This window comes from Mesorhizobium sp. IMUNJ 23033, assembly GCF_044778005.1.
In the GTDB taxonomy this organism is placed as follows: domain Bacteria; phylum Pseudomonadota; class Alphaproteobacteria; order Rhizobiales; family Rhizobiaceae; genus Mesorhizobium; species Mesorhizobium amorphae_A.
Genome location: NZ_JBJACT010000013.1, coordinates 1 through 56903, shown reverse-complemented (window position 1 = coordinate 56903; position 56903 = coordinate 1). Strand labels below are relative to the sequence as shown.

The following is a 56903-nucleotide window of genomic DNA, read 5'->3' as shown; positions in this document are numbered from 1 at the left end:
CGCGCTCGCGAAACGACAGTTCCAGGCAGATCTCGTTGTCGGTGCCGCCACCGCGCCGCACGGTCTCCAGGAATTTCTCCGGCGTGATGCGGCCGTCCTTGTTGTAGGCGGCGGTGAACGGCCAGTGGCCGCCCTTGTTCATCGACGACTGCTTGATGTGGATGATCGGCGATTGCAGTGGAAAGGCCTCGGCCCAGGCATAGGGGTCGATGTCGGCCGGATTGCTCGAGGTCACGTCGCCATGGTCGATGTCGACCATCATCTTGAGCGGAATGGCCATGCCGGCCCCCTCGATCTCCTGGTGCAGCGCCCGGCAGCTCTCGATCGTGTGGCCGAATTCGCGGCCAACCGACATCGGCTCCCAGAACAAATAGGTCAGCCCGGCTGCCTTGGCATGCTCGGCGACCTCGCGCCAGCATTCGAGCGCGATGTCGAGAAGCTTCGCGCGGCGCTCGGGATCGTCATAATCCTGGTGGGTGAAGATAGCGAACTGCGTGCCGATGCCGCTGGCACCGAGCTCCGCTGAGATGTCGGCGAAGGTCTTGAACCAGTCGACATAGTAGCGGCGCACATCGGCGTCGGGATGACCGAAATGATTAAGCCGGCCATAGGGGCCGGTCATGCCCGATGTGATGCGCACGCCGGTCCGGTCCAGCGCCGAACGGAACAGGCGCACGAACTTGGCGATCGTCGCCGGCGGCCAGCCCGGATTGACGAACTCATGCGTCAGCTGCACGTCCCTGATGCCGATGCCATAGGCGATCGCGTCGATCAGATCGTCTGGGTCGGCAAAGCGGTTGACCAGCGGATTGGTGTTGAGGGACAGCGTAAAGGCCAAATTCGAAACTCCTGTTCAGGCCTGCCGGGTATCGCGCTTGACGGCACGATCATCCAGACCGCCACCATCGAGGCCGAGCGCCGTCATTGCAGCGTGGTGGCGTTGCGCCGGTTGAGCTCCTGGCGGTATTTCTCGGCGTCCCAGTTCAGCAGCTCGGCATTCTGCTCGAGGCTCAGATAGTTGACGCGCGCCGCAGGATCGATGCGCGCCGCGACATCGGCGAGGCAGCGCGCCATCGCCTCGGCGCCGGCATTGGCGTCCCGGCGCATCAGGATGCCCTTGCCGGGAAAGAGGATGGACGCCGGCGCCGGCTGCCCGGCGGCCGTTGTCCTGGCCACCACGGCGGCTGCGTTCTCGTTCGGACCGGCGATCACCGATCCGGCGCCGAGGAAGATGACATGGTCCGGATAGAGGCTGCCGGATGCGGCGATGCGGCAACTGGCGAGATCGGTGGCGGCGGCATGCGCCTCGACCGCGACGGGAAGCCGGTAGCCGCTGCCCATGGCGAGCCTGATCAGCGCGTCGACATCGGGCGGTGGTGCCGCGCGCGTCGGGCGGGCGAGCAGGCCGGTGACGCGCCGCAGCAACAGATTTGCCTCGGCAACCGTGTCGGCGGCAACGACCAGCCCGTGATTGCCAAGCACCAGCACGTTGGTGCGAGGCTGCAGCCGCTCGGCGATCCCTTGCGCCAGCGGCAGCCCCGGCCGGCGATAGGGCACGAACGCCCAGTCGAGCCCGCGCAGGCGTTCCTCCAACAGGGCCTCGGCATTGGCCTGCACGGCGATCGCGATCGTCTCGACGCAATGGACATGGACGACGATCTTCTGCGGCAGCAAGGCATGCACCGTCGTTTCGATCGAAGGCCGCAGCCGGTGCGGGTTGAGATCCGCCGGTGTGAATTGATCGGCCTTCTCGGCTGCCGGGCTCTTGCGCGCCACCGCGTCGAGCAAGGGAGCCAGTTCCACCGGTACCATGATGTCGGTGGTGGCCGCGTTCATCAGCCAGGTGCCGGATGCCTTGATCCACAGCAGGCCGGCCTCTTTGAGCGAGGTGTTGCCGCCGGCACCCTGGACCAGCAGCGGGTCGGCGCCGACGTTGGCCGACAGCGCGCGCAGCGCCTCCAACTCGGCGGCATCGTGATCAATGTGAGAAGCCATCAGCCGACCTTCGCCAATCGGTTTTCGCACCAGTCCTCGAAGGAGGCTCTCTCAGCGGCGCTGAGATGCAGGCCGTGCTTGGTGCGCCGGTCAAGAATGTCGGCTGCCGTCAGCGCCCATTCGTGCGCGAAGAGGTAGCTCGCCTCGCGCTCGAAGAAATCCTTGCCGAAAGATCGGCCCATATCGGCGAGCGAGCCGGCGGCGCCGACCAGCGCGCGGGTGCGCGTGCCGTAGAGCCGGCCATAGTGCTTGACGAGCGAGGCCGGCATCCACGGATAGTCGCGAGCGAGGTCGCCGAGGAACTGCTCGAAGTCGGCATTGGCGATGTCGCCGCCCGGCAGATGCGCCTTCGACGTCCACGCCTTGCCCATCTTCGGGAAGAAAGGCTGGATCCGGTCCAACGCGTGCTCGGCCAGTTTGCGGAAGGTGGTGATCTTGCCGCCGAAGACGGAAAGCAGCGGCGCCTGCCCGTCCGACGCGTCGAGCTCGAAGATGTAATCGCGGGTCACTGCGCTCGGATTGTCGGCGTTGTCGTCGTAGAGCGGCCTGACGCCGGAGAACGAATAGACGACATCGCTGCGCGCAAGGCCGCGCTTGAAGTAGCGGTTGACGACTTTGATCAGGTAGTCGATCTCGCTCGCCTCCGCCGTAACGTCCTCGGGCCGCCCGTCATAGGGAATGTCGGTGGTGCCGATCAGCGCCAGATCGTTCTGGTAGGGGTTGATGAAGATGACGCGCTTGTCGTTGTTCTGGACGAGATAGGCCTGCCGCCCCTCCCAGAATTTCGGCACGACGATGTGACTGCCCTTGACCAGGCGCACATTGCGCTTGGAGTTCTGCCCGGCGACGCGGTTGACGATGTCGTTGACCCAGGGGCCGGCGGCGTTGATCAGCGCCCTCGCCCGGACTGTGGTCTTCACGCCGGTCCTGCCATCGCGCATTTCAACCGACCACAGCCCGTTCTCGCGGCGGGCAGCGGTGCAGGCGGTGCGGGTGAAAACCTTCGCGCCCCGCTCGGCGGCGTCGAGCGCGTTGATGACGACGAGGCGGGCATCGTCGACCCAGCAGTCGGAATATTCGAAGCCGCGCTTGAAGGCATCCTTGATCGGCGCGCCTTCGGGCGCGGTGCGCAGGTTGAGCGTGCGGGTGGCGGGCAGCCGCTTGCGGCCGCCAAGATGGTCGTAGAGGAACAGGCCGAGCCGCACCAGCCAGGCCGGCCTGTCGTCGGGGCTGTGCGGCAACACGAAGCGCATCGGCCAGATGATGTGCGGCGCTGATTCCAGCAGCACCTCGCGCTCGATCAGCGCCTCGCGCACCAGGCGGAACTCGTAATATTCGAGATAGCGCAAGCCGCCATGGACGAGCTTGCCCGAACGCGAGCTGGTGCCTTCGGCCAGATCGTCCTTCTCGCACAGGATGACGGACAGGCCGCGGCCGGCGGCGTCGCGCGCGATGCCGGCGCCGTTGACGCCGCCGCCGATGACGAAGAGGTCGACGATTTCGCTCTCGCCGCTCATCGCGCCAGACCTTCGCTGCAGACTGTCCGTTTCATGGCGGCGGCCTTAGCACGGATTGACCGGCGGCAGACCGGCGATGAAGCGACGCACCTCCTCGGCCGCCTGCTCGGCGGCGTAGGTGACGGTGCGCACGGAGGCGCCGGCGATATGCGGCGTCAGCGTCACGTTGGGCAATTGCAGCAGCGGCCAGTCGGCAGGCACCGGCTCGACCGCGAAGGTCTCCAGCATGGCGCTGGCGATGTGGCCGGACACCAGCGCATCGTAGAGCGCGTCATAGTCGACCAGCGGGCCGCGTGCGGTGTTGATGAAGATCACGCCGGGCTTCATCCTGGCGATGGTGTCCTTGTTGATCAGCCCACGTGTTTCCGCCGTCACCCGCGAATGCAGGGTGACCACATCGGAACGGGCGAGAAGATCGTCCAGCGCGACCAGCTCGACGCCGGCATTGCGGTCGTCCGCGCTCAGCTGCACATAGGGATCGGAAACCAGGATGCGGCAGCCAAAGGCGCGCAGCAGGCGCACTACCTTCGTGCCGATATTGCCGTAGCCGATGACGCCGACGGTCATTTCGCTGAGCTCGCGGCCGGTGCGGTCGGCGCGGTAGAGATCGCCGCGCCATTCGCCCTTGCGGAGCGCCTCGTGGCCGACGCGGATCAGCCTTGTCTCGGCAAGGATGGCGCCGATGGTGAATTCGGCCACCGCGCTGGCATTGCGTCCCGGCACGTTGACGACGGTGATGCCATGCGTTTTCGCAGCCGCCATGTCGATGTTGATCGGTCCGCCACGCGACACCGCGACCAGCTTGAGCCCAGGTAAGCGCCGCATCATGGCGTCGGAGAGCGGCGACAGCTGGGTGACGAAGATCTCGGCGTCGCCGATGAAATCGACCACCTCGTCCGGATCGCCGAAATACTCCTTGACCTTGTCGAGGCCGAGCGCCGGATTGCCGAACTCCATCGGCTCGTCGGGCCAGGCCATTTCGAGCGTGCGGATGTCGAGGCTGTTGCCGCAGGCCTTCTCGATCTCCGCCCGGAACACGTCCGGAAGCATGAAACGGTCGCCGATGATCGCTATTTTCTTCTGCATGCTCGACTTCTCAACGTGCTCTCGACGCGGCCATCGACCGCCAGACCGGACGCAGCGCCTCATGCGCCAATGTGTAGGACGGAGCCATCGCCTCGTAGATGGCGGCAAGTTTTTGGTCGCTCGGCTCGGCCGCACCGAGCAAGGGCGTGACCCATTCGGCGATGCAATCGTCCATCGAAGCGTATTGGCCGACGCACACCGCCGCGATCATCGCGGCACCCGCCGCACCCGCTTCTTCGCGCTCGCTGGTGCGGATGCCGGCGCCGACCGTGGCACCCAGGATTTTTCGCAAGGCCGGGCTGCGGGCAGCGCCGCCGGTGAGGCGGATTTCCTTGGGCAGCGGACCCATTGCGGCGTAGCAATCGCGCGCCGCGAAGGCCAGTCCTTCGAAGACGGCGCGCACCATGTCGGCATAACCGTGGCGCGAGGAAATGCCGACGAAGCCGGCCCTGGCATTGGCATCGACGAACGGGCCCCGCTCGCCGGCCTCCGACACATAGGGCTGGTAGATCAGCGACGCCGGCTGCGACGATGCTATCCACTGGTCGACAAGCGCGATCATTTCGCCGTTCGAGCGCGAAATCCCTTGCGAGGCGAGGATGCCGGAAGCAAGGCCGAGCACCCAGTCGATGTTGAGCGTCGCCGCCATGTTCGACTGGAGTTGCGCGAACACGCCAGGCGCCGGCATCGCCATCGTATAGCCGGTGGCAGCGTCGTTCAGCTGAACCTCGTCGGGCGTCTCGGCAAGCCGCATATGCATGCCGGTCGAGCCGATGATGGTGCAGCCCGGTTTGCGCTGCCGGTCGAACAGGCCGGCGCCGAGCGCGGTGCAGACGACGTCGACATAGGCGAGCACGACCGGCGTGCCGGCGAGCAGGCCGGTGACATCGGCGGCCGCCTTGGACAGGGCAGCGCTTTGCCTGGTGCCATCGACGATGTCAGGCAGGAGATGCCGGAGATCGCCGACGCCGAGCACATCGAGCACATCGTCGGAGTAGTCGCGGGTGCGGAAGTCGCCGAAGGTGAAGGTCCCTTCCGACGGATCGGTCGCCCGCTCGCCAGTCAGCCGGAAATAGAGCCAGTCCTTGCAGTGGAACGCCGTCGCGGCGCTCGTGAGCATGCCCGGCATGTTGCGCTTGATGAACGCGAACTGCGATCCCTGCTGGCAGGCGGCAAGACCGCTGCCGGTCTTTTCGAAGCGCAGCCGGTCCTCGGGCCGGGCGCGGATCTCCTCGACCACGGAGGCGGCGCGCGCGTCGAGCCACAGCCAGCCCTTGGCGACCGGCTCGCCGTCGGCATCGATCAGCCAGGTACCGTCGCCCTGCCCGGTCACCGCGATGGCGATGACGCGGCTGGCGAGATCAGGCACTTTGTCGGCAAGCTGGCGCAACGTGGTCGCCGTATCGGCCCAGGTGCGCGCCAGATCCTGCTCGGCGCCGCCGCCGGGCAGTGTCTCGTATTTGTTCGGCAGCGCCGCGGCTGCGATCTGCCGGCCCGCCGTTTCGAAGGCGACGGACTTGATGACAGACGTGCCGGCGTCGATGCCGATCAGCACATCCCGCATCAGGCAAGCTCCATCCCGTGCGAAATAGCATTGCCGCTCGCCTGGTCGAAGACATGCAGGTTCTTCGGGTCGATGCTGACATTGATCGGCGCGCCCAACTCCAGGCGGGTCCGGTCATGCTCGACCAGCACCAACGAGCCGCCGGCGAAATCGGCGGCGATATGCGTCTGGTCGCCGAGCCACTGGTTGGCAGAAACGGTGGCCGGCACACCGTCCTTGGAGCGGCGCACCGCATAGGGCCTGACGCCGATCACCACGCGCTCGCGGTTGAGGAGCTGGTCGCGGACCGGGGCGCTGAAGGCGTCCTTGTCGTAGTCGAGCGAGAGCCCATCGGGCAGCTTGAGACTGATCTTGCCGGCGGCATTGCCGACATAGGCCTCGAAGACGTTCATCGGCGGTTCGCCGACGAAGGTGCCGGTGAACAAATTGGCCGGCCGCCGCTTGATCATGTCGGGCGTATCGAACTGCTGCAGCACGCCGCCCTCCATCACCGCGATGCGGTCGGCCAGCGCATTGGCCTCGGTCTGGTCGTGCGTGACCAGGATCGCGGTCAGGCCGCGTTCCTTGATGAAATGCTTGATGCGGCCGCGCAGAACGGCGCGCAGCTGCGGTTCGAGCTGGCCCATCGGCTCGTCGAGCAGATGCAGGTCGGCATTGCGGATCAGCGCCCGGCCAAGGCTGGCGCGCTGCTGCTGGCCGCCGGAGATGGAGCTCGGATAGCGCTCGAGGATGTCCTCGATCTCGAGCAGCTTGGCGATGCTGGCGACCTTGGCGTCGACCTCGCTCTTCGGCAGCCGGGCCGCCTTCAGGGCGAAAGCCATGTTTTCGCGTACGGTGAGCGGCGGATAAAGCGAGTATCCCTCGAAGGCCATCGCCACATTGCGCTTGACCGGCGCCAGCGTGTGCACCTTGCGGCCGCCGACCGAGATCGCGCCGCGCGAAACCTCCTCGAAGCCGGCGATCATGCGCAGTGTCGAGGTCTTGCCGCAGCCGGACGAGCCGAGCAGCGCCACGATCTCGCCCTTGGCGATCTCCATTGTCAGGTTCTTGACCGCGTGCACGCCACGGTCGATCGGACCGTAGAACTTGTCGACGCCGGAAATGGTGATTGCCCTGGCGCTCATGCCGCTTCTCCGCTGCGCAAATTGACGACCTTGTTCGCGCCGATGCGCTCGCCGCTCGCATGATCGAACAGAAGCGCGCTTTTGCTGTCGACGGCAATGTGGGCCTTGCCTTCGGCCTGGCCCGGGGCTCCGGCCGGGCGCGAGACCAGGATTTCGCGGCCGCGCACGGTGCGCACCAGCGTGACGATCTTTTCGTTGAGCGGCGTCTCGGCCTCCACCGTCACGGGAAAAGCGCCGGGTGTGGCCTCATTGACGAAGCTCAGCGCTTCGGGCCGCAGACCGATGACGCAGTCGCGCCCGACCGCTGCCTCAAAGGCGCCGGCGAGATGGACCTGGACATTCGACAGGCCGACATAGATGCCCTTGGCGTCGCGCGCCGGCTTGACGTCGAGCAGGTTGATGGTCGGGTCGCCGAATAGCCTGGCGATCTCTATATTAGCCGGCTCACGATAGATCTGCTCGGGCGTGCCGAGCTGCCGGATGACGCCTTGCGAAATCACGGCGATGCGATTGCCGAGCGCCATCGCCTCCTTGTAGTCCTGGGTGACGTAGATGACGGTCGCGCCACGATCGTGCAGAAGCCTCGGCAGCTCGAGCCGCATCTCGAAACGCAATTTGGCGTCGACGTTGCGCAAGGGATCGTCAAGCAGCAGCAGCGGCGGCGAGCCGACCAAAGCGCGGGCAAGCGCCGTGCGCTGCTTCTGGCCGTTGGACAGGGCACGCGGCTTGTGGCTCAGCACATGGTCGATCTTGAGCAGCTTTGCGACGCTTTCGACGCCGGCCTTGATCACGCCTTTCGAGGAGTGCCTGGCTTCGAGCGGCGACGCGATGTTGTCGAAGGCGGTCATGTGGGGGAACAGCGCGAAATTCTGGAACGCCATGCCGACGCCGCGGAACTCGGCATCGACGTCCGTCATGTCCTCGCCGCCGATCAGGATCTTACCCTCGTCGGGATCGATGACGCCGGCGACCAGCCGCAGCAGCACCGTCTTGCCGGCGCCGGACGGACCGAACAGGACCAGCGTCTCGCCATCGGCGACGGTCAACGACAGATCGTCCAGCACGGTCTGGCTCTTGTAGCGCTTGACGACATTTTTCAGTTCGAGGCTTGCCATCGGACCTATCCTTTCACGGCGCCGAGCGACAGGCCTTCGACGAGGTAGCGCTGCGCGTAGAGGGCAAGCGCCAGCGTCGGCGTGATCGACAGCACGATCGCGGCCGAGATCTGGCCATACTGGATGCCCGACGAGGTGATGAAGGCCAGCGCGCCGACGGTCACCGGCTGCTTGTCGGCCGAAGCCAGCACCAGGGCGAAGACGAAATTGTTCCAGGCGAAGATGAAGGCGAGCAGGCCGGCGGCCGCGATGCCGGGGCCGGCGAGTGGCAGCGCGATCTTGCGGAAGGTGGCGAACCAGGAATGGCCCCCGATGCGATAGGCGTATTCGATGTCGGCCGGAATGTCCTCGAAATAGCCGCGCACGATCCACAGGATCAGCGGCAGGCAGATCAGCTGGTAGACCCAGATCAGGCCGAAATAGGTGTTGGCCAGCCCGAGCTTCTGGAAATAGAGGGTCAGCGGCAGGAGCACCAGCAGCGCCGGCGCGAAGCGGAAGGACAGCAGCGTGAAGGCGATATCCTCAGAGCCGCGGAACTTGTGGCGGGCAAAGGCGTAGGCGGCGGGAACGCCGAGCAGCAGCGCGACGGCAACCGAGGTGACCGACAGGAACACCGAGTTCCACAGGTTGCGCATGAAGGCGATGTCGAGCGTGCCGGCCGCAGTCATCAGCTTGCCGGTGATCAAAGCGGTGTAGTTGGCCAGCGTCGGCTCGAAGACCAGCTGTGGCGGAATGCGCAGGATGGTCTCGTTGGTCTGGAACGACATCATGAAGATCCAGACGATCGGGAACATGAAGAAGATGACGACCAGCGTCAGCGCTATGCCACGCAGGATGCGTTCGAGAAGCGAGGTGTGTTCCATCCCGGCCTCCTATGCCTGGCCGCGGGCGCGTTCGCGCAGTCGCAGCCAGTTCTTGATGAAGATGTTCGACAGGAAATAGGTGATCGCCCACAGGATGATCATCAGCGCCGCCGAGCGGCCGACGTTGGTCGACTGGAAGAAGTTGAGATAGGCCTCGACCTGGAAGACGGTCAGCGTGTCGCCGGGACCACCCTGGGTCATCGCGTAGATGATGTCGAACTGCTGGATGGAATCGAGCAGTCGGAACAAGGTCGCGGTCAGGATATAGGGCATCAGCATCGGCAGCGTGATGCGGAAGAAGACGAAGCTCCTCGGCACACCGTCAAGGGCGGCCGCCTCGAAGGGCTGCGTCGGCAAGCTGCGCAGGCCGGCAAGCAAAAGGATCATGATGAAGGGTGTGTAGACCCAGATGTCGACAAGGACGACGGTCAAAAGCGCCGTCGACGGCGACGAGGCCCAGCGGAAATCATGCAGGCCGATGAGGCTGGCGAGATAGCTCAGCACGCCGAAGCCCGGATTGGTCATGAGCTTCCACATCAGTGCGGCCAGCGCCGGTGCCGTCATCAGCGGCATCAAAAGCATGATCGAAATGAAATTGTTGAGCGTCGAGCGCTTCTGCAGCAGCATGGCGATGGCGAGGCCGAGGAGCAGTTCGAGCACGACGGTGATGCCGGCATAGAGCAGCGACACCTGCAGCGTGTTCCAGAACTTCGGGTCGGTGAAGAAGGAGATGTAGTTGTCGCCCCAGTTGAACTGCCGTGCCCAGGGCTGGCTCAGGCGGTAGCGCTGGAAGGAATAGACCACAGAGGTCAGGAACGGGATCAGGATGCCGATGCAGACCAGCAGGGCCGGCAGGCTGAGGAGGTAGGGCAGAACCCGCTTGCTGATCCTGAAGCCGGAGGGTCTGGCCCTCTGCACTGTCGCCGCAGTCATCTGCTGCTCCATCATTCCTGTTGCTTCGCCCTGCCGGGCCGCCCAGGGAGCCAGGCGGCCGGTCGGGCGAATTGGCGACGCCACCCGGCGCCGCATCGCGAACATGTAACCGACGGTCGAGGCTGGCCCGCCTCGGGCGGGCCAGCCTTCGTCCGATCCTAGCCGAGACCAGCTTCCTTGAGCTGACCATTGATGCTCTCGGCCAGCTTGTCGAGGCCTTCGTCGATCGGCACTTCCTTGGCCACCATCTTCTGCAGCGTCGCCGCCCATTCGGTGGTGAGGTCGAAGAAGAGCGGCTGCGCCGTGAACTTGATGCTGGCGCCCGGTGCGGAAGCGTCGAACATCTCGACATAGCCAGGATAGCTCTTGTTCAGCTTCTCGCGGAACACATCGTCCTTCCAGACCGACTGGCGGACCGGATTGACGAAGTCCATCTTGGTGGCGCCGAACAGCGCATGCTCGGGTCCGGAGGCCCACTGCATGAAGTACCAGGTGGCATCCTTGTCCTTGGAGAAGTTGGACATCGACAGCGACCAGATCCAGATGTTCGGGGTCGGCGCCTTGGCGGCCGGATTGGCCTTGAAGCCGGCGAAGGCGAGCTTGCCTGCCATCTTGTTGTCGCCGCCATTCATGAAGTAGCCAAGGATATCGGCGTCGAAGATCATCGCCGAGGCGCCGGCGCCGAGATCGGTGCCGACCTGGTACCAGGTGTAGGTCGACCAGTCCTTCGGACCGCTCTCCTGGATCATCTGCACCCACTGCTTGTGGAAGGCCTTGGATTCGGCGGTGTTCATGGCGGCCGACAGCTTGCCGTCGGCCGACACGTTCAGGTCCTTCTGGTCGAAATTGGCGTAGGCCGACAGGAAGCCGGGATGGATCGTCGCCCAGGAGCGCGAGCCGCGCACGCCGATGCCGTAGACGCCGCCACCGACATCCTTGGTGAGCTTGGCCGCCGCGGCCACCAGCTCGTCCATGTTGCCGGGCACCTTGACGCCGGCCTTCTCGAACATGCCATGATTGTAAGTGATGTTGTTCTGCTCGAAGCCCCACGGAATGCACCATTGCTTCGCGTCTTCCGAACCCAGTTCGCCGCCCGGCTTGCCGTTCCAGGCGCAGGAATTCCTGACGCCGGGCAGGAAGTCGTCCCAGGCATAGTTCGGATTGGTCTTGGCCGGATCCTTGATCCATTCGTTGAGGTCGGTGATCCAGCCGGCTGGGCCGTAGGTCCAGGTCATGTAGGCGCCGGTCATGAAGGCATCATATTCCGGCGAACTTGCCGAAAGGGCTGCGGTGACCTTGTCGAAATAGACGTCTTCCGGGAACACGTCATAGACGACGTTCATGCCGGTCAGCTGCTTGAAGTTCTCGAGGTTGGCGATCATCGCATCGGCATAGGGATGCTTGTTGAGCAAGAGCTTGATGGTCTTGCCCTTGTGCGCCTGCCAGTCGAAATCTGCGGCGAGCGCACGGGTCTGTCCGAAGTTGAGCAGCGTGCCGGCCGTTCCGGCGGCAAGGCCAAGTGCTCCGAGGCCCCTGATCAGGCCGCGGCGATCGACTTGTCCGCGCATGAACGCGTCGATCAGGTCGTTCTCTTTCTCGTACATTTTCTCTTCTCCTCCACAGGGTAGTTTCAACCAAAAAGCTTTGCCGGCTACCCGACCGGCGTCTGTTCCACGAGCGATCGCGCCGTCCGCTCGTCGGTTATCAGGCCCCTGAGATAGCGGCCCTCCAGCACTGACTTGATGGCACGAACCTTCACCTTGCCGCCGGCGACGGCGACAATCCTGCGATTGGCGATGTCCTCGCGCGCCAGCGCCAACGCCCGGCTGGACACCGTCGTCGCCACCGGCTTTCCGGCCGCGTCGAAGAAATGGCCGAGCAACTCGCCGACGGCGCCGTTGCCGCGGGTCTCCTCCATCTCGCCCTTCTCGATCATGCCGGTGGCAACCAGCGAAGCCTCGCGCTCGGCGGTACCGATGCCGGCGATCAAAAGGTCGGCCGACCGCGCCAAATCGAAGACCTCGCTGATGCCCTTCTGGCCGAGCAGCACCGTGCGGTCCTCGGCGGTGTTAGCGAACATCGGCACCGGCATGACATAGGCTTCGGCACCGGTGCGTTCAGCCAGCCGATGGATGACGTCATGCGGGTTGGCCGAGAATTTGCGCGTCAGGCCGCCAAGCAGCGAGACGAAGCGGACCCCGTCGGCCGATATGCGCGGCAGGTATTCGACGCAGGCGGCGAGCGTGCGGCCGTGGCCGACGCCGATCAGCGTGCCCTCGCCGCGTTCGATCTCGCGTTTGAGGAACTGCGCGCCGGCAATGCCCAGCGCCTTCAGCGGCAGGTCTTCGGAATCGAAGTTCGGCACCACCTCGCAATAGTGGAGGCCGTAGCGGCCGGAGAGCTGGTCTTCCAACGCGACGCATTCGGAGACTTCGCCGTCGATATAGACTTTGACCAGCCCTTCCTGGTTGGCCTTGGTGATCAGGCGGTGCGCCTTGAGGCTGGTCAGGCCGAGGCGCTTGGCAACCTCGGACTGGGTCAGGCCGCCGGCATAGTGGAGCCAGGCGGCGCGGGTCGCCATGCTGGTCTCATCGTCGCGCAGCAGGCCGTTGCCGAACCCAACCATTTCCACCCTTTGATATTTTTATCAGTTGCTGCAAAATTTTTCACAAGGTTTTGCCGGAGTCAAGCGCCGCCTGTTCAAATCGTGCAACGGAGTGGCGGCGGCGAAGGGGAACCATCACTGCCCCAGCGATGTTGAGGGACGGTGGGGACGCGAATGTATGCGAGGACGCGGCGCGCCCAGGCCGCCAAGGTGGGACGATGTTCGAGCCGTTTTGCTGCGAGATGCCGCTTCATCCGACCTGGCCCGACCTCGCCGCGCGGCTTCTGCTCACGCTGCTGGCAGGCGTCCTCATCGGCTTGAACAGGGAGTCGCGCGGCCGCACCGCCGGGCTTCGAACGACTATCCTGGTTGGCCTTGCGGCTGCCATCGCCATGATCCAGGCCAACATCCTGCTCGACATGGCGGGCAAGGAGCCGGACACTTTCGGCCGCATGGACGTGCTGCGATTTCCGCTCGGCGTGCTGACCGGCGTCGGCTTCATCGGCGGCGGCGCCATCCTTCGGCGCGGCGAGCTCGTGACCGGGGTCACCACCGCCGCCACGATGTGGATCATGACGATGATCGGACTGGCGTTTGGCGGTGGCCAGTTCGGCCTGGCGGGGATTGCGACGCTGCTCACCCTGGTGACGCTCCAGGCCTTGAGATGGGTCGATCTCCGGATCCCGCGCGACCATCATGCGATCCTTTCGGTGTCCTGGGCAAAAGGATTGCCGCCCGACCTTCAGGAGATGGTGCGGCCGCTCGGCTACGCGGCGCGCTTTGTCGGCATGGAGCATGACGCCGGTCGCGACCGCTTCGTGTTTTCCTTCAACCTCGAATGGAAACAGCCCGATGCGATCGAACCTTCGACGGACGTGCTGGCGGTGGTCGGCCAGCACTGCGAGGTCGAGCGCTTTGAACTGGTCGGCGAGAAGACGTCCTGACCGGTGCCGGGACCACCGACGAAGCTCAGTCGCCTGGCTTCGGTGCTTCGGTCTCGGCGCGAACGACCTTGATGTCGGCCCCCGCCGCCCAGGCGCCGATATCCTCCCGCCGCAGGGCCGCCGCCATCATGTCCGGAAACAGGTCCGGCGTGCAGGCAAAAACCGGTATGCCAAGTCCGGCGACCGAACCGGCCATGGCGGGGTCATAGCCGGGCCGGCCCTGATCGGTGAGCGCCAGAAGCACGACAACATTGACGCCGGACCGGACCAGCGCTGCCAGCCCGCGCAACAATTCCTGGCCGTTGCCGCCTTCGTAGAGGTCGGTGATCAGCACGAAATGGGACTTGGTCGGCCGCTCGATGCGCTCGGCGCAATAGGCGACCGCCTGGTTGATGTCGGTACCGCCGCCAAGCTGGACGCCGAACAGCACTTCGACGGGATCGTTGAGGTCCTCGGTGAGATCGACAATCGCGGTGTCGAAGCAGACAAGTTTGGTGCGCACGACCGGCAGCGAGGCCATCACCGCGGCGAAGATCGAAGCGTAGATCACCGAGCTCGCCATCGAACCGGACTGGTCGACACACAGCACGACCTCGTCGAGGTCGACCAGCCGGCGTTGCTTGCGCATGAAGCCAACCAGCTTTTCCGGCACGATGGTCTTGTGCTCATGCTGGTAGTGGCGAAGGTTTGCCGAGATGGTGCGCGGCCAGTCGATATCGCGTTGGCGCGGGCGGTTGGTGCGTCTCGACCGGTCGAGCGCGCCGCGTATCGCTTCAGCGGTTTTCTGTTCGAGCCGCTGCATCAGCTTGGCGACGATGTCGGCGATGATGGTGCGGGCGATGTCCTTGGTCTTGGACGGCATCACCGAGCGAAGCGAAATCAGGTCGGCAACCAGATTGACGTCCGCCTCGATCGCCTTGAGGAATTCCGGCTCCATCAGCATCTGCTTCAGGTTCAGCCGTTCGAACGCGTCCTTCTGGACGATCTGCACGACCTGCGCCGGAAAGAAGGAGCGGATGTCGCCCATCCATTGCGCCACGCGCGGCGCCGACCGGCCGAGACCGCCACGCCGCTTGCGCGGATCGGCGGCAGCATCGCCGGCGCTATCGCCATAGAGGGCGTCGAGCGCGGCCGAAAGCCGCTTGTCGTCTTCGGAAAGCGCTGGCGATGTTTCGTCGGCGGCGCCGATCGCCAGGCGCCAGCGACGCTCCCTCTCGCCGTCCGGCGTGAGTGCACCTGGCTCGTTCATTTCGGCCTCGTCATCCATTGCCACCCCCCATGAGCAATGGTCCGAGCCGTTCCAGATGCCGGCGCCAGGCCTCGCCACCATCCGGCGCCGGCGTCAGGCCAGCCGGCAGGCGCGCGGCGCGGCCGAGAACCGCCTCGATCAGCCGCCGGCGCTCCATGCTGTCCAGATTGGAAAAGACGCGGCGCAGCAATGGCAGATGCGCGACGAAAGCCTCTTCGTCGAGCGATTTCAGCCACGCATCGACCGCGCCGCGCAGACCCTCGTCATAGATCAGCCGTTGACCGGCGGTGCTGAAGAAGCCCTCGAAGAACCCCGCCGCTTCAATGACCGGCGTTCCGGGAGACAGGCGTCGCCCGAGCAATCCGGCGGCGGCTTCGGCGGATAGCTGGCCGGCTTCGTAAAGCAAGTGCGCGGCGCATCCGGCCAGCAGCGCCGTGGATCGCGGCCCATCGAGCACGGCGGCCAGCCCGTCGCGCCATCCGTTCAGCACATCGTCCCCGGGTTCGATCAGCCTGATGGCTTCGTCGGCCTTGCGCAGAGCGCCGACCAGTGAAGCGGCAGCCTGCTGATCGAGATCGCGCACGGCATAGGGCAGCGCGATCGCCGCTTCGACGATCAGCCGCTCCATGAGGCCGGACAGGCGGTGCGTCTCCGTCTTGCGCGCCTCGCCATAGCGGATGATGTCGGCAAGCGGCGGCACCGACGCCAGGATTTCCAGGCATTCGCTGCTGTGCGCCGCGCGTGCCTCCAGCGCAACAAGGCCGGCGCTCGAGGCTTCCGACAGGTCGGCCGTGATCGCGCTCTGGACCAGGGCGGCAAGCGTGTCGAGGGTTGCCGCGGCGCCGATCATCTGGATCAGCCGGCCATTGGCGGCCTTTTCGATGGTCGGGCCGTAGACAAGGTTCTCGACCAGCCGAACGGCATATTCCGGCTCCCAGGCCAGCGTCCAGCGCTCGCGGAAGGTGCCGCGACTGCGCCCGGCGTCGGTCAATCTGCCCCAATGCACACCAAGCACGTTCAGGCGGTGCAGCAATGTCGAACGGAAAAGCCCGCTTTCGCTGCGCAGATCGACCGACAGTTCGCGCTCAAGCGCCTCGGGCTTCAGCCGCGCCGCCTTCTGGTTGCGCTGCAGATCCTCGATCAAGGGCGCCAGCGGCGTGTCGGGTGGAATTTCGCCAACGTCCGCACCCAGGAGCAGCTCAGCCTCGACCAGCGCCCACAGCAGCGCTTCGCCGTTGAACAGGGCGGCGACGGCAGCGTCGCGCAATTCCTCGAAACCGGGTTTCGGCCGCTCGCGAATGGCGGCGAGCGTACGGGCAAGCCGCTCCGCTTCGATCAGAGAAGCGGTCGAGATCAGATGACCCTTCTCGCGCAGCACCGCCGCAATCATCGCCAGCCACAGGGTTGCCCCGTCATGCCGGCCGCGCGTGCGCCAAAGATGCTTGCACCAGCCTGGCGCCACGACGCCCGCGCCATAGCCAAGGCCCGACGCCAGGCGCGGCCCCGTCCACGGCGCCCAGGTCATCGTGCTTTTGCGCCGGGCGATGCCCTTGAGCAGCGCCTGATCGGCTTTCTGGACGTGCGCTGCCTGGAGCGCCGGCACGTGCCATGCGCCGCAGACCACCGCTATCGGTCCCTCGAACTCCTTTCGCGCCGCGGCGATTTCGAGCCGCATATGCGCTTCGCGCCTGGCTTCGAACTTTGCGATCGACCCTTCACCTTCGCGCAGCGTCGCCATGGCGTCCGCGATGGCCGCGAAAATGGGGCCCGGCTCAGGGTTCTGTTCGACGATATCCGACCACCAGCTTTCGCCATCCTCGTAGCCGGCGGCATGCGCCAGAGTGCCGATCGGATCACGGCGATGCGGGTCCTCGTCATCGCCGGCTTCGCTGGCTTCGGCGGCGTCGGTGTTTTCCGCGGCATCGATCGCCTCGGCGGGCGACCGCGCCGACGACGGCAGATCGATGAAGCGCAACGTCGCCTTGTTGCCGACCGCCCAGAGGACCGCCTGATATTCGGGAGAGAACTCGGCAAACGGCCAGAAGCTGGTCGAGGCCGGGTCGTCCTCCGGGTAGCAGAGCAATGCCACCGGCGGCTGCATTTCCGGGCGGGCCAGCAGCGGCAACAACGCCGAAGCGTCACTCGGCCCTTCGATCAGGACGGCGACCGGCCGCAATTCCTGCAGCGCCTGTACCAGGCTGTCGGCGGAGCCGGGCCCGTGATGGCGTATGCCGAAATAGGCGATACCGCTGTGCCGCATCGGTATCAGATCGCCGCGTTCAGCGCCGCATAGTAGCCGGAATAGTCGGGCCGCTTCTTGAGCACCGTTTCCAGATATTCTTCCAGCACCACCTTGTCCTGCACCGGATCCTTGACGATCGCACCGACAAGGCTGGCGGCGAGACCTTCGGCGCCAAGCTTGCCGCCGTCGAACCAGGCCGCCTGACTGAGACCGCCAACCATGGTGGCGATGGCCTCTGCCGTCGATAGCGAGCCCGACGGTGTCTTCAGCGTCACCTTGCCGTCGGCGGTCGAGCCTGAGCGCAATTCGCGGAAGATGGTCAGCACGCGGGCGATCTCTTCGGCGACATTCTTCGGCACCGGCAGGTCGAGGCCGCCAGCCATCTCACCGACGCGCTTGGAGACGATCGAGACCTCTTCCGCCATGTCTTCGGGCAGCGGCAGCACCACGACATTGAAGCGCCGCTTGAGCGCCGAGGACAGCTCGTTGACGCCCTTGTCGCGGTTGTTTGCCGTGGCGATGATGTTGAAGCCGCGCTGGGCGTAGATCGAGGTGTTCAGCTCCGGGATCGGCATCATCTTTTCGGACAGCACGGTGATCAGCGTGTCCTGCACGTCCGAGCCCATGCGCGTCAGCTCTTCAAGCCGGCACAGCTTGCCGTCCTGCATGGCGCGATAGAGCGGCGTCGGCACCAGCGCTTCCTGGCTCGGGCCTTTCGCCAGAAGCTGGGCATAGTTCCAGCCATAGCGGATCTGGTTCTCGTCGGTTCCGGCCGTGCACTGCACGATCAGCGTCGAGTCGCCCATGATTGCCGCGGCGAGATGTTCCGAGACCCAGGATTTGGCGGTGCCCGGAACGCCGAGCAAAAGCAGCGCACGGTCGGTGGCCAAAGTCGCCACCGCGGTTTCCATCAGCCGGCGGCGGCCGACATATTTCGGCGTTATCATGGTGCCGTCGCTGGCCTTGCCGCCCAGCAGATAGGTCAGGACGGCCTTTGGTGAGAGGCTCCAGCCGGCGGGCTTTTGCTTGTCGTCGCCGCGCGCCAGCGCTTGCAATTCGCTGGCATAGGCCTGCTCGACCGGGAGACGGATGGCTGCGTTCATGGGTTCTTCTCCGGATTGATCATGTGTTGGTTCCCGCCAAGGCTGCGTTGAGGCGCAGGAAAGCGAGCGAAGTGGCCGCCGGCGGCATGCCGGCCGCGACGACGTCGCCAATCAGTTTTTCCGCCGTTGCCGCGGTGGCAAGGAAACCTATCGTTTCCAGTACTTGGTCTACACTTCGCTTCACGGGTTCGTTGTTTCCCGCAACCGTGGAACGTAGTGCCGACAGCGTCTTGCCGTTTGTCAGGTCACCCCATTCCAGCCAGCTTGCTTCAATGCCTTCGACCAGGTTGAGCGCATCAAGATTTTGCGCGTCCTTCAGGATTTGCCTGATCAGGCTACGCTTCCTGCTGCTGTCCAAACGCAACATGAGATGGAGGACGAGAAGGGCCGACTTGCCGCCTTCGGCGACAAGTGTATCCGCCAAAAGCGCCACCGCGGCATCGCCGCCGGACACCGCGACCATTCGAACGAGAGAGAGATCAGCATTGTCGTCGACGCCGAATTGCCATGCCCCGATGAAATCGCACTCTGTTTTGCCGAAGCTCGCGGCAAGATCGACCAGGTAGCAGGTTGCAAACAGGTCGACGCGACGACTTTCCTGCGCAGGCGATTTGAGTTTTACCGGTGCGTAAGTGGTTCGGCGGCGTATGAAGCCGGATTTCCCTTCTGCGATGAAGACGGCGAGTTCCGCCGTTCGATCTTCCGGCCCGCTATCGCCTGGCTGGCCTTGCTGCCCTAACCTTGCCAGCAGTCGGCCAGCCATTTCGCGCACCTTGCCGGAGCGATCGGCGGAGAGGCTCTTCAGGAACGGCAAGTCATCGTCGCCCAAGCCGAAGCGCATGAGCTCGATGAGCGCGAGCCTGACCTCCGCCGGCTCACTCGATCCCTTGGTCTCGATGAGCATCCTGGCCGTGGCCGGTTCGATGCGGCGCATGTCGGCCAGCGCGATGCGGCGCGCTGCGGGATAGAAGTCATCCCAGTTTTCCGCCGTCAGTTTCTCGCGCGGGGCATGCGTCTGCCCTTCGACGCCGGCCTGCCAGTCGATCCACGGGGCGTAGACGTCCGGGCTGTTCTGGTCCGACACGGCAGGCATCCAGTCCATTGGATGGAGCACGAAGCCGCGGCTGGCGACCAGCGTCACCACACGCACCTTGCGCCTCGCATCGGCAGCCTGTTTCAGCGCGGCCCTCAACAGCGGCCGCAACCGCTCCGGCAGCATGGGCAAGGCAAGCACAGGCAGCGCCGGACGACGCTTCAGAACCTTCGGCGCCGCAGGCCGCAAGCCGATGTCGAGCGCCTGCGCGGCGATCGCCAGAAGCCGGCGCTCCCGTTCGTCGGGGCCTGCGGTGCCGGCGATCTCCTTCCACGCGGCTGGAGCGAGGTCGAATGTCGGTCCGCCGGTGATCCAGCAGTCGCGCATTGCCGCCAGGCCTGTCTGCTCGAGCTCGTTCACGACAGATCGAGCCTCCCGAACCTGCTCTGCGCCGCCAGAAGGTCAAGCCGGGCGCCGTTCCACAGCGCCGCGGCGGCGCCAAGGTCGATGCCGAGCAAGGTTTGATCGACAGCACCGGCGATCGGCAAGGCGATCCCATGCGGATCATCGGCTGCCTGCCACCAGGCGGTGCCGCGGTCGTCGAGCGAGATCGCGCCGGGAGGCAGGATGAGAGGACTGTCGGTAAGCCATGGCGCGCCATCCTGCTGGGATGCGCGCGCCGCGAGCGGTTCTTTCAACGCGCCGAAATCAGGCCACGCCTCCCCGGAAGAGACGTCACCGATGCGCTCCGCCACCAGCGCGCGCAGTGGTGCGCGCGATGGATAAAACACCAGCCGGGCGTTGAAGCGGTCGCCCGGCGCGAAGGCGTTCGATCTGCGTCCCGCCGATGCGGGAAAATAGTCGAGCAGCAGGGCAAATTGCGGCGCAGCACTCTTCAAATCGAGCAGCCAGGTCGAATGGCTGACGAGACCGTCGCGGCGGGTTTCGATCTTCTCGCCGAGAACTTCCCAGTGGCTTTCCACCTGCCGGGCGTCCGGGTTGGCCAGAATCTGTTCACGGGTTTCGGATGTCGATACGAGCCGCTTCAATTCAGGGTCGTCAGGCTCCGATCGCCAGGCCTTGGCCAGCAGCACCAGCTTGCCGAGCTCGCGGATCGCCGCGTCCGGTCTTTCCTCGCTGCGCAGCGCCATCAGCCGCGACGGTATCTCGTCGATGCGCCCGGCGAGCGCGGTCGCCTTGAGGTCGACGAGCCGCGCGGCAATGCGGCGGCAGCGCTCGCTGCTGGCGTCGACAAATCCGGAAAGGCCAAGCCGCAACTGGTCGGCGATCCATTGGTCGAGTTCATCGAGCGCCGCCGACACCGCGGACCGTGTCTCTTGCGCCCGCTTGCGCTGCGCCGCCTCGCGGCGTTCTACGGCCGCGGCGTCCTCTACGACGGCACCCTCATCCGGTCGTAAAGCGTCGTCGATGCTCTTGGCTGCCGCGCCGGGTACGGGCCCCGTCGCCTGCGGCGTCGTCTTCCGGCGCCGGCCAAGCCAATCATTCACCCATTCCGGCGTCGATTGAGCGGGAGCAAAACTGGCTGGCGCCGTGGCGGCGATCCACATCAAGGCTAGCGTGTGCTTGCAGGGAAACTTTCGCGATGGGCAGGTGCATTTGTAGCCGTGATCGCCTGTATCGACCACGACCCGATAGGGATTGGAGCCGGAGCCCTGGCACTCGCCCCAGATCAGGGCCTGCTGCTCATTCCGTTCAAGGCGCGGCCAGTTCGATCGCTTGGTCAACTTGGAGGCGGCGCTGAGCGACGCCTGGTCGGGAGCCAGCGCCTCTATGGTTTTCAAGTCGAATTCCAAGCCGCCCCCCTCGTGACCTGAACCAAACGTCGTCGCCAGTATAGGTAGCCGTTTGTGAAGAATTGTTGTAGGTCGGACTTGCGGGCCGAGCTGCGTGCTTTGAAGAGCCGACATCGCGCCGTGATCGGCGCATGACATGTCGTTTCCGTCTCCGCCGCGGGCCTGAAAGACCTTGACTTCGCCGGTCAACGGAGATCTGGACCATGCGTCTTTTCGGTCGTTTCGTGCTTGCCGCTTCAGTTGCCTGCTGCCTCGCCTCGGGCGCGGCTTTCGCCCAGGACAAGAAACTCAAGCTCGGCACCGAGGGTGCCTATCCGCCTTTCAACTACGCCAATGCCGATGGCACGCTGGGCGGCTTCGACATCGATCTCGGCAAGGCGCTGTGCGCCGAGATGAAGACCGAATGCGAGTTCGTCGTGCAGGATTTCGACGGCTCCATTCCCGCGCTGCAGGCCGGCAAGTTCGATGCCATCATCAACATAACCATTACGCCCGAGCGGGCCGAAAAGGTCGACTTCACCCACAAATACTACCAGACGCCGCCGGCTATCGCGGTGCCGAAGGAATCGACGATCTCAGGCACCTCGCCGGGCGATCTGAAAGGCAAGGCGTTGGGCGTGCAGAGCGCGACCATCCATCACAACTTCGCCGAGCAGAAATACAGCGGATCGACCATAAAAGCCTATCCGACCGGCGATGATGCCCGCACCGACATGGCCAATGGCCGGCTCGACGCGATGATGGATGGCTCGATCATCCTGACAGAATGGCTGAAGAAGCCCGACGGCGCCTGTTGCAAGCTGCTTGGCACCCTGACGGCCGATCCGGCCATTCACGGGCCCGGCGTCGGCATCGCGCTGCAAAAGGGCAACAAGGAACGGACCGACAAGCTCAACGCCGCCATCGATGCGCTGCGTGCCAATGGAAAATACAAGGAAATCAACGACAAGTATTTTTCGTTCGACGTCTACGGTACCTGACATGACGACAGTCCACTTCGGCAGCGCCGCCGGGCGCTGCCGTTTTTCATGAACGATGGAGACCTTCTTGGCTGAGCGGCGATCCCCCTTCTACGGCAGCATCGTCGGACTGGGTGCGACCATGGGGCGGGTCGGCGGCGATTTCATCTCGGCCAAATATTATTCCGGCATCGCCGACGAGCACCTGAACACCCGCGCCAATGTCGGCGTCCAGGACCTCAGCACCATGGGCAAGATGGACATCAAGGGGCCGGATGCCGAGGCGCTGGTCAACCATGTCATGGTCAACGACGCGTCGGCGATGAAGCCGGGCCAGGTGCGCTACTCCACGGTGTGCCGCGAGGACGGCGGCATCATGGACGACCTCACCGTGTTCCGGCTGGCGCCGGAGCATTTCATGCTGGTGACCGGCTCGGTCAATCGCCTCAAGATGTTGCCCTGGCTGCTGCATCATGCCGAGGGGCGAAACGCCTATGTCACCGATATCACGGCGGCCATCGCCTTCCCGACGATCCAGGGGCCATGCTCACGCCAACTGCTGAAAGTGCTGGTTTCGGACACCGATCTGGATGGGCTGAAACGCTGGTCGTTCACATCAGGGCGCATCGGCGAGACGCGCGTGCTGATCTCGCGCACCGGCGTGACCGGCGAACTCGGCTTCGAGTTGTTCGTGCCGGCCGACGAGGCGGCTGCGGTCTGGGACATGCTGATGCGCAGCGGCCGGGATTTCGGCCTCAAGCCATATGGCGTGCTGGCAATGTTCACGCTGGGGCTGGAGAAGGCCTATCCGGCGCATGGCATCGACATGGACGAAAGCCGCACACCGTTCCATGTCGGCCTCGATCGCTGGATCAGGTTCGACAAGGGCGACTTCGTCGGCCGTGACGCTTTGCTCAAGGTTCGCGAACAAGGCCTCGACGAGCGCTGGACCGGTCTGATCCTCGACGGCGACAGACCGGCCGAGACTAACGCCCGGGTCATGGCCGGCGACAAGGATGCCGGGGTGGTGACCTACAGCGACCATGGCTATTCCCTGGGCAAGGTGCTGGCGACCGCGCATCTCAAATTGCCCTTCACCGCTGTCGGCACCGAGCTCAGCATCGACATTGACGGGACGCCGACACGAGCGACCGTAGCGCCGATGCCGTTCTTCGATCCCGAAGGCCTGCGGCTGAGAGTCTAGAGCGGTTCAGCTTTTGATTGAATCGCCGGCCCGCTCTAAGTATTTGTTTTTACGCATTCCGGACCGCCACGCACTTTTCTTGGAGTTGCTCTGGAGCGTGGCGCCGACCTTCAGCCCAGCGGTGGCGTTGAGAAGCTCATCCTTCCGACTCCGACTGGATCAGGATTTCGAGAAGGTCGAGCAGACACTCCTGCTGTTCGACGCCGTAGCGTTTCTGGATCGCCTCATAGATGGCGGCGCGCTCAGGTGACAGATCCTCGATCACCGCCAGCCCGGCGGAGCTGATGGCCAGCAGCGCCCGACGGCCATCGTCCTTGACCTTATTGCGGGTGATGAACTGCCGCTCCTCCATCGCCTTGATGATGCGGGTCAGGCTCGGCGGCAGGATCGAGGCGCGATTGGCGAGCTCTGTGGCCTCAAGCGGGCCGGCTTCGGCCAACACGAGCAACACGCGCCATTGCTGTTCGGTGATATCGTGCCGGGCGAGCATCGGCCGGAAGCGCGCCGTTATTGCCTCGCGGGCGCGCAGGAGAGCCATCGGCAAGGAGCGGCGAACGCTAGGCGGTAACAAGATCAGATCTCCGAAGGAATACCAATTACGTCCCTGAGCGGACCGCACAAGGCGTGCTCGGTGGACATGCCGCTGTATCAACGATTTTGCCGAGAGCGGCAATGCCGTCCGTCAGAGCGCGTACCAAGAACGCCGGATGAAGAGCAATATTGCACCGCGCCGCCCGATCGAAGATGATCGCAGTGCCATGTGGCCGGCGACCACTCAAAAGAAAAAGGCCGGGCGCGAATGCCCGGCCAAAAATGAAGGTCAAACCTTCAGAGGGGAACACCGTTCGGGGAATGGGAGGAAACCGCCGAACGATAATCCTTATGTGGGCTTGCCCAGGCGCTTTTGCGACGAACAAAATTCCAAAAAACGCGCCGACGGCGAAAAATTCGGCTCCATTGCTGCAGCAACATCAGCCGGCCGCGGTGGCCGTTTCCAGCAGATCGGCATAGTGTCGCTTCGCCACGTCGGGATGCGAGCGCAGGCGGCTTTTCAGCACATTGGTGCCGACATCGCGAAACAGCGGATTGTCGGGATCGCTGGCCGGCCCCCGCGCCTCGGCCGTAAGGTCCTCGGGCAAGGTCAGCAGCGGGATCGTCGCGTCGAGCCGAGCGCTGAAGAAGAAGGGAACGGAAATCCGCTCGACACCGGGCGGCGGTGTGACGACGCGATGGACGGTCGCCCGGAGATAGCCGTTCGACGCCAGTTCGAGCAGCTCACCGATGTTGACCACCAGCGTTCCGGGAAGCGGGTCCACATTCACCCAGCTGCCGTCATACTCGACCTGCAAGCCTTTGTTGTCGTCCTGCAGCAGCAGCGTCAAGAAGCCGCCATCCTTGTGCGCGCCGACGCCCTGGTCGTCGCCGGTCGCGTCACGGCCGGGATAGCGCACGATCTTCATGCGGTGGTTGGGCTCGTCGCGATATATAGGATCGAAAGCCTCCTCGGCCTGGTCGAGCGATTGGGCAAAGGCCTTCAAAAGGCGGATCGCCACCTCGGTCGCCCGCGCCTGCCATGCCAGCAGCGCCGGCTTCAGCTCCGGCAGGGACGCCGGCCATTGGTTCGGCCCTTGCAGCCGCGTCCAGGCAGGAACGCCTAGCCCTTGCGGGATGATCGGGCGCTCGACGCCGATGTCGAGCTGCTCGCGCCAGTCGGCCTTGCCCTTGGTCAGCTCGCCGCCGGCGCGCGTATAGCCGCGGAATTGCGAGGACTTGACCATTTCGATGGCCAGCTTGTCGGCCTCCGGCAAGGCAAAGAAGCGGCGCGAGGCATCGAGCACGTCGGCGATCTCCGCTGCCGATATGCCATGGCCGCTGAGATAGAAGAAGCCGACATCGCGAGCGGCGGTGCGCAGGTCGAACAGAAAGGTCCGGCGCTCCGATGCGCCCTGTTCGAGACGGTCAAGATCGAGCACAGGGACAATTCTGGGCATGCTCAGGCTCCTTACGCGAGACGTTGCGCCTGGCCGCCACGGTGGCACGCTGGCCTTTGCGATCCAAGCAACGGACGATCCAAACTCGACGCCGATGGGAGAACGCCGGCCTGCATTTTGCTACCAGCGGGCAAAGAACGTCCGAACGGATACCCAGCCTGCTTGCGTCCGGCGGTCATGCGCGGTGGTCCAGCCTGGCGACGAGCCGGTCCCCGGCCCACTGGATGCCGCAGACCAGGATGATGAGCACGATGACGACCGCCACCATGACGCTGGTCTCGAAGCGCTGGTAGCCGTAGCGGATGGCAAGGTCGCCCAGCCCTCCGGCGCCGATGGCGCCGGCCATGGCCGAGGCGCCGATCAGCGTCACCAGCGTCACCGTGAAGCCGGCGACGATGCCGGGTAGCGCCTCCGGCACCAGCACCTCGCGGATGATTGTCCAGCGGTTGCCGCCCATGGCGCGCGCCGCCTCGATCAAGCCGTGGTCGACCTCGCGCAGCGACACTTCGGCGATGCGAGCATAGTAGGGCGTGGCGGCGATCGAAAGCGGCACGATCGCCGCCCAGGTGCCGATCGAGGTGCCGACGATCAGCCGCGTCACCGGGATCAGCGCCACCAGAAGGATAATGAAGGGCACCGAGCGGAAGCCGTTGATGATGGCACCGAGCGCGCGATTCACCCACAGGCTTTCGGCGATGCCGCCGCGATCGGTGGCGACCAGTGCAAGACTGAGCGGCAGGCCGAAAACCAGCGAGATGAGGCCGGAGGCCCCGGTCATCAGGACCGTCTCCCAGATCGAACGAATGAGAAGCTCAAACAGAACCGGCGACATGGCCAAGCACCTCCACCCGCGCCTGGCGGGCTTTCAGGAATGCGATCACTTGCGACAGATGATTTTCATCGTTGCCTGCCACCGCCAGGAACAGCGTGCCGACCGGCTGCTGCTGGACATGGTCGATGCCGCCATGGACGAGGCGGAACGGACCCGGCACGGCATCGGCAAGGTCCGATAGCAGCGGGCCGCGCGCGGCCTCGCCGGCGACGTCGATCCTGAGGATCGTTTCCGCGCCGGCTCCCGGCACGAGCCGGCTGGCGATCTCGGCCGGCAGTTGCGGACGGATGCCGCCGAGCAGGCTTTTGGTGATCTCGGAACGCGGGTCGGCAAACACCGACCAGACCGGGCCTTGCTCGACGATCCGCCCGGCGTCGATCACCGCCACGCGGTCGGCGATCGAGCGGATCACCTCCATCTCGTGGGTGATGAGCAGTATGGTCAAGCCAAACTGCCGGTTGATATCTTTCAGCAGAGCCAGGATCGAGCGCGTCGTCTCCGGGTCCAGCGCCGAGGTCGCTTCGTCGGAAAGCAGCAGCGCCGGGCAAGCGGCGAGTGCCCTGGCTATGCCGACACGCTGCTTCTGGCCACCCGACAGCGAGGCCGGATAGGCTTTCGCCTTCTCCGACAGGCCGACGAGGTCAAGCAGTTCTGCCGCGCGTGCCAGGCGCTCGGCTTTGGGGCGGCCCTCGATCTTGAGCGGCAGCGCGACATTGTCCTCGACGGTCTTGGCCGACAGCAGGTTGAAATGCTGGAAGATCATGCCGATGCGGCGCCGCAGCGGCTGCAACTCGCGCTCACCGAGCCGGCTGATCTCGCGGCCTTCGATGAACACCGCGCCGGAATCCGGCCGCTCCAGCCCGTTCAGGCAGCGGATCAGCGTCGACTTGCCGGCGCCGCTGCGGCCGATGATGCCGAGGATCTCGCCCTTGCGCACCGTCAGCGAGACGCCATCGAGCGCCGGCGTTGCGCCGAAGCGCCGCTTCAGGTCGATGAGACGGACGACATCTTCCGAAGCGGGAGGATGGCTGGCCGCCGCCAGATCGGCCGATGCTTTGATATGCTGGTTCATCGAGGTTCCTGTTTCGGCGTTCCGCAAATGCAATGGCGGCCCGCTCCGTGGCGGACCGCCTGTTTCTGCCAGCCACGCGCCGATCAATAGGCGCTGATCCCGGTGCCCTTGTAGACCTTGTCGAACTCGGCCTTGACCGTCTCGTTCTGGTAGGCCGCGACCAGCGTCTTGACCCAGGGCTCGTTCTCATTGCCGGCCTTGACCGCGATGAAGTTGCGGTAGGGATTGTCGGCCACCGGCTCCTGGGCGATGCGGTTGTCAGGGCCGAGGCCGCTCTTCAGCGCCCAGTCGGTGTTGACTACGGCAGCGTCGAGATCTTCCACCGAACGCCCGACAATGCCGGCATCGAGCTCCTTGATGACGACCTTCTTCGGGTTCTCGGCGATGTCGGCGGTGGTCGCCAGGATGCCGGTGCCGTCCTTCAGCTTGAGGACGCCCTCGTTCTGCAGCACGCGCAGCGCCCTGCCTTCATTCGATGGGTCGTTGGGCAAGCCGATGACGGCGCCCTCACGCAGGTCGGCGACCTTGGCGTATTTCTTGGAATAGAGGCCGATCGGCCAGACGCCGGTATAGCCGACCGGGACGATGTGATAGCCTTGCGTCTTGATCTGGTTGTCAAGATAGGGCTTGTGCTGGAAGGCATTGGCGTCGATCTCGCCACGCTCCAGCGCCTCGTTGGGCTGGGTGTAGTCGTTGAAGACGACGGTCTCGATCGTCAGGCCTTTTTCGGCGGCCTGGGCCACGACGACGCGCCAGACATCCTCGTCCTCGCCGCTGATGATGCCGACCTTGATGGCCTTCTTGTCCTCGGCGAAGGACGGTGTCGGCGCGGCCAAGGCAACAATGGCAAGCGCCGAAGCCAGAAGCGCGGCAAGACCTGCGCGCCTGGTGACTGATGTTGAAACGAAAGGCTTAAAAGCGTTTCCTCGTTCGGACATGATGCGTTCCTTGCAATGCTGAAATCATATCGGCCAGGCGGGATGCGAAGCCTTGATGACAGGATCGGCAATGCTGCGCTTCCGATCAAAGAACCGGTTTTCTTCTTCAACGCGAAGCAGGAAATATTCTCTCAAAGATTTTGCGACAGCGAGCACGCCCGCCAGCGTGCGGCACAATGCAGGCGGCGAGCGACAGCCGCTGTGCAGAATCGCCGGCTTTGGATCAAAAGATCAGAACGTCTCGACCCATGGCCTGAGTTCGACCTCAAAACTCCAGGCACTGCGATGCTGGCGGTGGATCGCGAGATAGGCCTCGGCGATCGCGCCCGGCGACAGACGGCGATCCGGCCGGTCCGGCTCCTCGGCCTGCCCGGGCGGCTGGATGGCACCGTCGATGATGAAATGGGCGACATGGATGTTCTTCGGGCTGAGCTCGCGGGCCATGGACTGCGCCAGCCCGCGCAGTCCGAATTTCGGCATGGCAAAGCCTGCCGAACCGGGAAATCCTTTGACGCTGGCGGTGGCGCCGGTGAACAGGATCGAGCCGGAACCGCGCGCCAAAAGCCGCCGCGCCGCCTGCTGGCCGACCAGGAAGCCGCCATAGGCGCCGACCAAAAGGGCCTGCTTGACGGCGTCCGGATCGAGTTCGGCGATCGGACCGCGTGTGCGGCCGCTGGCGTTGAAGACGGCAAGCGCTGGCGGGCCGGCCTTGTCGGCGGCGTCGAACAGGCTTGCGACGGAGGCCGGGTCGGAAACGTCGGTTTCGACGGTGAGCGCTCCGGTCTCCTCGACCAGCGGGGCGAGCTTGCCGGTGTTGCGGGCGGCCAGCACGACGCGAAAGCCCTCTTTGGCGAGAAGGCGCGCGAGCGAAGCGCTGAGCCCCTGCCCTGCGCCTGCGATGACGGCGACGTCGGATGCCATGATTTTTTCCTCCTTGCGAACGGATGTCCTGCGTTTCGCAACGTCGCGCCTTCGGCGGCGAGAGGCAAGAAAAGCCTTGCTGGAATTTTGGAGTCAGGCGGATGCGGGTGCTAAAAGCTGCATGCTGCGGCGGCCTTGCTTGGCTCTCCGTGCGGAGTATCTACGAAGACCGCTCAGCCTTCAGCACGGAAACAGCCAGTTCACTGTTGTGGATATGTTCGTTGGCATCCGGCTGCCGCTGCACGAGCAGGATGAACAGCAGGTCGGTCAAGGTCAGCTGCGCGTCGCGCGCGGTGATCGAGGACGAACGCGCGCGCTCCTCGTCGGCGATGGTGTAGAGGCGGATGTCGGCGACGCGGCTCAGCGGGTTGTCATGTAGGCCGGTGACGGCGATCACCGTGGTGCCGCGCTTGCGGGCAAGCTCGGCGATGCGCAGGGTTTCGATGCTGGCACCGGAATGAGAGAGCGCGAACAGCACGTCACCCGGCCCGAGCGTCGAGGCATTGGCCATCTGCACATGGCTGTCGCTGTCATGCAGCACGTTGCGGCCGAGCTTCATCAGCTTGTAGGAGAAATCGCGCGCCACCAGCGAGGAGGCGCCGACGCCGACCAGATGGATGCGGCGCGCGCCGTCCAGCATCTGCAGCGCCCTGGAGATGATCCGCTCAGAGTTGGCGGCGACGGTCTGTTGCATCGACAGAAGCTTGCTGCCGATCAGCTTCTTCAGCATGACCTGGTACTTGTCGTCGACCTCGATCGAACCGTGGATCATTCCGGCCGGCACGTGCCATTCCTGCGCCTTGGCCTCGCTGACGGCGAGCTTCAGCTCCTGATAGCTGGCGTAGCCGAGCTTCTGGCTGAACTTGACGACGCTCGACTGGCTGCGACCGATCTCGGCCGCAAGGGCTGCCGTCGACAGGCGCAGCATCTGGTCGGGATTGCCGACGATGTACTGGCCGATCTCGCGATCGCCCGGCGCCATCGTCTCGAGCTTGGCCTCGATCTTCTTCAGGACGGACATCAGTTCCCTTGCAGGTTCAATTTTGCCGGCCGGCGGCCGGCGATGCCGAGACAAGGAATAAAATATTCCAATTCCAATTGACAGCAAAGAATGATCGATCGACTGTCAGGCCGATGCGGGAGCGGCCGGGACCGAAGAGCCATGGACAGATTGCGGATCGTCGGCGGACAGCGGCTCGAAGGCGCGGTGACGATCTCGGGCGCCAAGAACGCGGCGCTGCCGCAGATCGCGGCGGCCCTGCTCAGTCCGTACCCACTGGAGCTGACCAACCTGCCCGCCGTCACCGACGTGGAAAACATGCTCGGCGTCGTCGGGCTTCACGGCGCCGTGGTCACCAGATCCGCCCATGCGGCGACGATCGACACCAGGGCCGCCGTTTCCAAGGAGACCTCCTACGACACGGTCCGAAAAATGCGCGCGACGGTGCTGGTGCTCGGCCCGCTGCTTGCCCGCTTCGGCCATGCCAGGGTGTCGCTGCCCGGCGGCTGCGCCATCGGTGCGCGGCCGGTCGACATGCATATCGCGACGCTCGCGGCGTTGGGTGCCGATATCGGCATCGAGGGCGGGCTGATCGTCGCCTCTGCGTCGAACGGCTTGCGAGGCGCGCGTATCGTGCTGAGCTCGCCCTCGGTCGGCGCGACCGAAACGGCTATGATGGCGGCGACGGCGGCGAAGGGCGAAACCGAGATCCTCAACGCGGCGCGCGAGCCGGAGGTGGCGGATCTCGCCGCCTGCCTCAACGCCATGGGCGCAAAGATCGAGGGCGTAGGCACGCACCGCATCCTGGTCGAGGGCAGCACCAGCTGGCGTGCCGCCACGCATGACATCATCCCCGACCGCATCGAGGCCGGCACCTATGCGGTGGCGGCCGCCATCACCGGCGGCCAGCTCGAGCTGACCCATGCGCGGCTGGAGCAGATGGCATCGGTGGTGCAGTTGCTCGAGGCGGCCGGGGTGAAGATCTGGCCGGGCGACCGCGGGCTGATCGTATCGCGGGATGGACCGCTCACGGCGGTCGACGTCACCACCGAGCCCTATCCGGGTTTTCCGACCGATCTGCAGGCGCAGTTCATGGCGCTGATGTGCTGCGCCGACGGTGCCTCGCTGCTGCGCGAGACGATCTTCGAGAACCGTTTCATGCATGTGCCGGAACTGATGCGGCTCGGTGCCAACATCAAGCTGCAAGGCACGATGGCGCTGGTGCGCGGCGGCGAGCGGCTCAAGGGCGCGCAGGTGATGGCGACCGATCTGCGCGCCTCGGTGTCACTGGTGCTGGCGGCGCTGGTGTCGGAAGGCGAGACGGTGATCAATCGCGTCTACCACCTCGATCGCGGCTATGAGCAGCTCGACCGCAAGCTGCGTCTTTGCGGCGCCCATATCGAGCGGATCAGCACATGAGCGCCGGCGCGGCATCGCCGCAGTTTTTTCTCGGCGTCGACGGCGGCGGCACCGGCTGCCGTGCCCGCATCGAGGACGAGGCGGGAGGTGTGCTCGGACAAGGCCTGTCTGGCCCGGCGACGACACGGCTCGGCATCAATGAGGCCTGGGCCTCGGTTGCCCGAGCTTTTGCTGCGGCGATCGAGGAAGCCGGTTTTGGATCAGCGGAGATCGCCTGCATCCATGCAGGCATCGGCCTTGCCGGCATCGGCCGCAAGGGCGCGCTGGATGCGCTCAGGGCGATCGCGCATCCGTTTGCCAGCATCGCCTTCGTCAGCGACGGCGTCGGTGCCTGCCTTGGCGCGCATTCAGGCCAGGACGGCGCCATCGTCATTGCCGGCACCGGCTCGATCGGCCTCGGTTTCGTCGAGGGGCGCGATCTGCGCGTCGGCGGCTACGGCTTTCCGATCTCCGACGAGGGCAGCGGCGCGGCTCTGGGGCTGAAGGCGGTGCAGCTCGCCCTGCGCGCGCATGACGGAAGGCACGAGCGGACGGCGCTGCTCAGCGAGGTCATGCAGCGCTTCAAGGACGACCCGATGGAGGCCGTCGCCTGGATGGACCGCGCCACCGCGACCGACTACGCCGCCTTCGCCCCTATGGTGATCCGTCATGCCGACCAGGGCGATGCGGCCGGGCGGCGCATCGTGCAGAATGCCGCCGAACAGGTCGACACATTCGTGCGGGTGCTGTTCGACAAAGGCGCGCCGCGGGTGACGCTGCTCGGCGGCCTGTCCAGCCCGCTCGAGCCCTGGCTTTCGCCCGATGTGCGCCGCCGTTTGAAACCCGCCGACGGCGACGCGGTTTCGGGGGCGATCATCCTCGCCAAGAAGTCGCTCGATGACCGATAGTTCGGATCGAAGGAGGAATATTATATTCCAATAACTCGTTGACACTTAGAATATCCAATTCTAAAAAGTTAACGAAGCGGAACCCAAGCAGCCAACACGGGAAGCCAATGCCACTGCCGGCACTGGTCAAGGTCGTGCGCTGCGTCACATTCCTGCTGACGGCGGCGTTTTGAAAGCAAGTGGATGAGCGAACACGGCCTGATGTCCGAGCTGGAACGGCTGGTTTCCGAAGACCGGAACCCCCGGACGATGGACATCGACCTGCTGCCGACAGTCGATGTGCTGCGCCGGATCAATGACGAGGACAAGGGCGTCGCGGCCGCTGTCGAAAAGGTCATTCCGCAGATCGCTTCTGCCGTCGACCGGATCGTGCAAGCCTTCCAGAAGGGCGCGCGGCTGATCTATCTGGGCGCCGGCACCAGCGGCCGGCTGGGCGTTCTCGATGCGTCCGAGTGCCCACCGACCTTCGGCGTTCCCGAGGATATGGTCATCGGCCTGATCGCCGGCGGCACTGAGGCGCTGGTGCGGGCAGCGGAAGGCGCCGAGGACGATCCGAAACAGGGCGTCAGGGATCTGCAGCATATCAAGCTTACAGCGGACGACGTCGTGGTCGGCATCGCGGTCAGCGGCCGCACGCCCTATGTCATCGGCGGCCTGAACTACGCGAGGGAAGTCGGCGCGACGACGGTGGCGCTGTCCTGCAATCCGCGCTCGACGATTGCCGGCATTGCCGACATCGCCATCTCGCCGGTCGTCGGCCCCGAAATCCTCACCGGCTCGACGCGGCTGAAGTCGGGCACCGCGCAGAAGCTGGTGCTCAACATGCTGACCACCGCCAGCATGATCCGCATCGGCAAGAGCTACCAGAATCTGATGGTGGACCTGAACCCTTCCAACAAGAAGCTGGTCGCCAGGGCGGTCAGGATCGTCATGCAGACGACCGGCTGCACGGCGCAGGAGGCGCGCCATGCGCTTGAAGCAACCCGCAAAGACGTGAAGCTGGCGATCCTGGTGGTGATCACCGGCTTGGGGGTGGAAGAGGCGCGCGCGGCACTCGCCAAGGCCGGAGGGTTCCTGCGCAAGGCAATCAGCGAAAGGACGGTGTGAAACCGCAAGGAGATACTGGGCCGACATTCCGGGGCGCGTGCCCCTTTGAAGCGGTCCGGCGAACTGCAAGGCATCATTTTCGACAATAATGGGAGACGACAATGGTACAGCATCTCACCAGGAAACTGCTCTCAGGCATGACGCTCGCTGCCATGCTCGGCATTGCGGCGGTGCCGCTGCAGGCAAGTGCTGCGACGCTGCACATGGCCTGGTCGCAGGACGCCACCGGGCTTGACCCGCACAAGCAGACCGCCTTTTCGTCGCTCAGGCTGCTGGAGCTGATCTACGAGCCATTGGTCCGGGTCGATGCCAGCCTGCAGATCGTACCGGCCATCGCCGATTCCTGGCAGTTCTCGGCCGACGGCAAGGAACTGACCTTCAAGCTCAATCCGAAAGCCAAGTTCCAGAATGGCGCCACTGTCACCTCCGCCGACGTGAAGGCCTCCTTCGAGCGCATCCTCGACGAGAAGACCGGGGCGGCGGCGCGTGCCAATTTCCTGTCGATCGCCAGCATCGACACGCCCGATCCGGCGACGGTGGTCTTCCATTTGTCGCAGCCGGACGTGCCGATCCTGACGGCGATGAGCGACGTCAACGCGGCCATCGTTCCGGCGAGCGAAATCACCGCCGGTTCGATCGGCACGACGGCGATCGGTTCTGGCCCGTTCAAGCTCGACAAATGGGATCCGAATGCCAAGGAGGTGCTCAGCGCCAATAAGGATTGGGCCGGCGGCGCCACCGGCGTCGATGGCATCGAGATCAGCGTGCTGCCGGACGAGACGGCGATCCTGGCGGCGATGCGGACCAAGCAGATCGACTTCGCGCTGCTCAACGACCCGCTCGTCGCCACGCTGGTGCCGAAGGAGGCCAGCCTGCAGCTCAACCGCGTGCCGGTGCTTGCCTATCACGTGCTGCAGCTCAACCCTTCGCGCAAGCCGATGACCGAGTTGAAGGTGCGCCAGGCGATCTCCTGCGCCATCGACCGGCAGGAGGTGCTGGACACCGCTTCGCTCGGCGAAGGCAAGGTGACGGGACCGTTGACCATCCCTTCGCTGGCCACCGATCCCAGCCAATTGTTCTGCTACAAGCGCGACGTCGAGAAGGCCAAGAAGCTGATGGCCGAAGCCGGCTTTGCCGACGGCTTTTCGGCGACCGTGATTGGCGCCACCGGCGAGCCGCCGACGGCGGCGGCGGAGGCGCAGGTCATCCAGTCGCAGCTCGCCGAAATCGGCGTCAAGCTCGACATCAAGATGATGGAGCTCAACGTCTATGTCGACGCCTGGCTGAAGGGCGATTTCGACATGGCCGTGGCGCTCAATGGCGGCAGAGCCGACCCCTACACAATGTACAACCGCTACTGGACCAAATCGGGCAATCTGCAGAAGGTGGCGAACTATATCGACGACACGCTGGACAGCCAGATGCAGCAGGGCCGCGCCGAGACCGACCCGGCCAAGCGCAAGGCGATCTTCGCCGAGTTCGAAAAGCACCTCGCCGAGGTTTCGCCGTGGATCTGGCTCTACACCTCCTACAGCTACACGGCGCAGCAGAAGAACGTGGCGGGGTTCGTGCCGACACCGACCGGCACGCTGTTCAGCCTGAGCAAGGTCACGATCCAGCAGTAGCGGCCAAAGTGAGCGGACGAGAGGTGTTCTTCGCGTGACCTATCTGCTGCGACGGCTGGCGGTGTTTCCTCTCGTTTTGATCGGCGTCTCCATCGTCGTGTTCGTGGCCATCCGGATGGTTCCGGGAGACTCGATCACGGCGATGCTGGGGACCGAGGCCGGTCTTTTGACGCCGCCGCAGCGCGATGCGCTGGCCGCCTATTTCGGCATCGACCAGCCCTGGTTCGTCCAGTACGGGCGCTGGCTGCTCGGACTCGTGCAAGGCAATCTCGGCATCTCCCCCACCTATGGAAAGCCTGTGCTCGACGTCATCCTCGAGCGCTTCCCGCTGACGCTCGAACTGGCGCTGCTGTCGATGATCATCGCCCTTGTCGTCGGCGTGCCGGCGGGCGTCTTTGCCGCCACCCGCAATGAGAAATTCTCCGATCTCGGCGTGCGCATCGCCGCCATGATCGGCCAGTCGACGCCGAACTTCGTGCTGGCGCTCTTGATCATCTACACGCTCTCGGCCGGCTTCGGCGTGCTGCCGGCGATGGGCGAATTCTCGCCGCTCTGGCGGGATCCGCTGCGCAATCTCGGCCAGCTGATCCTGCCCGCGATCACGCTCGGCTTCGCCTTCGCAGCCTCGGTCACCCGAATATCCCGCTCGGCCATGCTCGACGTGCTCAGCGATGACTATGTCAGGACCGCCCGCAGCAAGGGCGCCTCGGCCCGCACCGTCATCTGGCGGCATGCGCTGCCCAATGCGCTGATCCCGGTGGTGACGCTCAGCGGCATCGAGTTCGGCTATCTGCTCGGCGGCGCCGTCATCGTCGAGCAGATCTACGCGCTGCCCGGCCTCGGACGGCTGGTGCTCGATGCGATCCTGCAGCGCGACTATGCGCTGGTGCAGGGATGCGTGCTGTTCATCGCCTTCAACTTCATGATCGTCAATCTCCTGGTCGATCTCGCCTATGTCGCGCTCGATCCGCGCATCCGGCTGGGAGAGCATTGATGCGCGTGCTGAGCGCGATCTTCGCGCATACCAGCGGCCGCATCGGCGGTTTCATCGTCGGGCTCTATCTGCTGCTTGCCGTGCTTGGCCTGCTTGGGCTGACGCCGCACAATCCGCTGATGCAGTACCGCATAGACCGGCTGCATGCGCCCGACGCCACTTACTGGATGGGCACCGATTTGTTCGGCCGCGACGTGGCGAGCCGGCTGATGATGGGCATCGGCCAGTCGTTCATCGTCGCCATTTTCTCGGTCGCCTTTGCCACCCTCGCCGGCACTGTTCTGGGGCTGGCGGCAGCCTGGTTCGGGCGCCGCTGGGACGGCATCGTGATGCGGGTCATGGATGTGCTGCTGGCCTTCCCGGCGATCCTCCTGGCGCTGCTCATCGTCGCCGTCGCCGGGCCGGGAACCTCGACCAGCATCATCGCCATCGCCATCGTCTACACGCCGATCTTCACGCGCGTCGTGCGCGGCCCTGCTTTGTCGCTCAAGGCGCGCGAATTCGTCGACGCCGCGCGCACTTTCGGCAGCAGCTCGAGCTACATCCTGACGCGGCATCTCCTGCTCAATTTGGTAGCGCCGCTGACCGTGCAGGTCACGCTGGCGCTGGCCTGGGCGCTGCTGACCGAAGCCGGCTTGAGCTTCCTTGGGCTCGGCACGCAGCCGCCCGCCGCATCGCTCGGCCTGATGCTGAGCGACAGCCGCAATCTGATGGAAACCGCACCCTGGCTGATGATCTTTCCGGGCATCGCCATCATGATCAGCATCCTCGGCTTCAACCTGCTTGGCGACGCCTTGCGCGACATCCTCGATCCGAAGATGCGGAGGGCGATCGCGTGACCCCGCTGCTCTCCGTCTCCGATCTCAGCGTCGGCTTCGGCCGCAAGCCGCAAGCCAATGAGGTGGTGCGCGGGGTCAGCTTCGAGCTGGCCGACGGCGAGACGCTGGCCATCGTCGGCGAGAGCGGCTCGGGCAAGTCGGTCACCGCACTGTCGATCAACCGCCTCGTCGACTTTGGCGGCGGCCGCATCACCGGCGGCTCGATCAGGCTCAAGCGTGCCGACGGCAGCATCTTCGACCTGACGACGGCGACCGAGCCGCAGCTGACGAAGATCCGCGGCGCCGAGATCGGCATGATCTTCCAGGAGCCGATGACCTCGCTCAACCCGGTGCTGACCATCGGCACGCAGATCGCGGAATCGTTTCGCCTGCATCGCGGCCTGACCGGCCGCCAGGCGACGGCGGCGGCCAAAGATGCGCTCGACCGCGTACGCATCCCCGACGCGGCGCGGCGCCTCAAATACACGCCCAACCAGCTCTCCGGCGGCATGCTGCAGCGGGTTATGATCGCCACAGCACTCGCCTGCAATCCGCGCCTGCTGATCGCCGACGAGCCGACGACAGCGCTCGACGTCACGGTGCAGGCGCAGATCATGGCGCTGCTTGCCGAGCTGAAGCGCGAAACCGGAATGTCGATGATCTTTATCACCCATGATATCGGCCTCGTCGCCGGCATCGCCGACAAGGTGATGGTGATGCAGAACGGAGAGGCGGTCGAACAGGGCGGACTGAACCAGATCCTCGACCATCCACGGCATGCCTACACGCAGCATTTGCTGCACGCGGTGCCGCATTTCGCCAGCGGCCGCGCGACGCGCTCGGATGGGTCGCGTGTCAAGGCGCAAGACGCCGGGCCGGCGCTGAAGGTCGACGGGCTGGTGGTGCGGTTCCCGGTCAAGAGCGGGTTCTTCGGGCGCGCAACCGGCGCGGTGCATGCGGTGGACGGCGTCGATTTCGACCTGATGCAAGGCGAGACGCTGGCCATCGTCGGCGAGAGCGGTTCCGGCAAATCGACCACGGCGCGCGCGGTGCTGGGGCTGGTGCGCTCGACGCGGGGTACATTCTCTGCCCCCGCTCGGAAGGTCGCGGCCGGGCAGAGCGCGCTGCCGATCCAGATGGTGTTCCAGAACCCCTATGCCTCGCTCAATCCGAGGCTTTCGATCGCGAGCATTCTTGCCGAACCGGTGATCGCCACCGGCGGCCGCGTGGATGTGGAGACCCGCGCGAAGATGACGACTTTGCTCAAACGCGTCGGCCTGCCGGAAAACAGCCTCGAGCGCTATCCGCACGAATTTTCTGGCGGCCAGCGGCAAAGGCTTTGCATTGCCCGGGCGCTGATGCTCAACCCTTCCGTCGTCGTGCTCGACGAAGCCGTTTCGGCACTCGATGTTTCGGTGCAGGCCAGGGTGCTGGAGCTGCTGGTCGACCTGCAGCGCGAGTTCGGTTTGGCCTATCTGTTCATCTCGCACGACATGGCGGTTGTGGAGCGCATCGCGCACCGGATTGCCGTGGTCTATGCCGGCCAGATCGTCGAGATCGGTGACGCAAAATCCGTGCTGTCGGCGCCGAAGCATGCCTACACGAAGAAGCTCATCGCGGCCGTTCCGACCATCGAACGGCGCCGCGAGCGTTTCGAGCTGGACACGCGGCAGGTGCCGTCGCTGGTAAGGCCGTTGGGATTCGAGCCGGCTCCGGCGAAATGGCAGCAGTTCGGGACGGACCATAGGGTGAGGATGGAAGCGTGAGCACGGCGGATCGCCCACTTTCGAGCGGAGGCCTCCATTGACCGCCCTCGCCCAGCTTTTCGACTGCGCCTTCGCCCCTCTCGAAACAGCGGTGAACGAGCGCCGCATTCCGGGCGGCGTGCTTGGCCTGGTCGACCGCGACGGCGCCCGCATCGTGCGGGCTACCGGCCTTGCCCAGCGCGTGCCCGATGCCAGGCCGATGCATGAAGGCACCTGGTTCGATCTTGCCTCGCTGACCAAAGTCATCTTCACCACGCCGCGCATCCTCAAGCTGGCGGAGGACGGCGTCATCGACCTCGACGCGCCGCTGATTTCGGCCCTGCCCGACCTTCGCCAATATGACGAGAAGGCGTGGGAGCGGAAGGCGACGTTTCGCCAGTGCCTCGGCCACCAGACGCCCTTCCCCGCCGTGGCGCCGATCTACACTTATGGCCGCGATCCCGACCTGCTGCGCGCCTTCATCCTGCAGCGCGAATGGCAGGCCGGCTTGCCCGTCTATTCCGACATCAACTTCATCCTGCTCGGCTTCGCGCTGGAGCGCCTGACGGGGAAAACCCTCCGCGCCATGGACCCAGGACCGGGTTTCGCCTTCTCGGCAGCATCGGATCAGGCGGCGGCGACGGAGGACTGCACCTGGCGCCATCGCGTACTCTCAGGCGAAGTGCATGACGACAATTGCTCGGCGCTTCAGGGCGCCGGCCATGCCGGCCTTTTCGGCACGGCGGACTCGATCCTCGATTTCGCGCAAGAGCTGCTCACCGGAACCAGCACCTCGCCGGCCTCGATCGCGCTGATGCGGACGCCGCTCTCCGCCACCCGCACCCATGGCTGGGAGCACCCTTATGACAACTGGTCCGGCGGCAGGCTGTGCAGCCCCGGCACGATCGGCCATACCGGCTTTACCGGCACCGGTCTGTGGATCGATTTCGACAAAGGCAGGGCGTGGACCTTGCTCACCAACCGGATCCATCCGACACGTCATTTCGACAGCGGAATCGCGACGCTTCGCCAAATGGTGGGCGATCTCGTCAACGGAGGCTAGGCACTTATGGAACCAATCTGGGCCGTCGGCCTGATGACCGGCACCGTGCTTGACGGCAATATCGACGTGGCGCTGATCAAGACCGACGGCGAGCGGATCGCCGATTTCGGCACCTATACGCTGGCGCCCTACCCGCAATCGATCCGCGCCCTGCTGGAGGAGACGCTGCGCCAGGCGCGGGTGTGGAATTTCACCGGGCCGGAGCCGGCGATCTTCCGCGAGGCCGAGGAGGCGCTGACGCGGGCGCAATCGGCGGCGGTCAAGGACCTCGTCGAAAGCCATGGTCTGACCATGGCCGATATCGGCGTCGTCGGCTTCCACGGCCAGACCGTGCTGCATCGCGCGCCTGAGGTCGGCCGGCTCGGCCAGACCCGCCAGCTCGGCGACGGCGAACTGATGCACGCCATTCTGGGCACCAAGGTCGCCTACGACTTCCGCTCGGCCGACATGCGCGCCGGCGGACAAGGCGCGCCACTGGCGGCCGCCTACCACACCGCGCTGCTGCGCGCGGCGGATGCCAGCGGCGACATGGCGGTGCTCAATCTCGGCGGCGTCGCCAACATCACCTGGTGGGACGGCAAGGACAATGTAGTCGCCTTCGACACCGGGCCGGCCAACGCTCCGCTCAACGATTTCATCAAGGCGAAGGGGCTCGGCGACATGGACCGCGACGGCGCGCTGGCCCGCGCCGGCACGGTGGACGAGGCGCGACTGGCCAATTTGTTGCAGCACCCGTATTTGACCAAGCCTTATCCGAAATCACTCGACCGTTTCGACTTCGGCGCGGCGATGGCCGACAGGCTCAACGCCGAGGATGGCGCCGCTTTGCTGACGGCCTTCACCACTGCTGCCGTCGGCAAGGCACTCGACCTTTTGCCGCATCGGCCAAAGAGACTGGTGGTCAGCGGCGGCGGCCGTCACAACCCGACGATGATGGCGATGCTCGCCAGCCGCGCCGGCGTCGAGGCCGTGCAGGCCGAAACGCTCGGCTGGAAAGGCGACGCGGTCGAAGCGGAGTGCTTTGCCTTCCTGGCGGTGCGCGTGCTGCGCGGCCTGCCGATCAGCTTTCCGAGCACGACCGGGGTGCCGCAGCCAATGCGCGGCGGACGGCTGGCGGGTTAGCCAGCCAGCTTCTTCTGCAGGAAGATGCGGCTGCGGCCGATGGGAAAGTCGGGCAGCGCGCCGAACGGCTGGTAGCCCTGGCGCTCATAGGCCCTGGCCGCCTTTGGATTGAAGGTGTCGATCCAGGCGCCGTGGCAGCCACGCACGACCGCTTCCCGCTCGGCCGCCTCCAGCATCTGGCCTGCCATGTGCTGGCCGCGCAGCCTTTCGTCGACCCAAAGCCATTGCACGAAGAGCCAGCCCCAGGCGGTGTAGCCCGAAATGCCGGCGACGACCTTGCCATCCTCGCCGCGCACGAAGACTGCGAGTGCCTTGCGCCTGGACGCGCCGACATCGCCGTCGTTGAAGGCCGTCAGCCGCTCGCCCAGGAAAGCGAGATCCTCCGGCAAGGGATCGGCGGTGGTCTCAAGCGTCGTCTTCATCGCAGGCCCGGCTCGGATAGCGAGCCAAACCTGTAGCGAAGGACGGGACGAGGACGCAAGCCTTGCAGCCGCTTACGCCCGGATGGGCGATGGCGAACGCCAGGCCGCCGCCGAGGCGGCGACCAGCATCAGCAGTGCAGCGACAATCGCCGAGGCGGCAAAGCCGAAGCCGGTGTAGAGCGGGCCGAAGCCTGTCGTGCCGACAAAGACGGCGAAATAGGTCACCGCGCTGTTCAGGCCCATGATGGTGCCGCGCCGCGATGGATCGAGCGCGGTGAGCCGCATCACCAGCACGTTCAGGCCGAAATGGTTGGCAAGGCCCCAGACCGCCACCATCGCCAGCGTCAGGCCGAAGCTGCCGCTTGCCGCGGCAATCGCGACATAGACGACCGCGACCAGCAGATAGGCGAAAGGCATGACGCGGCGCGCGCCGAGGCGATCGATGACGCCGTCGAGAAGTGCGGCCGCGCCGAAGCCGGCACCATAGGCAAGTGCCGCCCAGCCATTGGCACTGACCGGCCGGCCCAAGCCGCTGTGAAGGTGATCGCCGAGATAGCCGTAGACGCCATAGAAAGCGGTCATGAAGGCGGCGCAGGCGATGAGCAGCGGCACGATGCCGGGAACGGCCAAGGCGCCGAACGGCGTCGGCGCCGGACCGCTCTTCCTGCTGTCGCTGAGCGACGTCAGCATCAGGCCGGCCAGGGCAATGGCGGCAAGCACCGCGACCGTGCCGAAGACGGCGCGCCAATGTACGAGATCGGCAATCACGGCCGACAGCGAGACGCCGGCCACCATGGAGAGCGTCCAGCCGGTCAGCACAACGCCGATCGTGCCGCTCTCGCGACCGGGCGGCGCGATCGCCGCCGAACTGGCGTAGATCGCCGGCATGGCGATGCCTGCGGCTATCCCCGCAACGAGCTGGGCGGCGACCAGCGCCGTCACGGTCGGCGCCGCGGCACTTGCGACCAGCCCAATCGCCAGCAGCAGCAGCGCCCCCTGCAGCATGCGGCGCGCACCGATGCGATCGATGTATCGCGCCAGGAAGAGCGCGCTGGCCGAGGTGCCGAGCCCGAAGGCGGCGGATGCTATCATCACCCCCGGCACGCTTGCGCCGAACGATGCTGCCACGGCCGGCGCTATCGGGCCGAGGACCAGCGAGTTCGAGCCGATGACGGCGATGCATCCGGTGAGCAGATAGGCGATCGCCGGGATCGGCGGCCGGGGCGCCGCTGCGAAAATTGCTGATTGATCACTGTTCGACATACGGCCATAATGGCCGAATGAAGTTCAGCATCAACAAGGAATTTCCATATGGATGAAGAAACAGATGGCATTCAGCGGAACCGGCCGACGGCCCGGGACGTCGATGCGACGGACCGAAAGATATTAGGCGTTCTGGTCGACGACGCGACGATCAGCTACGCTGATCTCGGCGATCGGGTCGGCCTGTCGCCGCCGGCGGCGCACGAACGGGTGAAGCGCCTGCGCCGCAGCGGCGCCATCCGCAGCACCGCGGCGATCATCGATCCCAAGGCGGTGAAGAAGCCGCTGCTCGCCTTCGTGCATATCGACACCAAGGGCTGGGGCAAGACGCCGGAGCTGATGGCGGTTTCCCAATATCCGGAGGTCGAGGAGATCCATTCGGTGGCCGGCGACACCTGCATGCTGCTCAAGGTGCGCACCGAGGATACACGCGCGCTGGAGGGCCTGCTGTCGCGCCTCTACGAGACGCCGGGCGTGACCTCGACGCGAAGCTATGTCGTGCTGTCGACCTATCTCGAGCGGCCTGTTCAGCCGGGCATCACAACCGAATGGCCGACGCCAAGGCACATGGCTCAGCCGCTGTACTAGAGCTATTTGTCTTTCCAGAAATCGGCCTGGAGTTGCGCCGCTTCATCGGCAAGCAGCGGCCCGACGACTTCGGTCGGACGCTGCCCAGCTTCGAAGACGATCGTGCAGGGCAGGTCGAGTGTGGGATTCTCGTCGTGTGCACCGGTCAACGCCTTGAGGTCATGTTCGCTCTGCCCAAAGACGACCCGTCCGATGCCTGCCCAATAGATTGTCCCAGAGCACATCGCGCAAGGTTCGGCCGACGTGTAGAGTGTGCAAGAGGCCAGCTCTTCGAGGCTGAAATTCATCCCCGCCCACCGGGCCAGCAGACTTTCGGCATGAGCGGTGCGGTCGCCCCCTCCGGATTTGTAACCGTTGAGTTGCTCGCGCAACACATTGCCGTCCTTGTCGGCGAGGAGCGAACCAAAGGGATGTTCGCCAGCATCGCGGGCCTTGCGCGCGACTTCGAATGCCTGACGGAGCAGGCGCTCATCATAGAGGCGTTGTGGCATCGGCAGATCCTCCGGCAGTGCCGCTTGATCATGTGCCGAACAATCCGCCGACTCAAGTCGGCAGATGGAACGGGCGGTGGGCCGCTACTGCCCGGTCGCGCCGGCATAGATATCGAGAACACGGGTGATGCTGCCGATCAGCAGTTCATGTGCTGAAGGTTTGACCCGGCCCGCCGCAACCGCCGCATCGAGCTTTCCAAAGTATTGGCCGATCAAGGTGCGGGGGATCTCGCGGTCGCCCAGCGCATCGAGCAGCGCCTGGGTCGCGCGCTGCGCGTCCGGCGCCGGCCAGTAGTAGCGAATGCGGTCGCTGAAGGAGAAATGCCGCTCGATGCGCTGCTCGTCGGGTGTGCCCGGATAGTATTTGCGCCAATTGTCGGGCGCGGCCAGCATGATGCGTTCCATCGCCGCCGGCAGGTTTTCGCGCGACGGGTCCGGCGCAAGCACGTCGGCGATGTGGCTCAGCCCATAAAACGCCTCGCGCAGCGCGAAGGTGAGCCAGGGGCCGACCTTGAGGATGGCGAAGCCGTCGCGCACCAGAGCACCTAGTGCTGCGTCCGGCTGGTAGTCGGTCGAATGCGCTTCGAAGACGAATTGTGGCATGCGGTCCAGCACGGCGACCAATTCCGTCGCCATCTGCGGCGCATAGGCGATGATTTCGGCATTGCCGAATTCGACGCCGGGCTGGACGACGACGCCGACCGCACGGGCAAAGGCGGCATCGAGGCCGGCGCGCGAAAATGCCTGGCGGTGGATCTCGACGGTGCGCAGGGCGTCATCAGGCTCGGTGACATGCATATGGTCGAGCGCTTCGAGCGCGCCGCCCGGCACCGGTACTTCGGTGCCGATGATGTAGACCGGCTTCTCGCCGCCAATGCGTTCGACCGCTGCCTCGGCGACGGCGGCAAGCTCGGCGGCGCGGGCAGCGATGGTCTCGTCGGCGAGCGCGGCGGGATCGTCGGCGCAGGCCATGCTGGTGTCGAGATGCAGCTTGGTGAAACCGGCGCCGGCATAGGCGTCGATCATCGCCTTCGCCTTCGCCATCGCCTCGGCGGAAGGAAGATGCTTCCACGGATTGGGACCGAGATGGTCGCCGCCGAGGATCAGGCGGTCGAGCGGAAAGCCGGCCTCTTGGGCATGGCCCTCGACGAATGCGCGGAAGCCGGCCGGCGTCATGCCGGTGTAGCCGCCTTCGTGGTTGACCTGGTTGCAGGTCGCCTCGATCAGCACATCGGAGCCGCGCGCCGCGCCGTGGCGGAGCGTCGCCTCGATCACCAGCGGGTGCGCCGAGCAGATTGAGGCGATGCCGCCCTTTTCGCCCGAGGCGCGCTTCGCCGCGATGCCGGCAAATCTCTGCGTCGCGGCGCTCATGACTGGCCTCTCCCGGCGGTGGTTGCGAAGGCCTCGACCTCGGCCAGCGGAAAGATACCTTCCATCGGCCCCTTGCGGGTGACGGCGAGCGCGCCGCAGGCATTGGCGATCCTGAGCGCCTCGACTGGAGCCGCGCCGCGCAGCCAGAACGAGACAAAGGCAGCGCCGAAGCAGTCGCCGGCGCCGGTCGGATCGACCTCGTCGACGGCAAAGCCCGGCAAGGCAACCGTGCCGTGACGGTCGTGGTAGGCGGCGCCATCGGCGCCCTTCTTGAGGACGATGCAGGACACGCCGCGCTGCAGGAGGTCATCGACCGCGCCCTTTTCGTCGCCGGCCGATGAAAACAGGAACAGCTCGTTGCCGCTCGGCAGGAAAACGTCGGTTTGCTTGAGCACCTGGTCGAGCGCCTCGCGCATGCCGGAGGCCTGCATGATCTCGCGGCGGATGTTGGGGTCGAAGGACACGGTCCCGCCCTTGGCCTTCACCGTCTGGATCGCCAACAGCGCAACCTCGGTGGCGCGGTCGGAAAACAGCGACGAGCCCATGACATGGACGTGGTCGGTGCCGGCCAGCATGCTCTGCGCGGCTGCATCGATCCCGACCAGGCCGGCGGCGCTGTTGCGGATGTTGAAGACAAAGTGCCGACTGCCGTCGGCCCGGTAGGTGACGAAGGCGGTGCCCGTCGCATGGCCCTTGTGGACCGCGATCGCCGACACGTCGGCGCCCAGGGTCCGCAGCCGCTCGATGTTCAACTGGCCGAAATCGTCCTCGCCGACGGCGCCGATCAGGCCGGCGGGCTGGCCGAGCGCCGCGGCCTGGCCGATGAAGATGGCGGGCGCGCCGGACGGATAGGGGCCAAGCAACGGACCGGGCTCGAGAAAGCTCTGGCCGATGCGCTCGGCCATGATCTCGACGAGGATCTCGCCGGCTGAGACCAGCTTCTTCATCTCGCGGAATTCCTCCCGGCGTTTCGCCCCAGTCTGACTTGGCGACCTGTCAGCCGCGCAGCTCTGCCTGGCGGCAACCGATATGAGGAGTCAATACGGCTTGCACTTTTTTGCGTCAATTAATAAATTGACGCGTGGAATAAATTATCGATACGCGTTGAAACTGCTGGAGTTATCTGTAAAATTTCGCCTTGCAGTTGCGAGCCGGCGCACCGTATCTAGGTGCCGGGCAGCGCCAGGGATTGGATGTCCATGACGCGAGGGATTCAATGCCTATGACGCACAAGACGATGGAGGATTTCGCCCGCTCCTGTGGCGTCTCAAGGCCGACATTGTCGAAATATTTCGACGATCCGACCAGCGTCAAGCCGGCGACGCGAAAGCGCATCGAAGAGGCGCTGCGCTCGTCCGACTACCAGCCCAACCTGTTTGCCCGCAATCTGAACCGCAAGCGCACGCGCAGCATCGGCATCATGGTGCCGACGGTGGCCGATCCGTTCTATTCGGAGATGGTCAGCCGCATCGAGCTTCGCCTGCGCGACGAGGGCTACTGGCCGATCGTGATCTCCTCGCACGGCTCGCGCGAGCTTGAAGTGGAGGCGACGCGAACCATCCTGTCGCTGAAGGTCTCCGGTGCGCTGATCGCGCCGCTCGGCCTGCGCTCGGACCGCCGCACGCTGGAGAAGCTGACGCAGGCCATACCCGTCGTCTATTTCGACACCTATCTCGAAGGCGGAACCCCTTTCGTCGGCAACAACAACGCCCAGAGCATCTCGACCATCGTCGAATATCTGTGCCGGTCCGGCGATGCGCCGGTCTATTTCGACATCCCGCATGTCAACCACAATTCGCCGGAACGGCTGGAGAGCTATGTCGGCTCGATGCAGCGGCTCGGGCATGAGCCTGTCGTCATCGGCGACACCGACGACTACACATGGGATTTCGAACGCATCGGCTACGAGCAGACGGAAAAGATGCTCGCCAATGGCGGCCTGCCAGGCAAGACCATCCTGTGCAACAACGACCGTCTCGCTTTCGGCGTGATGGCGGCGGCTTACGCGCGCGGCCTCAAGGTCGGCCGCAAGGGCGATTGCGACCTGCGCGTCGCGGCCCATGACGATCATCCGCTGAGCCGCTACACATGTCCCGGCCTCACCACCATGGCGCAGGATTTTGCCGCCATGGCCGGGCGCAGCGTCGAGACGCTGCTCGCCTTGCTCAACGAGGTTGACACGGCGGTCGCGCCCAAGGTCAGCCTCGACGCGACGCTGGTGATGCGTCAATCCGCTTAGACCTTCCCGAAAGCCGGATCGAAGCCGCGCCATGCGGCAACCGCTTCGGCCACCGCCTGCCGCGCCGCCGGGCCATGGCGGCCCATCGAGACGAAGCCGTGGATCTGCCCTGGCCAGCGGCGCAGCACGACCGGCACGCCGTCCTGTTCGAGACGCCTGGCATAGGCTTCGCCTTCGTCGGCAAGGATGTCGTGACCGGCGAGGGCGATGAAGGCCGGCGGCGCGCCGGCGAGGCTTTCGGCTTTGAGCGGCGAGGCGCGCCAGTCGTCGATGTCGCTGGGATCGCGGACATAATGATCGCGGAACCAGGCCATGGTTGACGCGGTGAGGCCAAGACCTTCGCCGAAGCGACGATAGCTGTCGGCCGTCTGCGCGGCGTCGGTGTTGGGATAGAACAACAATTGCGCGGTCAACGGGATGCGATCGCCCCGCGCGAGAAGAGCGAGCACGGTAGCGAGGTTGCCGCCGGCGCTGTCGCCGGCAACGGCAATGCGCCTTGTGTCGATGCCGAGCTCGCCGGCGGCGTCACGCATAAAGGACAGCACGGCGAGGCAATCCTCGACCGCCGCTGGAAACTTGTGCTCCGGCGCTAGCCGATAGGCGGGCGAGACGACGACGCAGGACGCCATGTTGGCGAACCAGCGGCAGATCTCGTCATGGGAGTCGAGATTGCCGATCACCCAGCCGCCGCCATGCAGATAGAGCAGCGCCGGCGCGTCAGCGGCAGCCGCGCCCTGCCCGCGATAGAGCCTCAGCGTCAACGGGCCGCCGGGTCCGGCGATGGTCCGCTCGCTGACCGAGCCCACCGGCTCGCGCTCGCCCTGCAGGTCCGGAAAACCTTCATCATAGGCACGTCGCGCCTGTTGCGGCGTGCCGGCCTCGAATGGCGGGGCGTCGGCCTGGCGGCCGAGGTCGAGCACATGCCGGGCTTCCGGGTCGAGCGCGGACAGGGACGGCGTTGCCGAGAGGATCGATGTCATTCGAACCTCTGCGTCAGGCAAGCAGGCTTGCCGCTTCGTCCTCGCCAAGCAGCGGCGGCTGGTCGACGGTGCCAACGACGGCAACCGATCCCTGGCTCTCGCCCGAAGCCAGGATGGCTTCCATGATCTCCAGCACATGCAGCGCCAGCTCGCCGGAGGCGCGGGGTTTGCGTCCACTGATCAGAGCGCGCGCAAGATCGGCGACGCCGAGCATGCGGTAATTGGCGCGATCGGGTGCGGCATAGGGCCAGTTGAGTGCGCCGTAGAGCTCGGCCTCGCTGGCGAAATCGGCCCAGTCGGCGCCGCGCGCCGAGAGCGAGACGGTGCCGCCGAACGTGTCGGGATCGGGCAGCCTGAGCGAGCCCTCGGTGCCATGCAGTTCGATCGGATGGTTGGAGTGCTTGAAGACGTCCCAGGAGGCGCCGAAGGTGACGGTGGCGCCGGAGCGGAACTCGAGCAACGACAGGATGTTGGTCGGTGTGCCGACCTTGAAGCTGGTGTTCTTGTAAGGGCCTTCGGCGGTGATCAGCCGCTCCTCCTGGCCGCGCGTCGTCATCGCCATGACGCGCTCGACCGGGCCGAGCAAATTGACCAGCATGGTCAGGTAATAAGGCCCCATGTCGAAGACCGGACCGCCGCCGGGCTGGTAATAGAATTGCGGATTGGGATGCCAGTGCTCCATGCCGCGTCCCATCATGAAGGCAGTGCCGGTCACGGCACGGCCGATGGCGCCCTCGTCCATCAGCCGGCGGGCGCGGCGTCCAGCGGCGCCGAGGAAGGTGTCGGGAGCCGAGCCGAGCAGCAGCCCGCGCTTCGCCGCCTCGGCGACAAGGCGACGGCCGTCGGCGGCCGAGGTCGCCAGCGGCTTTTCGGTGAAGACGTGCTTGCCCGCCGAAAGCGCCGAGAGCGAAATGTCGAAATGCGCCGCCGGTATCGTCAGGTTGAGCACAAGGTCGATGTCGGGATCGGCGAGCAGCGCATCGACGCCGAGCGCGCGGATGCCATATTCGTTGGCGCGGAGGGCGGCCATGTCAGCCGAAATGTCGGCACAGGCTCGCAACTCGACGCCACCGAACAGAGCCGCATTGCGCAGATAGGTCATCGAGATGTTGCCGCAGCCGATGACACCAATGCCGAGTTTCGTCTTTGATTTTCCGTGCATTTTCGATCGTACCTCCCAATGCGGCAATGGTCTCGCTGAACCGTCGCGCCGGCAACGGATCATAGTCGAAAGCCGCTATACAACATTTTAAATCTTGACGCGCGTAAAATTATTATAGAACATGCGAAAATGCTGGCGCGGGAGGCTGCCAGCCCCACGGGAGGAGAAAATGAATGACATGAAAAAACGGCCGACCGCCGATACGAAGCCCGTGGGCCATGCGCGGATTGGATCTTCCGTCGCGGTCAGGGACCGAGACGGGTTCAGGCATGGATCACCTTGGCCCCGGTCATATCTCGGAAACACAGGGTCCAGGATTATGAAATCAAACGATTTGGGAATTTTGCACTCATGAGCCTAGGAACCAAGGTGCGTCTTGCGCGCCTCTTCTCGCATCCATCGGGGAAACTTTTTGGCGGCGCGGTCGACCACTTCGTCGGCTATGGCGACGTGCGCAAAGGCGGCCTTGCCGACCTGCCGGGTGCGCTCGCACGCGTCATGGTGGGCAAACCCGACTACGTCAGCATCCAGCCTGGCACCGCGCGCCATCTGTGGCCGCAATATGCGGGCAAAGCTTCCCTGGTGATTCAGGCGGGCTGCTTCACTCCGGACGATCGCATCAGCGAGTTGATCGCAACGCCCGAGGATGCGGTGCGCGCGGGGGCCGATGCGTTGGCCGTGGCCATTCCGGTGCGCGGCGCGACCGAGGGCAAATACATACGCTGGCTGACCGATTCGGTAAATGCAGCGGCCCGCTACGGCATGCCGGTGGTGGCGCATATCTACCCTCGCGATTTCACCGACGGAGCAAAAATCGTCTTCACCCCCGACGAGATCGCCTATGCGGCGCGCATCGGCTACGAGTCCGGTGTCGACGTGATCAAGATCGGCTACACGGGCGATTTCGAGTCGTTCCGAGAGACCGTCCGGACCTGCCCGGTGCCGGTTGTGATCGCGGGTGGTCCGAAGACCGATACGCTGCTCGGCGCGCTTCAGCAGACGGCGGACGCCATCCGTGCCGGCGCACGCGGTGCCGTTGTAGGCCGCAATCTCTGGGGGCATGGCGATCCGGAGAAGGCAGCGCTTGCCTTTCGGGGCGTCATCCATGACGGCCTTTCGGCGCAAGACGCCCTGGCGAAGGCAGGGGCCTGAACGATGCCCACCGTCCCCTCGATCCTCGGCTTCGGCGCTATTGCGATCGACGACATCGTCTACGTCGATCGGCCGTTGTCGGCGGGCAAGGGGAAGGTTCTGCAAAGTGCCCGCGCTTTCGGGGGAAATGTCGCGACGGCGCTGGCCGCCGTCGTGCGGCTCGGCGGAACCGCCGGGTTCGTCGGATGGCTGGGCAGTGCCGCGGACGACGCCGTGCTGCGCGATCTCGTTGCGAGCGGTGTTGAAACCGCATTCGCACCGGGCCATCCCGACGCGCGCCCGGTGCGCTCGCGGATCACCGTCGGCTCGGACGGGGAACGGTTCATCGCGTATGACGACGATGCGATGCTGGGCACCGCTCCGGACTTTCCGGACGATATCCTCAGCCGCGCGACCGTCCTGATCGTCGATAGCTACGCGATCCGGTCGCTGGATGTCGTGGCTCGGGCTCGCGATCTCGGCCTTGCGATCCTCGGCGATATCGAATGGAGCAACGGCCCAGCCACGGAGCGGCTGATCGCGCTCTGCGACCATCTCATTCTTCCACTCGGCTTTGCGCGGACTGCCACGGGGTGCCGATCGCCCGCCGAGATGCTCGATGCATTGTGGTTGCCGTCGCGGTCGGCCGTGGTTCTGACCGATGGAGGCAGGGGCGTGTACTATCGCGGGTGTGAAGAGACAGGTCTCTGGCACCTGCCCCCGCACCGCGTTGTGGTCGTCGACTCGACCGGCGCGGGTGACTGCTTTCATGGCGCCTATGCCCATGCATTGACGCGCGGAGCCGACACCGCAGGCCGGGTGGCATTCGCCGCCGCGGCGGCGGCCCTTTCGATAACGGGGCGTGGCGGGCGCGAGGCGCTTCCGACCGACGACCAGGTCACGGAACTCCTGGCATCGACGAACGCGCCGTCAGCAGTCGAACTGAGAAAAGCGCATGTCGATACTGGAACATAGCCTGAAACTATCCGATGAAATATTTCACAGGTGAAGATAAGCCGAAGAGAACTATAAAAGTCATTGGCTTATACTTGTGGAGGGAGGAATATGGCAGAAGTCATTCTTGAGAATATCTGCAAAACCTACGGGAACAATTTTCGCGCAATCGACCAATTGAACCTATCGGTCGAGGACGGCGAGTTCTTGATTCTCGTCGGGCCCTCCGGCTGCGGCAAATCCACCGCGTTGCGAATGATCGCGGGATTGGAGGACATCACCAGCGGCAGCCTTCGGATCGGCGGAGTCGACGTCGTCGACATGCCGCCCAAGGACCGCGACATCGCGATGGTCTTCCAGAGCTACGCGCTCTACCCGCATATGACGGTGTTCGAAAACATCGCCTTTTCGATGCGGCTGGCAGGCAAGTCGAAGGCCGAGCGCAAGAAGCGCGTGGACGAGATCGCCAAAACCCTTCAGCTGACGTCTTTGCTGGACAGCAAACCCGCGAACCTTTCAGGCGGACAGCGTCAACGGGTTGCCATGGGCCGCGCCATGGTGCGCGAGCCGGCCGCCTTTCTCATGGACGAACCCCTTTCCAATCTGGATGCGAAACTGCGTGTTCAAATGCGCGCCGAAATCACCAGCCTCCAAAAGCAGCTCGGCGTAACGACCATATACGTGACCCACGACCAAATCGAAGCGATGACGATGGGGGACAGGGTCGCGGTGTTGAAAGGCGGCGTGCTGCAGCAGGTCGACACGCCCAAGAGACTCTATGAATCGCCGGTGAATGCCTTCGTTGCCGGCTTTATCGGCTCTCCTTCGATGAACCTTTTCGAGGCGACCCTGACGGGCGACGAACTGATGTCCGGCACCTTCGCCATCCGGCTGCAGGATGCAGCCTTCGTGCGCAGGCCGGGCTTGAGGTCGTATGCGGGGCGCAAGGTCGTGTTCGGCATACGACCGGAGGATCTTTATGACAGCAGCCTCGAATCCGGTCGCAAGTATCAGACGATACCCGCAAAGGTAACTTCGATCGAAGAACTCGGCTCTGAACATGTTGTTCACCTGAACATCGACGCGGTCCGGGTGGACTCCGGCGATCCGGACGCGGTGGACGATTTTGGCCTGGCATCGAACGCGGTGGCGAGATTCGAGCCGCTCAGCGCCGTCCACTCCGGCTCGGATATCCGGGTGGCCGTGGATGATGCCAAGTTCCATTTCTTCGATCCCGAGACGCATCTGGCGATCTGAATATCTGCGGCAGACCGCAGGCGAGAGCGAGGCGCCTGCGAAAGATACTCGCAAGAAGGCTTCTGAATAAACCAGACGATCGTCCGCATTGTGCGGTCGATCTTAAAGAAGGAGGAGAAAATGACGTTTCGGATACAACCCGCGATGCTGAAAATAGCCGCGGCCGCATGGTTGCTTGGCGCAACCAGCGCCATGGCGGACACGGCGCTGGAATTCACCCAATGGTGGGAGCCCGAATTGCCGGCCGGCTCGCTTAGGGCAATCATGAACGACTTCGAGGCTGCAAACCCCGGAATCAAGGTGACGCTGGTCAGCGGCCCCTATGCGACCACGCGCGACCAGATCTCGGTTGGTGCTGCAACTGGAACGCTTAGCGACGTCGTCGGTCTCGACGGCGCTTGGGTGAACAATCTGAACGCGCAGAATGCGCTGGCCGACATGAACCCGATGATGGATGCGAGCGGGTTCGACAAGACCCAGGTCGCGGATATCATCAAGGTGGACGGCAAGGCGGTGATGTTTCCCGTGGCTTCGTTCGTCTATCCGGTCTTCGTGAATATGGACCTCGCTGCCCAGGCCGGCGTAACCAAGCTGCCGTCGACCCGCGCGGAGTTTCTCGAAGCCGCCAAGAAGATGACCCATGTCGACAAGAACCAGTATGGCTGGGTGCTTCCCTTGTCGCTGCAAACGCCGTCCGGTGTCCAGAACGACCTGATGTCGTGGGTCTGGGCCTCGGGTCAATCGATGATGGCCGACGGCAAGCCGGCTCTCGAGGGCAAGCCGGTCGTCGATATGCTCACCTTCGTCAAATCGCTGAACGACGCCGGCGTCATCTCGCCCGGCATTGCCACCAAGACCGAGCAGGAAAAGGTCGAGGAATTCGTCAACAACCGGGTCGGGATGATGATCGACTCGCTCGCGCATGTGAACCTCATCCGCGAACGCAATCCCAAGCTGAACTTCGACCTCATCCCGGTCCCGGTCGTGGAGAACTACAACGGCAAGCGCGGCCTTCCCTACGCCTCCTGGGGCATCGGCATCTCTGCGGCCTCGAAACATCGGGAAGAGGCCTGGAAGCTCGTCCAATATCTGATGAGTGAAAAGGTGAACGCCAAGCTCGTGTCGCTTGCAAACGCCTTCCCGGGCAACGTCAACGCCAAGCCCGATTTCGTGACCTCGGACAAGGCTTTCGGCAAGGCTTTCGAAATCTACAAGACCGGTTATCTCGCCAACGAGTTCACCGGTCTGCCGGTGGCTGAAGACCTGATGACCAAGTTCGACGTGGAAGCCCAGAAGATGCTCGCCGGCGAGCAGTCTCCGGAACAAGCCGCAGCCAACGCTCAAAAGGGCTGGATAGAGAAATTCTGAGCGGCCTGTTCCCCGTTTACTATCTTCCACCGGGTGGCCTGACCTCGGGCAGGCCACCCGTCAACAACGGATCGGCAATTTGAGATGGACCTGTTTCCGAAGCGCACCTTCCTGTTGAAGGCGTATCCCAAGGTTGGCACATGACCCGGCAGAAGCGCCCCCACCATAAACTGAAACGAGCGGTCGCACCCTATCTCTATCTGTCACCCTCGCTCCTCATAATCGGCCTTCTGATGCTGCTGCCGATGGTGACGGTGATTGGCTATTCGTTCCAGAACAGCGCGGTGCTGCGTCGCGACCCGTCCTTTGCCGGACTGAAACACTACCAGGCGATCTTTGCCGATCCGGTGTTCTGGGCCTCGCTGTGGCACACGCTCTACTTCACATGCATGAGTGTCGTCTTCCACATGACCATCGGCATGGTCTTCGCACTCATGCTGAACAGCGACCGCATCAATCCGACGCTGCGCAATATTCTGCGCGTGCTCTACATACTGCCTTGGCTGTTCACCGCGGTGATTATCGCCGTGATCTGGCGCCTCCTGCTCGAGCCGAACGGTGTCGTGAACAGCGTTCTCATGCAGATGGGCATCATCGGTTCCAAGGTCGAGTGGTTTTCCTCGCCCGAGACCGCGCTGCACGCCGTCACCTTCGCCAATATCTGGGCGGGCTACCCGCTTTTCATGGTCAGCCTGCTCGCAGGCTTGCAGGGCATTCCCAAGGATTTCTACGAGGCCGCCGATATCGACGGGGCGAAGGCCTACCAGAAGCTGATCTTCATCACCATCCCGCAGCTGATGCCGATCATCATCAGCATCTCGCTGCTCGACTTCATCTGGACCATGCAGGTCTTTCCATTGATCTGGATAACGACGGGCGGCGGTCCGATCTACTCGACCGAGGTCCTCAGCACCTACACGTACAAGCTGGCGTTCTCGAGCTACAACCTGTCGCAGGCGTCGGCGAGTGCCGTGGTCATCCTGCTGATCTCTCTCGGCCTGACGCTGTTCTACATCCGCTATCAAAAGGCTCGGTAGTCACCATGAGGAAAAGGCACACGCCGAAAGACAGGCTGATCACCGTCGCGCACCATGTCGCGCTTGCCGCAGGGCTCTTTTTCGCGGCCTTCCCGATCTACTGGATGCTGAGCAGCTCGTTCAAGTCGAATACCGAAATCTTTGCCCTGCCACCAACCGTCCTGCCGAAGGCCTTCACGCTCGAGGCGTATGCGGCCATCCTTGGCGACCCGGTAAAGCTGCGCTTCTTCTTCAACAGCTACTTCGTGGCCGGAGCGGTGACCGTGCTGACGGTGCTGATCGCCTTGCTGGCGGCCTATGGGTTCAGCCGTTTCAATTTCCGCGGCAAGGGCAGCCTCAACACACTCATCATCAGCACGCAGACGATCCCGCCGATCACGCTTTTGATCCCCTTCTTCGGGCTTGTCGTCTCGTATGGCATCTTCGACACCTACGTCGCACTGATCCTGACTTACCTGGTGTTTACGCTGCCCTACGCGATCCTGCTGATGACGGGATATCTGAACACCTTGCCCCGCGATCTCGATGAAGCGGTGGCGGTCGACGGCGGCACCAGCTGGACCGCACTCTGGCGGGTGATCGTCCCGATTTCACTGCCTGGTATCGTGGCGACGTCGGTCTACACCTTCCTGTTGTGCTGGAACGAATTTCTCTTTGCGCTGACGCTGACGAAGTCAACGTCCATGCGCACCGTCCCGATCGGCATTCAGCTGTTGATGGGGCAGCACGCCTTCGAATGGAACCAGATGATGGCAATGAGCGTGCTCGGCTCGCTACCGCTCTTACTCATCTACCTCCTTGCCCAGAGGTTCTTCCTCGCCGGCATGACTGCGGGCTCGGTCAAGTAGGATGTCCCTCCCACGGAGAACTGATGGGGTAGGCCGCGCATCGAAATCGATGGATTGGACCTTCTCTGCTGGCAGGCGATATCGCCGCGGCCTCGGGTGCTGTTCTTCCAGCGCCACATCCTCGAAGGGCCTACGCAGGTGGAATCAAGGAATGAAAGGATGAACGTGAAAGACCTCAAAGTCGGCTGCCAGACCTTCACCTGGGAAATGCTCGGAGACCGTTTTGCCGGCGGCCCCGACGACCTGCTCAAAGCGATCGCCGATGGCGGCTATGCCGGCATCGAGATCACCGACGCGATGATCGGCCGCTATGCCGGCAAACCGGCGGAGTTCGCGACCGCGCTGAAGACATCCGGCCTGACGCTGGTCTCCTTCGCCTTCGGTTCGAATAGCGGCTTCACACTCAAGGAGAAGATCGGCGCCGATCTCGAGACCGCCGGGCGCTGGATCGATTTTGCCGCCGCCTTTCCGGGCGCGCTGGTGTCCATGGGCTCGGCGACCGTCGTGTCGGACGGTCCGCGCGACGACAAGTTCGCCATTGCGGCCGAGGTCTACAACAAGGCTGGTGAACTCGGCCGCAAGGCCGGCGTCGATGGATTGGACCTTCTCTGCTGGCAGGCGATATCGCCGCGGCCTCGGGTGCTGTTCTTCCAGCGCCACATCCTCGAAGGGCCTACGCAGGTGGAATCAAGGAATGAAAGGATGAACGTGAAAGACCTCAAAGTCGGCTGCCAGACCTTCACCTGGGAAATGCTCGGAGACCGTTTTGCCGGCGGCCCCGACGACCTGCTCAAAGCGATCGCCGATGGCGGCTATGCCGGCATCGAGATCACCGACGCGATGATCGGCCGCTATGCCGGCAAACCGGCGGAGTTCGCGACCGCGCTGAAGACATCCGGCCTGACGCT

51 protein-coding genes (1 of these 51 running past the window's edge) are annotated in these 56903 nt (G+C 64.7%); 21 read left to right on the top strand and 30 right to left on the bottom strand.

The window, feature by feature from the left end; all coding sequences use genetic code 11:
• The 11 genes from ACFX5Q_RS16090 to ACFX5Q_RS16040 form a co-directional block, all read right to left on the bottom strand.
• Positions 1-838 carry the 5' portion of a sugar phosphate isomerase/epimerase family protein gene (locus ACFX5Q_RS16090; RefSeq protein ID WP_404279497.1) on the bottom strand. Its footprint begins 104 nt before the window's first position, so only the first 838 of its 942 coding nucleotides appear in the window; its start codon is at positions 836-838; the stop codon falls past the left edge of the window.
• Positions 839-921: 83 nt separating this feature from the next.
• Positions 922-1995: a class II aldolase/adducin family protein gene (locus ACFX5Q_RS16085; protein WP_404279495.1), complete on the bottom strand. Its 1074-nt coding sequence runs from the start codon at positions 1993-1995 to the stop codon at positions 922-924.
• A complete protein-coding gene (locus ACFX5Q_RS16080) occupies positions 1995-3512 on the bottom strand; it encodes a glycerol-3-phosphate dehydrogenase (protein ID WP_404279493.1) in 1518 nt (505 codons plus the stop codon). Before ACFX5Q_RS16080 ends, ACFX5Q_RS16085 begins: the two co-directional genes overlap by 1 nt.
• Positions 3513-3557: 45 nt before the next feature.
• Positions 3558-4598 (bottom strand): 2-hydroxyacid dehydrogenase, encoded by a 1041-nt coding sequence (locus tag ACFX5Q_RS16075; RefSeq protein WP_404279491.1) that lies wholly within the window; start codon positions 4596-4598, stop codon positions 3558-3560.
• Between the two features lie 10 nt (positions 4599-4608).
• Positions 4609-6162, bottom strand: coding sequence for an FGGY-family carbohydrate kinase (locus tag ACFX5Q_RS16070; RefSeq protein ID WP_404279489.1), 1554 nt, complete (start codon positions 6160-6162; stop codon positions 4609-4611).
• Positions 6162-7286: an ABC transporter ATP-binding protein gene (locus ACFX5Q_RS16065; protein WP_404279487.1), complete on the bottom strand. Its 1125-nt coding sequence runs from the start codon at positions 7284-7286 to the stop codon at positions 6162-6164. Before ACFX5Q_RS16065 ends, ACFX5Q_RS16070 begins: the two co-directional genes overlap by 1 nt.
• Positions 7283-8401, bottom strand: coding sequence for an ABC transporter ATP-binding protein (locus ACFX5Q_RS16060; RefSeq protein WP_404279485.1), 1119 nt, complete (start codon positions 8399-8401; stop codon positions 7283-7285). The genes ACFX5Q_RS16065 and ACFX5Q_RS16060 overlap by 4 nt, the downstream gene beginning before the upstream one ends.
• Before the next feature lie 5 nt (positions 8402-8406).
• The gene (locus ACFX5Q_RS16055; protein WP_192183112.1) at positions 8407-9264 is read right to left on the bottom strand and encodes a carbohydrate ABC transporter permease; all 858 of its coding nucleotides are present in this window, start codon (positions 9262-9264) and stop codon (positions 8407-8409) included.
• A gap of 9 nt (positions 9265-9273) precedes the next feature.
• Positions 9274-10197, bottom strand: coding sequence for a carbohydrate ABC transporter permease (locus ACFX5Q_RS16050; RefSeq protein WP_404279483.1), 924 nt, complete (start codon positions 10195-10197; stop codon positions 9274-9276).
• Between the two features lie 158 nt (positions 10198-10355).
• Complete coding sequence (locus ACFX5Q_RS16045; RefSeq protein WP_404279481.1) at positions 10356-11801, bottom strand: ABC transporter substrate-binding protein; 1446 nt, start codon at positions 11799-11801, stop codon at positions 10356-10358.
• Between the two features lie 47 nt (positions 11802-11848).
• Positions 11849-12823: a sugar-binding transcriptional regulator gene (locus ACFX5Q_RS16040; protein ID WP_404279479.1), complete on the bottom strand. Its 975-nt coding sequence runs from the start codon at positions 12821-12823 to the stop codon at positions 11849-11851.
• A 197-nt stretch (positions 12824-13020) separates the two neighbouring features.
• Here ACFX5Q_RS16040 and ACFX5Q_RS16035 point away from each other — a divergent pair, with 197 nt between their 5' ends.
• Positions 13021-13746 (top strand): MgtC/SapB family protein, encoded by a 726-nt coding sequence (locus ACFX5Q_RS16035; protein ID WP_404279477.1) that lies wholly within the window; start codon positions 13021-13023, stop codon positions 13744-13746.
• Positions 13747-13771: 25 nt separating this feature from the next.
• Here the strand turns inward: ACFX5Q_RS16035 and ACFX5Q_RS16030 are convergent, their stop codons facing one another.
• The 5 genes from ACFX5Q_RS16030 to ACFX5Q_RS16010 all read right to left on the bottom strand — a co-directional run bounded on the left by ACFX5Q_RS16030 (position 13772) and on the right by ACFX5Q_RS16010 (position 21175).
• The gene (locus ACFX5Q_RS16030; RefSeq protein WP_404279475.1) at positions 13772-14995 is read right to left on the bottom strand and encodes a VWA domain-containing protein; all 1224 of its coding nucleotides are present in this window, start codon (positions 14993-14995) and stop codon (positions 13772-13774) included.
• Between the two features lie 10 nt (positions 14996-15005).
• Positions 15006-17255: a DUF5682 family protein gene (locus ACFX5Q_RS16025; protein WP_404279473.1), complete on the bottom strand. Its 2250-nt coding sequence runs from the start codon at positions 17253-17255 to the stop codon at positions 15006-15008.
• 5 nt (positions 17256-17260) lie between these two features.
• Positions 17261-18340, bottom strand: coding sequence for an AAA family ATPase (locus ACFX5Q_RS16020; RefSeq protein WP_404279471.1), 1080 nt, complete (start codon positions 18338-18340; stop codon positions 17261-17263).
• A gap of 19 nt (positions 18341-18359) precedes the next feature.
• Positions 18360-19559 (bottom strand): DUF5691 domain-containing protein, encoded by a 1200-nt coding sequence (locus ACFX5Q_RS16015; RefSeq protein WP_404279469.1) that lies wholly within the window; start codon positions 19557-19559, stop codon positions 18360-18362.
• 230 nt (positions 19560-19789) lie between these two features.
• Positions 19790-21175 (bottom strand): SWIM zinc finger domain-containing protein, encoded by a 1386-nt coding sequence (locus ACFX5Q_RS16010; RefSeq protein ID WP_404279466.1) that lies wholly within the window; start codon positions 21173-21175, stop codon positions 19790-19792.
• Positions 21176-21390: 215 nt separating this feature from the next.
• On the opposite strand from ACFX5Q_RS16010, the gene ACFX5Q_RS16005 reads away from it, so the two are divergent.
• Together ACFX5Q_RS16005 and ACFX5Q_RS16000 are read left to right on the top strand one after the other, a co-directional pair.
• Positions 21391-22167, top strand: coding sequence for an ABC transporter substrate-binding protein (locus ACFX5Q_RS16005; protein WP_404279464.1), 777 nt, complete (start codon positions 21391-21393; stop codon positions 22165-22167).
• Positions 22168-22234: 67 nt separating this feature from the next.
• Entirely contained in the window at positions 22235-23350 is a 1116-nt protein-coding gene (locus ACFX5Q_RS16000) for an aminomethyltransferase family protein (RefSeq protein WP_404279462.1), read from the top strand.
• Between the two features lie 136 nt (positions 23351-23486).
• Here the strand turns inward: ACFX5Q_RS16000 and hpaR are convergent, their stop codons facing one another.
• The 7 genes from hpaR to ACFX5Q_RS15965 all read right to left on the bottom strand — a co-directional run bounded on the left by hpaR (position 23487) and on the right by ACFX5Q_RS15965 (position 30125).
• Positions 23487-23888, bottom strand: a complete 402-nt coding sequence (gene hpaR, locus ACFX5Q_RS15995) for a homoprotocatechuate degradation operon regulator HpaR (protein ID WP_404279689.1) — start codon at positions 23886-23888, stop codon at positions 23487-23489.
• Positions 23889-24321: 433 nt separating this feature from the next.
• Positions 24322-25341, bottom strand: coding sequence for an isopenicillin N synthase family dioxygenase (locus tag ACFX5Q_RS15990; protein ID WP_404279460.1), 1020 nt, complete (start codon positions 25339-25341; stop codon positions 24322-24324).
• Between the two features lie 175 nt (positions 25342-25516).
• The gene (locus ACFX5Q_RS15985; RefSeq protein ID WP_404279458.1) at positions 25517-26173 is read right to left on the bottom strand and encodes a methionine ABC transporter permease; all 657 of its coding nucleotides are present in this window, start codon (positions 26171-26173) and stop codon (positions 25517-25519) included.
• The gene (locus ACFX5Q_RS15980) at positions 26154-27245 is read right to left on the bottom strand and encodes a methionine ABC transporter ATP-binding protein (RefSeq protein WP_404279456.1); all 1092 of its coding nucleotides are present in this window, start codon (positions 27243-27245) and stop codon (positions 26154-26156) included. Before ACFX5Q_RS15980 ends, ACFX5Q_RS15985 begins: the two co-directional genes overlap by 20 nt.
• An 83-nt stretch (positions 27246-27328) precedes the next feature.
• Positions 27329-28183 (bottom strand): MetQ/NlpA family lipoprotein, encoded by an 855-nt coding sequence (locus ACFX5Q_RS15975; RefSeq protein WP_404279453.1) that lies wholly within the window; start codon positions 28181-28183, stop codon positions 27329-27331.
• Positions 28184-28414: 231 nt separating this feature from the next.
• Positions 28415-29104: an SDR family NAD(P)-dependent oxidoreductase gene (locus tag ACFX5Q_RS15970; RefSeq protein WP_404279450.1), complete on the bottom strand. Its 690-nt coding sequence runs from the start codon at positions 29102-29104 to the stop codon at positions 28415-28417.
• A 160-nt stretch (positions 29105-29264) separates the two neighbouring features.
• Complete coding sequence (locus tag ACFX5Q_RS15965) at positions 29265-30125, bottom strand: MurR/RpiR family transcriptional regulator (protein ID WP_404279448.1); 861 nt, start codon at positions 30123-30125, stop codon at positions 29265-29267.
• 141 nt (positions 30126-30266) lie between these two features.
• On the opposite strand from ACFX5Q_RS15965, the gene murA reads away from it, so the two are divergent.
• The 9 genes from murA (at position 30267) to ACFX5Q_RS15920 (ending at position 40884) form a co-directional block, all read left to right on the top strand.
• Positions 30267-31523, top strand: a complete 1257-nt coding sequence (gene murA, locus ACFX5Q_RS15960) for a UDP-N-acetylglucosamine 1-carboxyvinyltransferase (RefSeq protein WP_404279446.1) — start codon at positions 30267-30269, stop codon at positions 31521-31523.
• Positions 31520-32410 (top strand): BadF/BadG/BcrA/BcrD ATPase family protein, encoded by an 891-nt coding sequence (locus ACFX5Q_RS15955; RefSeq protein WP_404279444.1) that lies wholly within the window; start codon positions 31520-31522, stop codon positions 32408-32410. The genes murA and ACFX5Q_RS15955 overlap by 4 nt, the downstream gene beginning before the upstream one ends.
• Before the next feature lie 183 nt (positions 32411-32593).
• On the top strand, positions 32594-33517 hold the full coding sequence (gene murQ, locus ACFX5Q_RS15950; RefSeq protein WP_404279442.1) for an N-acetylmuramic acid 6-phosphate etherase: 924 nt from the start codon (positions 32594-32596) through the stop codon (positions 33515-33517).
• 101 nt (positions 33518-33618) lie between these two features.
• Positions 33619-35142: an ABC transporter substrate-binding protein gene (locus tag ACFX5Q_RS15945; RefSeq protein ID WP_404279439.1), complete on the top strand. Its 1524-nt coding sequence runs from the start codon at positions 33619-33621 to the stop codon at positions 35140-35142.
• 34 nt (positions 35143-35176) lie between these two features.
• A complete protein-coding gene (locus ACFX5Q_RS15940) occupies positions 35177-36136 on the top strand; it encodes an ABC transporter permease (protein ID WP_404279437.1) in 960 nt (319 codons plus the stop codon).
• A complete protein-coding gene (locus tag ACFX5Q_RS15935; RefSeq protein ID WP_404279435.1) occupies positions 36136-36975 on the top strand; it encodes an ABC transporter permease in 840 nt (279 codons plus the stop codon). Before ACFX5Q_RS15940 ends, ACFX5Q_RS15935 begins: the two co-directional genes overlap by 1 nt.
• Positions 36972-38720 (top strand): ABC transporter ATP-binding protein, encoded by a 1749-nt coding sequence (locus tag ACFX5Q_RS15930; protein WP_404279433.1) that lies wholly within the window; start codon positions 36972-36974, stop codon positions 38718-38720. Before ACFX5Q_RS15935 ends, ACFX5Q_RS15930 begins: the two co-directional genes overlap by 4 nt.
• 37 nt (positions 38721-38757) lie before the next feature.
• Positions 38758-39762, top strand: a complete 1005-nt coding sequence (locus ACFX5Q_RS15925) for a serine hydrolase domain-containing protein (RefSeq protein WP_404279431.1) — start codon at positions 38758-38760, stop codon at positions 39760-39762.
• 6 nt (positions 39763-39768) lie between these two features.
• Positions 39769-40884, top strand: a complete 1116-nt coding sequence (locus ACFX5Q_RS15920; RefSeq protein WP_404279429.1) for an anhydro-N-acetylmuramic acid kinase — start codon at positions 39769-39771, stop codon at positions 40882-40884.
• Here the strand turns inward: ACFX5Q_RS15920 and ACFX5Q_RS15915 are convergent.
• Together ACFX5Q_RS15915 and ACFX5Q_RS15910 are read right to left on the bottom strand one after the other, a co-directional pair.
• On the bottom strand, positions 40881-41306 hold the full coding sequence (locus ACFX5Q_RS15915) for a GNAT family N-acetyltransferase (protein WP_404279427.1): 426 nt from the start codon (positions 41304-41306) through the stop codon (positions 40881-40883). The genes ACFX5Q_RS15920 and ACFX5Q_RS15915 overlap by 4 nt on opposite strands.
• A 72-nt stretch (positions 41307-41378) precedes the next feature.
• The gene (locus ACFX5Q_RS15910) at positions 41379-42569 is read right to left on the bottom strand and encodes an MFS transporter (protein WP_404279425.1); all 1191 of its coding nucleotides are present in this window, start codon (positions 42567-42569) and stop codon (positions 41379-41381) included.
• A 48-nt stretch (positions 42570-42617) separates the two neighbouring features.
• On the opposite strand from ACFX5Q_RS15910, the gene ACFX5Q_RS15905 reads away from it, so the two are divergent.
• Positions 42618-43157: an Lrp/AsnC family transcriptional regulator gene (locus ACFX5Q_RS15905; RefSeq protein WP_192183143.1), complete on the top strand. Its 540-nt coding sequence runs from the start codon at positions 42618-42620 to the stop codon at positions 43155-43157.
• A 2-nt stretch (positions 43158-43159) separates the two neighbouring features.
• On the opposite strand, the gene ACFX5Q_RS15900 is transcribed toward ACFX5Q_RS15905, so the two are convergent.
• The 3 genes from ACFX5Q_RS15900 to ACFX5Q_RS15890 form a co-directional block, all read right to left on the bottom strand.
• The gene (locus ACFX5Q_RS15900) at positions 43160-43648 is read right to left on the bottom strand and encodes a nucleoside deaminase (protein WP_404279423.1); all 489 of its coding nucleotides are present in this window, start codon (positions 43646-43648) and stop codon (positions 43160-43162) included.
• An 84-nt stretch (positions 43649-43732) separates the two neighbouring features.
• Positions 43733-45019, bottom strand: coding sequence for a D-tagatose-bisphosphate aldolase, class II, non-catalytic subunit (locus tag ACFX5Q_RS15895; RefSeq protein WP_404279421.1), 1287 nt, complete (start codon positions 45017-45019; stop codon positions 43733-43735).
• Positions 45016-45966: a sugar kinase gene (locus tag ACFX5Q_RS15890; RefSeq protein WP_404279419.1), complete on the bottom strand. Its 951-nt coding sequence runs from the start codon at positions 45964-45966 to the stop codon at positions 45016-45018. Before ACFX5Q_RS15890 ends, ACFX5Q_RS15895 begins: the two co-directional genes overlap by 4 nt.
• A gap of 269 nt (positions 45967-46235) precedes the next feature.
• Between ACFX5Q_RS15890 and ACFX5Q_RS15885 the strand changes: the two genes are divergently transcribed.
• The gene (locus ACFX5Q_RS15885) at positions 46236-47258 is read left to right on the top strand and encodes a LacI family DNA-binding transcriptional regulator (protein ID WP_404279417.1); all 1023 of its coding nucleotides are present in this window, start codon (positions 46236-46238) and stop codon (positions 47256-47258) included.
• Here ACFX5Q_RS15885 and ACFX5Q_RS15880 read toward each other — a convergent pair.
• Both ACFX5Q_RS15880 and ACFX5Q_RS15875 read right to left on the bottom strand, forming a co-directional pair.
• Positions 47255-48238, bottom strand: a complete 984-nt coding sequence (locus ACFX5Q_RS15880) for an alpha/beta hydrolase (RefSeq protein WP_404279415.1) — start codon at positions 48236-48238, stop codon at positions 47255-47257. The two genes, ACFX5Q_RS15885 and ACFX5Q_RS15880, sit on opposite strands and share 4 nt — an antisense overlap.
• A gap of 13 nt (positions 48239-48251) precedes the next feature.
• Positions 48252-49400, bottom strand: a complete 1149-nt coding sequence (locus tag ACFX5Q_RS15875) for a Gfo/Idh/MocA family protein (protein ID WP_404279413.1) — start codon at positions 49398-49400, stop codon at positions 48252-48254.
• Between the two features lie 351 nt (positions 49401-49751).
• Here ACFX5Q_RS15875 and ACFX5Q_RS15870 point away from each other — a divergent pair, with 351 nt between their 5' ends.
• The 7 genes from ACFX5Q_RS15870 to ACFX5Q_RS15840 form a co-directional block, all read left to right on the top strand.
• A complete protein-coding gene (locus ACFX5Q_RS15870) occupies positions 49752-50552 on the top strand; it encodes a class I fructose-bisphosphate aldolase (RefSeq protein ID WP_023797149.1) in 801 nt (266 codons plus the stop codon).
• 3 nt (positions 50553-50555) lie between these two features.
• A complete protein-coding gene (locus ACFX5Q_RS15865) occupies positions 50556-51506 on the top strand; it encodes a PfkB family carbohydrate kinase (protein ID WP_404279409.1) in 951 nt (316 codons plus the stop codon).
• A gap of 90 nt (positions 51507-51596) precedes the next feature.
• Positions 51597-52742, top strand: a complete 1146-nt coding sequence (locus ACFX5Q_RS15860; RefSeq protein WP_404279407.1) for an ABC transporter ATP-binding protein — start codon at positions 51597-51599, stop codon at positions 52740-52742.
• Between the two features lie 120 nt (positions 52743-52862).
• Positions 52863-54110 carry an ABC transporter substrate-binding protein gene (locus ACFX5Q_RS15855; RefSeq protein ID WP_404279405.1) on the top strand — a complete coding sequence of 416 codons (1248 nt, stop codon included), beginning with the start codon at positions 52863-52865 and terminating at the stop codon, positions 54108-54110.
• A gap of 140 nt (positions 54111-54250) precedes the next feature.
• Entirely contained in the window at positions 54251-55147 is an 897-nt protein-coding gene (locus ACFX5Q_RS15850; RefSeq protein WP_404279403.1) for a carbohydrate ABC transporter permease, read from the top strand.
• Between the two features lie 5 nt (positions 55148-55152).
• Positions 55153-55995, top strand: coding sequence for a carbohydrate ABC transporter permease (locus tag ACFX5Q_RS15845; RefSeq protein ID WP_404279401.1), 843 nt, complete (start codon positions 55153-55155; stop codon positions 55993-55995).
• A gap of 159 nt (positions 55996-56154) precedes the next feature.
• On the top strand, positions 56155-56903 hold a 749-nt coding region (locus ACFX5Q_RS15840), incomplete at its 3' end, for a sugar phosphate isomerase/epimerase (RefSeq protein WP_404279399.1).

Bases quoted from the DNA above. Each gene is read 5' to 3' on its own strand.
- ACFX5Q_RS15880 (WP_404279415.1), bottom strand. From the start codon at position 48,238: ATGACATCGATCCTCTCGGCAACGCCGTCCCTGTCCGCGCTCGACCCG.
- ACFX5Q_RS16060 (WP_404279485.1), bottom strand. From the start codon at position 8,401: ATGGCAAGCCTCGAACTGAAAAATGTCGTCAAGCGCTACAAGAGCCAG.
- ACFX5Q_RS15855 (WP_404279405.1), top strand. From the start codon at position 52,863: ATGACGTTTCGGATACAACCCGCGATGCTGAAAATAGCCGCGGCCGCA.
- ACFX5Q_RS15895 (WP_404279421.1), bottom strand. From the start codon at position 45,019: ATGAGCGCCGCGACGCAGAGATTTGCCGGCATCGCGGCGAAGCGCGCC.
- ACFX5Q_RS16045 (WP_404279481.1), bottom strand. From the start codon at position 11,801: ATGTACGAGAAAGAGAACGACCTGATCGACGCGTTCATGCGCGGACAA.
- ACFX5Q_RS16055 (WP_192183112.1), bottom strand. From the start codon at position 9,264: ATGGAACACACCTCGCTTCTCGAACGCATCCTGCGTGGCATAGCGCTG.
- ACFX5Q_RS16040 (WP_404279479.1), bottom strand. From the start codon at position 12,823: ATGGTTGGGTTCGGCAACGGCCTGCTGCGCGACGATGAGACCAGCATG.
- ACFX5Q_RS16005 (WP_404279464.1), top strand. From the start codon at position 21,391: ATGCGTCTTTTCGGTCGTTTCGTGCTTGCCGCTTCAGTTGCCTGCTGC.
- ACFX5Q_RS15910 (WP_404279425.1), bottom strand. From the start codon at position 42,569: ATGTCGAACAGTGATCAATCAGCAATTTTCGCAGCGGCGCCCCGGCCG.
- ACFX5Q_RS15860 (WP_404279407.1), top strand. From the start codon at position 51,597: ATGGCAGAAGTCATTCTTGAGAATATCTGCAAAACCTACGGGAACAAT.
- ACFX5Q_RS16030 (WP_404279475.1), bottom strand. From the start codon at position 14,995: ATGAACGAGCCAGGTGCACTCACGCCGGACGGCGAGAGGGAGCGTCGC.
- ACFX5Q_RS15945 (WP_404279439.1), top strand. From the start codon at position 33,619: ATGGTACAGCATCTCACCAGGAAACTGCTCTCAGGCATGACGCTCGCT.
- ACFX5Q_RS16065 (WP_404279487.1), bottom strand. From the start codon at position 7,286: ATGAGCGCCAGGGCAATCACCATTTCCGGCGTCGACAAGTTCTACGGT.
- ACFX5Q_RS15980 (WP_404279456.1), bottom strand. From the start codon at position 27,245: ATGAACCAGCATATCAAAGCATCGGCCGATCTGGCGGCGGCCAGCCAT.
- ACFX5Q_RS16015 (WP_404279469.1), bottom strand. From the start codon at position 19,559: ATGCTGCCGGAGCGGTTGCGGCCGCTGTTGAGGGCCGCGCTGAAACAG.
- ACFX5Q_RS16025 (WP_404279473.1), bottom strand. From the start codon at position 17,255: ATGCGGCACAGCGGTATCGCCTATTTCGGCATACGCCATCACGGGCCC.
- ACFX5Q_RS15920 (WP_404279429.1), top strand. From the start codon at position 39,769: ATGGAACCAATCTGGGCCGTCGGCCTGATGACCGGCACCGTGCTTGAC.
- ACFX5Q_RS15975 (WP_404279453.1), bottom strand. From the start codon at position 28,183: ATGTCCGAACGAGGAAACGCTTTTAAGCCTTTCGTTTCAACATCAGTC.
- ACFX5Q_RS15985 (WP_404279458.1), bottom strand. From the start codon at position 26,173: ATGTCGCCGGTTCTGTTTGAGCTTCTCATTCGTTCGATCTGGGAGACG.
- ACFX5Q_RS16075 (WP_404279491.1), bottom strand. From the start codon at position 4,598: ATGCAGAAGAAAATAGCGATCATCGGCGACCGTTTCATGCTTCCGGAC.
- ACFX5Q_RS16085 (WP_404279495.1), bottom strand. From the start codon at position 1,995: ATGGCTTCTCACATTGATCACGATGCCGCCGAGTTGGAGGCGCTGCGC.
- ACFX5Q_RS15865 (WP_404279409.1), top strand. From the start codon at position 50,556: ATGCCCACCGTCCCCTCGATCCTCGGCTTCGGCGCTATTGCGATCGAC.
- ACFX5Q_RS16020 (WP_404279471.1), bottom strand. From the start codon at position 18,340: ATGAACGCAGCCATCCGTCTCCCGGTCGAGCAGGCCTATGCCAGCGAA.
- ACFX5Q_RS15970 (WP_404279450.1), bottom strand. From the start codon at position 29,104: ATGGCATCCGACGTCGCCGTCATCGCAGGCGCAGGGCAGGGGCTCAGC.
- ACFX5Q_RS15935 (WP_404279435.1), top strand. From the start codon at position 36,136: ATGCGCGTGCTGAGCGCGATCTTCGCGCATACCAGCGGCCGCATCGGC.
- ACFX5Q_RS15845 (WP_404279401.1), top strand. From the start codon at position 55,153: ATGAGGAAAAGGCACACGCCGAAAGACAGGCTGATCACCGTCGCGCAC.
- ACFX5Q_RS16035 (WP_404279477.1), top strand. From the start codon at position 13,021: ATGTTCGAGCCGTTTTGCTGCGAGATGCCGCTTCATCCGACCTGGCCC.
- ACFX5Q_RS15915 (WP_404279427.1), bottom strand. From the start codon at position 41,306: ATGAAGACGACGCTTGAGACCACCGCCGATCCCTTGCCGGAGGATCTC.
- ACFX5Q_RS15875 (WP_404279413.1), bottom strand. From the start codon at position 49,400: ATGCACGGAAAATCAAAGACGAAACTCGGCATTGGTGTCATCGGCTGC.
- ACFX5Q_RS15905 (WP_192183143.1), top strand. From the start codon at position 42,618: ATGGATGAAGAAACAGATGGCATTCAGCGGAACCGGCCGACGGCCCGG.
- murA (WP_404279446.1), top strand. From the start codon at position 30,267: ATGGACAGATTGCGGATCGTCGGCGGACAGCGGCTCGAAGGCGCGGTG.
- ACFX5Q_RS15990 (WP_404279460.1), bottom strand. From the start codon at position 25,341: ATGCCCAGAATTGTCCCTGTGCTCGATCTTGACCGTCTCGAACAGGGC.
- ACFX5Q_RS15900 (WP_404279423.1), bottom strand. From the start codon at position 43,648: ATGCCACAACGCCTCTATGATGAGCGCCTGCTCCGTCAGGCATTCGAA.
- ACFX5Q_RS15885 (WP_404279417.1), top strand. From the start codon at position 46,236: ATGCCTATGACGCACAAGACGATGGAGGATTTCGCCCGCTCCTGTGGC.
- ACFX5Q_RS15955 (WP_404279444.1), top strand. From the start codon at position 31,520: ATGAGCGCCGGCGCGGCATCGCCGCAGTTTTTTCTCGGCGTCGACGGC.
- ACFX5Q_RS16070 (WP_404279489.1), bottom strand. From the start codon at position 6,162: ATGCGGGATGTGCTGATCGGCATCGACGCCGGCACGTCTGTCATCAAG.
- ACFX5Q_RS15850 (WP_404279403.1), top strand. From the start codon at position 54,251: ATGACCCGGCAGAAGCGCCCCCACCATAAACTGAAACGAGCGGTCGCA.
- ACFX5Q_RS16080 (WP_404279493.1), bottom strand. From the start codon at position 3,512: ATGAGCGGCGAGAGCGAAATCGTCGACCTCTTCGTCATCGGCGGCGGC.
- hpaR (WP_404279689.1), bottom strand. From the start codon at position 23,888: ATGGCTCTCCTGCGCGCCCGCGAGGCAATAACGGCGCGCTTCCGGCCG.
- ACFX5Q_RS16050 (WP_404279483.1), bottom strand. From the start codon at position 10,197: ATGACTGCGGCGACAGTGCAGAGGGCCAGACCCTCCGGCTTCAGGATC.
- ACFX5Q_RS15870 (WP_023797149.1), top strand. From the start codon at position 49,752: ATGAGCCTAGGAACCAAGGTGCGTCTTGCGCGCCTCTTCTCGCATCCA.
- ACFX5Q_RS15890 (WP_404279419.1), bottom strand. From the start codon at position 45,966: ATGAAGAAGCTGGTCTCAGCCGGCGAGATCCTCGTCGAGATCATGGCC.
- ACFX5Q_RS15965 (WP_404279448.1), bottom strand. From the start codon at position 30,125: ATGTCCGTCCTGAAGAAGATCGAGGCCAAGCTCGAGACGATGGCGCCG.
- murQ (WP_404279442.1), top strand. From the start codon at position 32,594: ATGAGCGAACACGGCCTGATGTCCGAGCTGGAACGGCTGGTTTCCGAA.